This is a genomic window from Pseudomonas sp. XS1P51 (assembly GCF_054897845.1).
Window position 1 is genome coordinate 1,989,001 of sequence record NZ_CM142707.1, and the last position, 57,671, is coordinate 2,046,671.

General features: G+C 58.1%; 50 protein-coding genes and 3 pseudogenes (2 of these 53 only partly in view). 31 read left to right on the forward strand and 22 right to left on the reverse strand.

The genetic code is table 11. The annotated features are described in order from the left end of the window. The 5 genes from ACYZUD_RS09130 to ACYZUD_RS09150 all read left to right on the forward strand — a co-directional run. On the forward strand, window positions 1-222 hold the 3' portion of the coding sequence (locus ACYZUD_RS09130; protein WP_462023680.1) for a DUF1989 domain-containing protein. The gene continues 414 nt to the left of window position 1, outside the view; 222 of the gene's 636 nt are visible here — the last part of the coding sequence; the start codon falls outside the window, past its left edge; the stop codon is at window positions 220-222. 4 nt (window positions 223-226) lie between these two features. Beyond that, the gene (locus ACYZUD_RS09135; RefSeq protein ID WP_462023681.1) at window positions 227-1,033 is read left to right on the forward strand and encodes an amino acid ABC transporter ATP-binding protein; all 807 of its coding nucleotides are present in this window, start codon (window positions 227-229) and stop codon (window positions 1,031-1,033) included. Continuing rightward, on the forward strand, window positions 1,030-1,686 hold the full coding sequence (locus tag ACYZUD_RS09140; RefSeq protein WP_462023682.1) for an amino acid ABC transporter permease: 657 nt from the start codon (window positions 1,030-1,032) through the stop codon (window positions 1,684-1,686). The genes ACYZUD_RS09135 and ACYZUD_RS09140 overlap by 4 nt, the downstream gene beginning before the upstream one ends. 45 nt (window positions 1,687-1,731) lie before the next feature. After that, entirely contained in the window at window positions 1,732-2,523 is a 792-nt protein-coding gene (locus ACYZUD_RS09145; RefSeq protein ID WP_462023683.1) for a transporter substrate-binding domain-containing protein, read from the forward strand. Between the two features lie 134 nt (window positions 2,524-2,657). After that, on the forward strand, window positions 2,658-3,371 hold the full coding sequence (locus tag ACYZUD_RS09150) for a GntR family transcriptional regulator (protein WP_462023684.1): 714 nt from the start codon (window positions 2,658-2,660) through the stop codon (window positions 3,369-3,371). A gap of 51 nt (window positions 3,372-3,422) precedes the next feature. Here the strand turns inward: ACYZUD_RS09150 and ACYZUD_RS09155 are convergent, their stop codons facing one another. Both ACYZUD_RS09155 and ACYZUD_RS09160 read right to left on the reverse strand, forming a co-directional pair. Further along, complete coding sequence (locus ACYZUD_RS09155; RefSeq protein ID WP_462023685.1) at window positions 3,423-4,703, reverse strand: Zn-dependent hydrolase; 1,281 nt, start codon at window positions 4,701-4,703, stop codon at window positions 3,423-3,425. Beyond that, window positions 4,704-5,831: a pyridoxal phosphate-dependent aminotransferase gene (locus ACYZUD_RS09160; RefSeq protein WP_462023686.1), complete on the reverse strand. Its 1,128-nt coding sequence runs from the start codon at window positions 5,829-5,831 to the stop codon at window positions 4,704-4,706. Between the two features lie 495 nt (window positions 5,832-6,326). Between ACYZUD_RS09160 and ACYZUD_RS09165 the strand changes: the two genes are divergently transcribed. After that, the gene (locus ACYZUD_RS09165; protein ID WP_462023687.1) at window positions 6,327-7,673 is read left to right on the forward strand and encodes an MFS transporter; all 1,347 of its coding nucleotides are present in this window, start codon (window positions 6,327-6,329) and stop codon (window positions 7,671-7,673) included. Between the two features lie 200 nt (window positions 7,674-7,873). On the opposite strand, the pseudogene ACYZUD_RS09170 reads toward ACYZUD_RS09165, so the two are convergent. From ACYZUD_RS09170 to ACYZUD_RS09185, 4 genes and pseudogenes are all read right to left on the reverse strand, one after another. Next, window positions 7,874-8,367, reverse strand: a pseudogene (locus tag ACYZUD_RS09170) (NAD(P)/FAD-dependent oxidoreductase). A gap of 1,489 nt (window positions 8,368-9,856) precedes the next feature. Continuing rightward, complete coding sequence (locus ACYZUD_RS09175) at window positions 9,857-11,344, reverse strand: DASS family sodium-coupled anion symporter (protein ID WP_462023688.1); 1,488 nt, start codon at window positions 11,342-11,344, stop codon at window positions 9,857-9,859. A gap of 110 nt (window positions 11,345-11,454) precedes the next feature. Continuing rightward, window positions 11,455-11,804 (reverse strand): annotated as a pseudogene (locus tag ACYZUD_RS09180) (heme-binding protein); the annotation flags it as partial. Window positions 11,805-11,897: 93 nt separating this feature from the next. Next, window positions 11,898-12,113 carry a hypothetical protein gene (locus ACYZUD_RS09185; protein WP_462023689.1) on the reverse strand — a complete coding sequence of 72 codons (216 nt, stop codon included), beginning with the start codon at window positions 12,111-12,113 and terminating at the stop codon, window positions 11,898-11,900. Between ACYZUD_RS09185 and grxD the strand changes: the two genes are divergently transcribed. The 14 genes and pseudogenes from grxD (at window position 12,112) to ACYZUD_RS09255 (ending at window position 25,248) form a co-directional block, all read left to right on the forward strand. Further along, window positions 12,112-12,471, forward strand: coding sequence for a Grx4 family monothiol glutaredoxin (grxD, locus tag ACYZUD_RS09190; protein ID WP_462023690.1), 360 nt, complete (start codon window positions 12,112-12,114; stop codon window positions 12,469-12,471). The genes ACYZUD_RS09185 and grxD overlap by 2 nt on opposite strands. Window positions 12,472-12,568: 97 nt before the next feature. Continuing rightward, window positions 12,569-13,455: pseudogene (locus ACYZUD_RS09195) on the forward strand (FAD:protein FMN transferase). A gap of 30 nt (window positions 13,456-13,485) precedes the next feature. Then, a complete protein-coding gene (locus ACYZUD_RS09200; RefSeq protein WP_462023691.1) occupies window positions 13,486-13,752 on the forward strand; it encodes a hypothetical protein in 267 nt (88 codons plus the stop codon). A 41-nt stretch (window positions 13,753-13,793) separates the two neighbouring features. Next, on the forward strand, window positions 13,794-15,221 hold the full coding sequence (locus ACYZUD_RS09205; RefSeq protein ID WP_462023692.1) for a bifunctional enoyl-CoA hydratase/phosphate acetyltransferase: 1,428 nt from the start codon (window positions 13,794-13,796) through the stop codon (window positions 15,219-15,221). Continuing rightward, window positions 15,218-16,429 (forward strand): acetate/propionate family kinase, encoded by a 1,212-nt coding sequence (locus tag ACYZUD_RS09210; protein WP_462023693.1) that lies wholly within the window; start codon window positions 15,218-15,220, stop codon window positions 16,427-16,429. The genes ACYZUD_RS09205 and ACYZUD_RS09210 overlap by 4 nt, the downstream gene beginning before the upstream one ends. Before the next feature lie 386 nt (window positions 16,430-16,815). After that, window positions 16,816-17,337 carry a helix-turn-helix domain-containing protein gene (locus ACYZUD_RS09215; protein ID WP_462023694.1) on the forward strand — a complete coding sequence of 174 codons (522 nt, stop codon included), beginning with the start codon at window positions 16,816-16,818 and terminating at the stop codon, window positions 17,335-17,337. Window positions 17,338-17,417: 80 nt separating this feature from the next. Continuing rightward, entirely contained in the window at window positions 17,418-18,170 is a 753-nt protein-coding gene (locus ACYZUD_RS09220; RefSeq protein WP_462023695.1) for an ABC transporter substrate-binding protein, read from the forward strand. Window positions 18,171-18,251: 81 nt separating this feature from the next. Next, window positions 18,252-18,902, forward strand: a complete 651-nt coding sequence (locus ACYZUD_RS09225) for an amino acid ABC transporter permease (protein ID WP_462023696.1) — start codon at window positions 18,252-18,254, stop codon at window positions 18,900-18,902. Beyond that, a complete protein-coding gene (locus ACYZUD_RS09230; RefSeq protein WP_462023697.1) occupies window positions 18,899-19,630 on the forward strand; it encodes an amino acid ABC transporter ATP-binding protein in 732 nt (243 codons plus the stop codon). The genes ACYZUD_RS09225 and ACYZUD_RS09230 overlap by 4 nt, the downstream gene beginning before the upstream one ends. Before the next feature lie 15 nt (window positions 19,631-19,645). Continuing rightward, the gene (locus ACYZUD_RS09235; protein WP_462023698.1) at window positions 19,646-20,941 is read left to right on the forward strand and encodes an NAD(P)/FAD-dependent oxidoreductase; all 1,296 of its coding nucleotides are present in this window, start codon (window positions 19,646-19,648) and stop codon (window positions 20,939-20,941) included. Window positions 20,942-21,736: 795 nt separating this feature from the next. Further along, entirely contained in the window at window positions 21,737-22,024 is a 288-nt protein-coding gene (locus tag ACYZUD_RS09240) for a hypothetical protein (protein WP_462023699.1), read from the forward strand. Continuing rightward, window positions 22,021-22,548, forward strand: coding sequence for an extracellular solute-binding protein (locus tag ACYZUD_RS09245; RefSeq protein WP_462023700.1), 528 nt, complete (start codon window positions 22,021-22,023; stop codon window positions 22,546-22,548). Before ACYZUD_RS09240 ends, ACYZUD_RS09245 begins: the two co-directional genes overlap by 4 nt. 440 nt (window positions 22,549-22,988) lie before the next feature. After that, window positions 22,989-24,629 (forward strand): methyl-accepting chemotaxis protein, encoded by a 1,641-nt coding sequence (locus ACYZUD_RS09250; protein ID WP_462023701.1) that lies wholly within the window; start codon window positions 22,989-22,991, stop codon window positions 24,627-24,629. Window positions 24,630-25,068: 439 nt separating this feature from the next. Further along, window positions 25,069-25,248 carry a hypothetical protein gene (locus tag ACYZUD_RS09255; RefSeq protein WP_462023702.1) on the forward strand — a complete coding sequence of 60 codons (180 nt, stop codon included), beginning with the start codon at window positions 25,069-25,071 and terminating at the stop codon, window positions 25,246-25,248. Between the two features lie 236 nt (window positions 25,249-25,484). Here ACYZUD_RS09255 and ACYZUD_RS09260 read toward each other — a convergent pair whose 3' ends face one another. Further along, window positions 25,485-26,513, reverse strand: coding sequence for an IS110 family RNA-guided transposase (locus ACYZUD_RS09260; protein ID WP_448111180.1), 1,029 nt, complete (start codon window positions 26,511-26,513; stop codon window positions 25,485-25,487). Window positions 26,514-26,610: 97 nt separating this feature from the next. On the opposite strand from ACYZUD_RS09260, the gene ACYZUD_RS09265 reads away from it, so the two are divergent. From ACYZUD_RS09265 to ACYZUD_RS09295, 7 genes are all read left to right on the forward strand, one after another. Then, window positions 26,611-27,396 (forward strand): ABC transporter permease, encoded by a 786-nt coding sequence (locus ACYZUD_RS09265; RefSeq protein ID WP_462023703.1) that lies wholly within the window; start codon window positions 26,611-26,613, stop codon window positions 27,394-27,396. Further along, on the forward strand, window positions 27,397-28,191 hold the full coding sequence (locus tag ACYZUD_RS09270; RefSeq protein ID WP_462023704.1) for an ABC transporter permease: 795 nt from the start codon (window positions 27,397-27,399) through the stop codon (window positions 28,189-28,191). It abuts the gene before it with no gap. Window positions 28,192-28,432: 241 nt separating this feature from the next. Next, window positions 28,433-29,893 carry an NAD-dependent succinate-semialdehyde dehydrogenase gene (locus ACYZUD_RS09275; RefSeq protein ID WP_462023706.1) on the forward strand — a complete coding sequence of 487 codons (1,461 nt, stop codon included), beginning with the start codon at window positions 28,433-28,435 and terminating at the stop codon, window positions 29,891-29,893. Between the two features lie 139 nt (window positions 29,894-30,032). Then, complete coding sequence (locus ACYZUD_RS09280; RefSeq protein WP_462023707.1) at window positions 30,033-31,121, forward strand: ABC transporter ATP-binding protein; 1,089 nt, start codon at window positions 30,033-30,035, stop codon at window positions 31,119-31,121. A gap of 254 nt (window positions 31,122-31,375) precedes the next feature. Continuing rightward, complete coding sequence (gene gabT / locus ACYZUD_RS09285) at window positions 31,376-32,665, forward strand: 4-aminobutyrate--2-oxoglutarate transaminase (protein ID WP_462023708.1); 1,290 nt, start codon at window positions 31,376-31,378, stop codon at window positions 32,663-32,665. Between the two features lie 104 nt (window positions 32,666-32,769). Next, on the forward strand, window positions 32,770-33,456 hold the full coding sequence (locus ACYZUD_RS09290) for an HAD family hydrolase (protein ID WP_462023709.1): 687 nt from the start codon (window positions 32,770-32,772) through the stop codon (window positions 33,454-33,456). Window positions 33,457-33,494: 38 nt separating this feature from the next. Beyond that, a complete protein-coding gene (locus ACYZUD_RS09295; RefSeq protein ID WP_462023710.1) occupies window positions 33,495-33,986 on the forward strand; it encodes an Lrp/AsnC family transcriptional regulator in 492 nt (163 codons plus the stop codon). 110 nt (window positions 33,987-34,096) lie between these two features. On the opposite strand, the gene ACYZUD_RS09300 is transcribed toward ACYZUD_RS09295, so the two are convergent. From ACYZUD_RS09300 to ACYZUD_RS09315, 4 genes are all read right to left on the reverse strand, one after another. After that, window positions 34,097-34,807 (reverse strand): cupin domain-containing protein, encoded by a 711-nt coding sequence (locus tag ACYZUD_RS09300; RefSeq protein ID WP_462023711.1) that lies wholly within the window; start codon window positions 34,805-34,807, stop codon window positions 34,097-34,099. Between the two features lie 15 nt (window positions 34,808-34,822). Beyond that, a complete protein-coding gene (locus ACYZUD_RS09305; RefSeq protein WP_462023712.1) occupies window positions 34,823-36,106 on the reverse strand; it encodes an NAD(P)/FAD-dependent oxidoreductase in 1,284 nt (427 codons plus the stop codon). A 60-nt stretch (window positions 36,107-36,166) separates the two neighbouring features. Beyond that, the gene (locus ACYZUD_RS09310; RefSeq protein WP_462023713.1) at window positions 36,167-36,871 is read right to left on the reverse strand and encodes an HAD-IA family hydrolase; all 705 of its coding nucleotides are present in this window, start codon (window positions 36,869-36,871) and stop codon (window positions 36,167-36,169) included. 142 nt (window positions 36,872-37,013) lie between these two features. Then, entirely contained in the window at window positions 37,014-37,961 is a 948-nt protein-coding gene (locus ACYZUD_RS09315; RefSeq protein WP_462023714.1) for a LysR family transcriptional regulator, read from the reverse strand. A 137-nt stretch (window positions 37,962-38,098) separates the two neighbouring features. On the opposite strand from ACYZUD_RS09315, the gene ACYZUD_RS09320 reads away from it, so the two are divergent. Further along, window positions 38,099-39,541 (forward strand): aldehyde dehydrogenase family protein, encoded by a 1,443-nt coding sequence (locus ACYZUD_RS09320; RefSeq protein ID WP_462023715.1) that lies wholly within the window; start codon window positions 38,099-38,101, stop codon window positions 39,539-39,541. Window positions 39,542-39,564: 23 nt separating this feature from the next. Here ACYZUD_RS09320 and ACYZUD_RS09325 read toward each other — a convergent pair whose 3' ends face one another. The 3 genes from ACYZUD_RS09325 to ACYZUD_RS09335 all read right to left on the reverse strand — a co-directional run bounded on the left by ACYZUD_RS09325 (window position 39,565) and on the right by ACYZUD_RS09335 (window position 43,479). Further along, window positions 39,565-41,280 (reverse strand): GMC family oxidoreductase, encoded by a 1,716-nt coding sequence (locus ACYZUD_RS09325; protein ID WP_462023716.1) that lies wholly within the window; start codon window positions 41,278-41,280, stop codon window positions 39,565-39,567. A gap of 9 nt (window positions 41,281-41,289) precedes the next feature. Further along, on the reverse strand, window positions 41,290-42,339 hold the full coding sequence (locus ACYZUD_RS09330; RefSeq protein ID WP_462023717.1) for an ABC transporter substrate-binding protein: 1,050 nt from the start codon (window positions 42,337-42,339) through the stop codon (window positions 41,290-41,292). Window positions 42,340-42,567: 228 nt separating this feature from the next. Further along, window positions 42,568-43,479 (reverse strand): LysR family transcriptional regulator, encoded by a 912-nt coding sequence (locus tag ACYZUD_RS09335; protein WP_462023718.1) that lies wholly within the window; start codon window positions 43,477-43,479, stop codon window positions 42,568-42,570. 108 nt (window positions 43,480-43,587) lie between these two features. On the opposite strand from ACYZUD_RS09335, the gene ACYZUD_RS09340 reads away from it, so the two are divergent. Beyond that, window positions 43,588-44,667, forward strand: a complete 1,080-nt coding sequence (locus ACYZUD_RS09340) for a tartrate dehydrogenase (protein WP_462023719.1) — start codon at window positions 43,588-43,590, stop codon at window positions 44,665-44,667. Window positions 44,668-44,771: 104 nt separating this feature from the next. Beyond that, window positions 44,772-45,698: a 2-hydroxyacid dehydrogenase gene (locus tag ACYZUD_RS09345; RefSeq protein ID WP_462023720.1), complete on the forward strand. Its 927-nt coding sequence runs from the start codon at window positions 44,772-44,774 to the stop codon at window positions 45,696-45,698. A gap of 154 nt (window positions 45,699-45,852) precedes the next feature. Here ACYZUD_RS09345 and ACYZUD_RS09350 read toward each other — a convergent pair. Further along, window positions 45,853-47,072, reverse strand: a protein-coding gene (locus ACYZUD_RS09350; RefSeq protein WP_462023721.1) for an IS3 family transposase whose coding sequence is annotated in 2 segments (ribosomal slippage) — window positions 45,853-46,727 and window positions 46,727-47,072 — 1,221 coding nt in all. Because the reading frame shifts where the segments join, the coding sequence is not laid out codon by codon here. Window positions 47,073-47,946: 874 nt separating this feature from the next. Here ACYZUD_RS09350 and ACYZUD_RS09355 point away from each other — a divergent pair. Beyond that, window positions 47,947-48,900: a dihydrodipicolinate synthase family protein gene (locus tag ACYZUD_RS09355; protein ID WP_462023722.1), complete on the forward strand. Its 954-nt coding sequence runs from the start codon at window positions 47,947-47,949 to the stop codon at window positions 48,898-48,900. An 84-nt stretch (window positions 48,901-48,984) separates the two neighbouring features. On the opposite strand, the gene putA is transcribed toward ACYZUD_RS09355, so the two are convergent. The 7 genes from putA to ACYZUD_RS09390 all read right to left on the reverse strand — a co-directional run. Continuing rightward, window positions 48,985-52,935, reverse strand: a complete 3,951-nt coding sequence (putA, locus tag ACYZUD_RS09360) for a trifunctional transcriptional regulator/proline dehydrogenase/L-glutamate gamma-semialdehyde dehydrogenase (RefSeq protein WP_462023723.1) — start codon at window positions 52,933-52,935, stop codon at window positions 48,985-48,987. Window positions 52,936-53,181: 246 nt separating this feature from the next. Continuing rightward, window positions 53,182-53,904, reverse strand: coding sequence for an amino acid ABC transporter ATP-binding protein (locus tag ACYZUD_RS09365; protein WP_462023724.1), 723 nt, complete (start codon window positions 53,902-53,904; stop codon window positions 53,182-53,184). Next, window positions 53,901-54,554 carry an amino acid ABC transporter permease gene (locus ACYZUD_RS09370; RefSeq protein ID WP_462023725.1) on the reverse strand — a complete coding sequence of 218 codons (654 nt, stop codon included), beginning with the start codon at window positions 54,552-54,554 and terminating at the stop codon, window positions 53,901-53,903. Before ACYZUD_RS09370 ends, ACYZUD_RS09365 begins: the two co-directional genes overlap by 4 nt. 10 nt (window positions 54,555-54,564) lie before the next feature. Beyond that, window positions 54,565-55,227, reverse strand: a complete 663-nt coding sequence (locus ACYZUD_RS09375) for an amino acid ABC transporter permease (protein WP_462023726.1) — start codon at window positions 55,225-55,227, stop codon at window positions 54,565-54,567. A gap of 25 nt (window positions 55,228-55,252) precedes the next feature. After that, window positions 55,253-56,074, reverse strand: a complete 822-nt coding sequence (locus ACYZUD_RS09380) for a transporter substrate-binding domain-containing protein (protein ID WP_462023727.1) — start codon at window positions 56,072-56,074, stop codon at window positions 55,253-55,255. A 121-nt stretch (window positions 56,075-56,195) separates the two neighbouring features. Continuing rightward, complete coding sequence (gene lhpH, locus ACYZUD_RS09385) at window positions 56,196-57,203, reverse strand: trans-3-hydroxy-L-proline dehydratase (protein ID WP_462023729.1); 1,008 nt, start codon at window positions 57,201-57,203, stop codon at window positions 56,196-56,198. 355 nt (window positions 57,204-57,558) lie between these two features. Beyond that, window positions 57,559-57,671 carry the final stretch of a GntR family transcriptional regulator gene (locus tag ACYZUD_RS09390; protein ID WP_462023731.1) on the reverse strand. The gene runs 559 nt beyond the window's last position, so the window shows 113 of its 672 coding nt (coding positions 560-672); its start codon lies beyond the right edge, outside the window — the gene reads right to left on this strand; its stop codon occupies window positions 57,559-57,561.

Consider the following 57,671-nt stretch of genomic DNA (forward strand, 5'->3'; position numbering starts at 1 on the left):
GCATCGCTGAACCTGTTCATGAATGTCCCGGTCGACGAAGACGGTAGCGTGCAGCGCGTGCCGCCGCGCTCGAAAGCCGACGACAGTGTCACCTTGCTGGCCGAAATGGATCTGGTGGTGGTGCTGTCGGCCTGTCCGCAAGACATCACGCCGATCAATGGAACGGGGCGCCAACCCAGCGACATTGCCTGGTGCGTCCACCCTCGCGCACCTCAGGAATGACACCATGACCGAATCAGTCAAGCCAATGCTGCGCATCAAGGAGTTGAACAAGAGCTACGGCGACCTGCATGTGCTCAAGGATGTCGCACTCGATATCTATCCCGGAGAAGTGATCTCGATAATCGGCGCCAGCGGGTCCGGCAAGAGCACCTTCCTGCGCTGCCTCAACGTCATGGAAATGCCCCAGCACGGCTTCATGGAGTTCGAGCAGTTCTCCTTCGATTTCCGCGACGGCGCCCGCGCGCAACCGACAACCGATCAGTTGCGCTCGTTGCGCTCCCAGATCGGCATGGTGTTCCAAAGCTACAATCTCTGGCCGCACAAGACGGTGCTGCAAAACGTTATCGAAGCACCGATGCGCGTGCTGAAGATGCGCAAGGCCCAGGCGATCAAGGAAGGTGAAGCGCTGCTGACCAAGGTCGGCCTGTTCGACAAATGCCATCAATACCCCGGCAAATTGTCCGGTGGCCAACAGCAGCGCGTGGCTATTGTTCGTGCCTTGGCGATGAAGCCCAAAGTGATGCTGTTCGACGAAGCCACCTCCGCGCTGGACCCAGAACTGGTCGGCGAAGTGCTCGCGCTGATCGCCTCGCTGGCGGCCGAAGGCATGACCATGCTGTTGGTGACCCACGAAATTGCCTTCGCTCGCGACGTTGCCACCCGAGTCTTGTACTTCGATCAAGGACGCATTGCCGAAGATGGCCTGCCTCAGGAAGTGCTGCGCAACCCGAAGAACGAACGTCTGCGCCAGTTCCTCAGACGCATCCTGCATGAAGACATTACCCCTGCTGCCGTGGAGAAACCGGTATGAGTCAGTTGTACAGCGACATCGTCCTTTACGGACCCGGTTTCCTCGAAGCGTCCTGGGTGGTGCTGCTCATCACCGTCGCGACCATCGTCCTGAGCTGGGTGTTCGGTCTCGTAGCGGTACTGGGCAAACGCTCCAACTTCGTCGTACTGCGGGCCATCGCCAGTTTCTATGTCTGGTTCATCCGTGGGACGCCGGCACTGATTCAGGTGTTCATCATTTACTTCGGCCTGCCACAGGTGGGCATCAACCCTTCGCCGTTCATGGCGGGTGTCATCGCGCTGGGGCTGAACAGTGGCGCCTACGTGGCGGAAATCATTCGCTCCGGTCTGCTGGCCATTCCCCAGGGGCAGTTCGAATCTTCGCAGGCGCTGGGCATGAGCCACCCGGAAACCATGGTGCGAATCGTCCTGCCCCAGGTGTTCCGGATCATCCTGCCGCCGTTGACCAACGAGGCCATCGCCGCGCTGAAAAACACTTCGCTGCTGTCCACCATCACCGTGGTCGACTTAACCCTGTACGCGCAAACCATCATTTCCACCACCTTCCGGCCATTCCAGTTCTTCATCGCCACGGCGGTGATCTACCTGGTGTTGACGACGCTCCTGACGCAATTTTCGTCATGGATGGAGCGCCGTCAGACTCGCCTGAGCTGATGGCTGTCGGGCCTTCCCTTGAATTCACCAACGAGTAAACACCTCATGAACCTAAAACGTTTTTTCAAGCTATTCACTGTCCTTTCGGTACTGACCTTCGGCGCTCACGCAGCAGCCAACGAACTGGAGCTCCTGAAGCCCGGCCAGTTGAAAGTTGCCACCCTGGGCACCTTCCCACCGTTCAGCATGCGCAGCCCCAACGGCCAGCTCGACGGCCTGGAAGTCCGCGTGATGAAAGAAATCGCCAAGCGCCTGAACCTGGAGTACACACCGGTGCTGGTGCAGTGGGACTCGCTGCTGGTGGCGCTTGAGGCCAATCAGTTCGACCTGAGCACCAGCGCCATGGACATCACTCCGGCGCGCCAGAAGCAGATCATTTTCTCTGACGGCTGGCTCGAATCCGGCGCACGGATCCTCACGCCGACCGACTCGCCGATCAAATCGGCGGCCGACCTCAAAGGCAAGCGCGTCGGTACTCAGGTGTCCTCCACCTACGCAGTGCTGGCCAAAGAACACGGTGCCGTGGTCAAGAACTACAAATCCGAATCCGACACCATCCAGGATCTGGCCAACCACAACGTCGATGCGGTGATCACCGACTCCATCACGGGTGCCTACCTGATCAAGCACGTCGGCCTGCCGATCGCCATGACCAACGATTATGTCAGCCACATCCAGAAAGGCTTCGCCTTCAAAAAAGGCAAGCCCAACCTGGTGGCGGCAGTGAACAAGGCACTGGCGGACATGAAAGCCGACGGTACTTACGCGGCATTGACCACCGATCTGATCGGCTACGACCCGTCCCCCAAGGATCCGGTTCGCTCGCTGGCGCAGTAATCGACGGTCAAGTTGCCCTGCGCGCTATCGCGCAGGGAGCGACACAGCGTAAAATTCCGGCGGTCGTTGGCAGCCGCTCTCGTTTACCGGTTGCCAATCAATTTTTGTCCGATACCCCTTGTGTGAAGTGACTTATGGAACCGATCAAATCCACGGCCGACTTCCTCGGCGAGCGGGAGCAGAACCTCAGCGCTAAAGCCTACGACGCGATGCTCCAGATGCTCATCAGTCGTGAATTGCCGGCCAATACCGTCTTGCAGGAACGCAAGCTCGCTGAATTGCTGAACATCTCCCGCACCCCGGTGCGCGATGCCCTGACCCGCCTGGAGAACGAAGGCCTGGTCAGTCGTACCGCCGGACGTACGCTGGTGGTCAGACAGTTTTCCATTCGTGAGCTGATCGAGACGCTGCACGTGCGTCGCACGCTGGAGGCCGAGGCAGCACGCCTAGCCGCTGGCCGTGTACCCATCGCCGAGCTGGACGAGCTGGAGGCAAGCGTGCGCCGTTTGCTCGAAGCAGAAGTACCAAACGCCGAAGAAGACTGGATCGTCGACAGCCAGCTTCACAGGATGGTTTCGCACTACAGCGGCAACCTGCTGCTGACGCAGTACATCGAGACGCTGCGGCTGAAAACCCGCATGTTCAACCTGAGTGTCGCGCCCGAGCGCTTTGAAAGTGCTCATCAGGAGCACTTGGCAATCGTGCAGGCGTTGAAGGTCGGCTATCAGGAGCACCTGGCGATCATCGAAGCGCTGCGCTCCGGCGACCCGCAGGCCGCACAAAAAGCGGCAGCGGCGCACATCGACAGTGTCCGTCAAGGCATCATCGATCGCTTCAGCCAGCTCTGATCCGCGTTGTCACCGCGATAAACGTCAGCACCGCGAACAGTGCTGACCCTTTCACCCCGCTCGCTCGGCGAGCACCCTTCCCAGCAACTGCGTCGCGCCGCGAAAGTCCTCGATGCTCATCGCTTCATCCGGGTTATGGCTGCCGTTGGCATTGCGGATGAACAGCATGGCAGTGTCGATGCCCTGACCGGCAAACAATGCCGCATCGTGCCCCGCCCCACTGGGTAGAGACATCGTGTCCAGTCCCAGCTCCAGCGCAGCCTTGTTCAATTGACCGATCAAGTCCGCGGACATCACGCCCGGCGCACTCTGACTGCGCTCACCCAGCTTGAATGTGACGCCGTGTTCACGTGCGATATCCGACAACGCCTGCTGCAATCGCTCATCCATCAATGCCAATGTCGACGGCTGCCGCGAGCGCAGGTCGATGCAGAAGTCGACCTGGCCGGCGACTTTGCTGAAATCGGCCTGATCGGGATCGGTAGCGAACTGACCCACCGTGACCGTCAATTGATGCCCTTCTCGTTCCATGGCCTGCCACAGCCCATGCAGCGTTACCACCAACTGGCTGACCGCAACCACCGCATCCCGCCGATGACTGCGCGGCGTCGCGCCGGAATGGGCATAAGAACCGGTCGCCCGGGCCTTGCGATAGCGCAGGCTGCCACAGATACCACTGACGATACCGAGCGCAACACCGGCTTCGATCAGCACGGGACCTTGCTCGATGTGCACTTCGATGAAACTGTCGATGGCAGACGGGTTCAGGGCGGCGGTTTCGGCAACCAGTCCCTTCACGTCACCGCCGCATCGAGACAAGTGCTCGCTCAAGGTCAGCCCGGTGTCGGCCCGCCTCGCCTGCAACGCCTCGGCAGGCAACAGCCCGAAGGCGGCCTTGCTGCCGACATACGAGACCGGAAACCAGGCGCTTTCCTCGGCGCGGATGGCCATGACCGTGACGTCGTGCTCAGGCTGATAACCCGCCTTGCGCCAGCCCGTCAGCACCGCCAATCCCGCCACCACCCCCGCCGCACCGTCATAGTTGCCGCCGCGCGGGACAGAGTCCAAGTGTGAACCGGTCATCACCACCGTAGCGTGGCGAGAGCGACCGGGCAGCGTCATGTACAGATTCAGTGCGGCGTCGACCGACACCTGCAACCCGGCCCGCTCGGCTAATGAGCGCAGCAGATGATGAGCCCCCTGTTCACCGTCCCCATAGCTGTCCCGGGTGATGCCGACGCCATCGAAACTCAACGCGTGCAGTGCCAGGAACAGCGCATCGGCCTGCGCCCAGTCGGGATCAGGTAACTCGTTGAACGACTGGCGGGCCATTTACACCAGCGCCCGACAGGCATCGACAATGAGCTGGCAGGCTGTCTCCAGCTCTTCATCACTCACGCTGTACGACACCCGGAAATACGGAGCCAGGCCAAAAGCGGTTCCGGGCACCACGGCCACCCCGGCGTCCTCCAGCAAGTACCGGCAAAGGTCGACATCGGTCGTAATGAGGTCACCGGACGGAGTGGTTTTGCACATCAAAGCACCGCATTCCACGTACAGATAAAATGCCGCAGGCGGGCACTCGACGTTCAGCAACGGCCGGGCTTTGGAAAGGATCGCCAAAGCGTTGTCGCGCCGGGCACGCAGGCGATCGCACCACTGCGCGATGAAATCCTGCGGCCCGTTCAACGCAGCGACTGCACCCGCCTGGCTGATCGATGAGGGGTTGGTGGTACTTTGCGACTGAAGCAACTCGATGCCCTTGATCAACCAGGCCGGCCCACCGGCATAACCCAGACGCCAGCCGGTCATCGCGTGGCTTTTCGAAACGCCGTTGATGGTCAGCGTGCGCTCGTAGAGTTCTGGTACGGCCTGGGCGAAAGACGCGAACCGGCCTTCGAAAACAATCGGTTCATAGATGTCATCGGACATGACCAGAACACGCGGATGATCGACCAGCACATCGCCAAGGGCTTGCAACTCTTCGGCACTGTAGAGCGCGCCGGACGGATTGCCTGGCGAGTTGAGCAACAGCCATCGCGTGCTCGGCGTCAGCGCCGCAGCCAGCGATTGAGGGGTCAGTTTGAAACTATCGCCATGCTCCGGGGTGACCACCACCGGCTGCGCACCGGTCAATAACACCATTTCCGGGTACGACACCCAGTACGGCGCGGCGAAAATCACCTCATCGGTCGGCTCCAGCGTTGCCAGCAGCGCGTTGAAAATAATCTGCTTGGCACCGGAGGATGCGATCACCTGATCAAGGCCATAAGTCAACCCATTATCGCGCTGGAATTTGCCGATGATCGCCTGTTTGAGGGCCGCCGTCCCCGCCACACTGGTGTAGCGGGTATGACCCTGACGCATGGCGTCGATGGCGGCCTGCTGAATGTGCCCCGGCGTATCGAAATCCAGTTCGCCCGTGCTCAGGCTGATGACCTTTTGCCCCTCGCTGGCCATGCGCCGAGCAGCCTCCGCGATCGCGGCAGTTGCAGACGTGCGGATTCGTGACACGAGTGAAGAGAGCTGAGTATCGGGTAAAGAGCTGGGCATGAAAATATCTCAGGGTTGGAAATCCCATCATGGTATACCTGCGGGATACTTTAGTCATACTTGGTCTTGTTTCCGCGATCAATGGCCCAGACCTGCCGATAGCGAAACAGCTCGGTGATCTGTCCCCCAGTTGAAACGCTCTTCCTTGCAGATCTTCTGCACTGCTAACTGCACCGCGAACCTTTCCTACAAACGAGCACTGCCTCATTTGGGTGCCCTCCCTTGCAGCGCTCGTCATCAATGACGCGCTTTTTTCTGTGCCAGCTCGAGCCGGACGCCCGTGGCATGAATCATGCGACATCTCGAAGCAGCAATTGGAGCGGCCTTGAATGCACGGGTGACGTTCAACGATCCCGTTTCAGTGCAATACCCATTATCGATAACGAGCACATTGAGGTCAGCATGACAACCACGGCAATAGAGCACGTCGACCCCACCACCCTGAAAAAAGTCATCTGCGCAGCCGCCATCGGCAACTTCGTGGAGTGGTTCGATTTTGCGATGTACGGTTTCCTCGCGACCACCATCGCCCAGCAATTTTTCCCCAGCGGCGATGCCAACGCGGCGTTGTTGAAAACCTTCGCTGTGTTTGCGGTTGCTTTCGCGTTCCGGCCTTTGGGCGGCATCGTGTTCGGCATGCTCGGGGACCGGATCGGGCGCAAAAAGGTCCTGGCAACGACCATTCTGCTCATGGCCGGTGCGACAACCTTGATCGGACTGCTGCCGACCTATGCCGCCATTGGCGTCATGGCACCAGTACTATTGACAGTCATTCGCTGCGCCCAGGGTTTTTCGGCTGGCGGAGAATACGCCGGGGCTTGCGCCTATCTGATGGAGCATGCGCCGCGTACCCAGCGCGCCTGGTATGGCAGTTTCGTGCCAGTGTCGACCTTTTCCGCTTTCGCCTGTGCAGCCGTGGTGGCCTATGCATTGGAATCGTCGCTATCGGTGCAAGCGATGAGCAGTTGGGGCTGGCGTCTGCCGTTTCTGGTGGCCGCACCGCTGGGCATCGTTGGTTTGTATCTGCGCTGGCGACTGGATGAAACGCCGGCATTCCAGGCCGTGACCCAGGAGCATGCGGTGGCCCACTCTCCGTTGAGAGAAACCCTGAGCGTCCACGGTGCAGCGATCTGCTGCCTGGGGGCATTCGTGTCCTTGACCGCCTTATCGTTCTATATGTTCACCACCTACTTCGCTACTTATCTTCAGGTCGCTGGAGGTCTGAGCCGGGCCAGCGCGCTGCTGATATCGGTGATCGCATTGATATTTGCTGCTGCGATCTGTCCGCTGGCGGGAGCCTTCTCGGACAAGGTGGGGCGCCGCGTAACGGTGATCACGGCTTGCGTGCTACTGATGGTGGTGGTTTATCCGGCATTTCTGATGGCCAGCTCCGGGTCGTTCGCCGCCTCGATCATTGGCGTGATGCTGCTGGCGATCGGTGCGGTGCTTTGTGGCGTTGTCACCGCTGCCTTGCTATCGGAAACCTTCCCCACACGCACGCGTTACACCGCATCAGCGATCACCTACAACATGGCTTATACGATCTTTGGCGGCACGGCCCCGTTGATGGCGACCTGGCTGATCGCCCAGACCGGAAGCAACCTGTCACCGGCCTTTTACCTGATCGCAGTCTCGCTGCTGGCCCTGGTCGGTGGCCTGGCGTTGCCGGAAACCTCGAAGATTTCCTTGCATGGCACTTCCGAAGCACAAAGCGGGCCGAAAGGAACCCCTGTAGGATTCGCCTCCTGAGCGAAAAACGGTAGCCGAGAGAGGACAATGCACTGATCGACGAATGGCGCATGACAACTGCGCCCTCTCGCTCGGTAAACTTTGGAAGAAGGCGTCCCTATCAGCCATTAGACTGACAGGGACAATCCCCCTTGGGGTCCATGTCACTTAGCTCCTGATGGTTGTTGCAGGTCCAGTTTTTTGATTGTCGATGCTACAGACTAAAACGCAATATCATTTGGTTGAGGTCTATCACCGGACGCGAGAGGTCCCCCACTGGCAGCGGAAGTCTGATTCGCCCCCGTGGCAGTTTGCACCGATAGGTCTCGGATGAGCCATGGCGCTGGACGTATGTTTTGCTGCCATTCGCACTCGATGTTGTAACGCGCGATGTAATCAGCAACCACCGCGTTGGCGCCGGTCTGCCGGGCGATCAATCGTTCGCCCCGCTCAGCACCCAACAATTGGCGGATCTCGGGAACCGAGTGATGGTGAAACGTCGGCGTGCAATGGCCGGCGTTGCGTCCCGAACCGCCGAAACCTATCTCTTCGGCTTCCAGCAACACCACCTTGACCCCATGCGCGCCAATTCCAGGGCCGTAGTCAACCCGGTGTAGCCGCCGCCGATAATCACCACATCGGCGCTTTTAGGCAGTGGAGCATCACTATCGACTTGCGAGATAAGCGAGTACATAGACGTTCCTGCAGGTGTCATTTCCCCAAGGTTTACGCCTCGGGCAAGACAGCGGCAAGCCTTGGCGCGACGAACCAGGCCATGCTCTCACATGGTGAGATAAAGCCAATGGATCAGCCCGAGTCTGGTCAAAGACTTGTCTAAGACGGGATTCTCGCTGGCGGTGAATATTCGTGATTAATGTAGCGCCTGGGCGGCCGTCTTCATAAGCAAGCTCGGCCCACTTCTAAAACGTGGCGGCCGCAGGATGTAGTTACTGTCGCAAATCCTGTGGGGGTGAGCTTAATATTTCCCCATCAAAAGCCGTACGGCACCGTGGGTTGAGCGTCCTGGCAGGCAACTGGTTATCATGCGTCAATCATCCTTCAACAACCGTAAGCCCCAATTTCCAATGCATCCCTTGCTGTCCATCTGCGAGGCTGGTCATTCTGGTGCACGCCGCCTCTGTTCCTTCTGGTCGCCTGTGAGTTAGCAGCGAATTTGGCACCGACCAGGACCTTGCAAGAGATTCCGAGCTGACCGCTAGAAGCCGCAGCCGACGGATCTTTCGTGGGTTCAGCGGCACTCAATCGGTGCCAACTACCTGCAAAATGGTTTGTCACCAAAACAGCAAGAAGTCGGGTGCATTTGCGGTCTGTTTGGCACTGCGGTTTGGGCCCAAAAACGTCGAATTTGGAGGTATGAGTCAGACTCTCGGACGCGATGGTTTGATTCCAAATCGGCCCCTGGCCTTGCGATCAAAGGGTCGGAGGCCCACAGCCCGTCAGCAATCAATTCGAATATATGCGCCCTCCCCGCGCTCTGTTCCGTTTCCTTAGCGCACAATCGGAAGTCCGGCCTAAAGGTGCTTTCGCTGCTTCCGTTTGTCTTCAAAGGCACGGCCCGCGTGACGTACAGCCGGTTTCGCTGATTTGGGATGGTGACCTTAAAGAACGAAGAATCGGAACTGAGCTTCCAGGGTTTCGCGCCGCGGAGCAGATGAGGAAAAGCGCCCTAATCCCCGGAAACAGGGCGCTTGGCAAGGCTATCTGACATGCGAAAAAACTGAGAAAGGAAGAGAAATATCAGACAGGATTGGTGCCAAAGGCAGCGCGAAAAAGCGCCAAAAACGGCGTGAACTCACAAAAGCCAGTTGTTTTGTGGGGGGTAAAAACGCTATAAAATAAAAAGGGGTCGCGAGATAAAATCTCGCAACCCCTTGATTTATATGGTCTGGACGGAGTGATTCGAACACTCACCCCTAGCCCCCCCATCTTCTTTTTCAGACTTCTTGAAAGTCTCGAAAATTTCACTCTGGATTTTTCCAAGCTAGTACTTACTTGAGCCCCAGCGGTGTTCTGCTCTACGAGAGTCCAGTAACGTCCATCAAGAGCCAACGTTTTTGTGGGGGGAAAGTAGGGGAATCCATTTCATGGCCAAATTACCATCAAAGAACTCGAGTCAATGAAGTGGGGGCTTTTTCTTACCGCTAGCCGTCCAGGCACGCCTCAAGACCTGCGGCTGAAGCAACTCACATCCACCCCAGCCACGCCCAGTAAGTACTGGCGAACACCAACAGCAATCCATAACCGATAAGCGTAATCACCACGCCAACCCGCGCGAATTGTTTTGGATTGAAGGTATCCGTGCCCAGGCACACCATATTCTGCGGCGCATTGATGGGCAGTATGAAGCCGAAGCTGACGACGAATCCAAGGAGCATGGTCATGCCCAGCCGACTGAAGTCCCCAGGCAGGGTTTGCAGAACGGCCATCAGGATCGGAAGCAACGCCGAAGTCAGAGCGGTAGCGCTGGCAAAGCCCAAGTGGATCAGGATAAGGAAAGCACTGAGGACGGCAAACACTCCCAGCGTGCCGATCTTGTCTAGCCCCGTATGCCCGACGACCTGGGCGCCCAGCCACTGCCCGGCCTGGGTGGTCAACAGCGCGGTGCCCAGGCTGATGCCGACCCCGAAGACAATCACGGTGCCCCACGGAATGCGTGCTTGAACGTCTTTCCAGGTCATCACACCGAAACGGGGCAGTAACAACAGAACCAGCCCGGCATACGTCGTCGAGGTCGTATCGAAAGCATGCAACCTACCTTCAGTCGCCCACCCCAAAAGCAGCAGGCCAGAGACGGCCGCCAAGCGCTTCTGCGCTCCCGTCATTGGCCCCAGCTCGGCCAGGCTGGCGACGATGGCGGCCTTGCCGCCGGGCACGTTGTCGGTTTCGGGGGGCAACATTTTCAGCACAATGACAATCAGCACAATCGACATGATGATTGCCCATGGCGCGCCAGCAATAAACCAGTCGATCCATGACACGCGCTGGCCGAGCATCTTGTCCATGAAGCCTACCGTCAGCAAGTTCTGGGCGGCCGCCGTTTGAATGCCGACGTTCCAAATGCTCGTTCCCTGCGCCACGATGATCATGATGCCTGCGGCGATATTGGAGCGTTTGGCGACGCCGAATGCCGCGATCACGCCCATCATGATCGGCACCACGCAAGCACTTCGCGCCGTGGCGCTAGGCACTACCAGGCTCAGCAACACGATGACAACCATAGCGCCCAGCAATATCCGCCGAGTGCTGCCGCCTACTTTCGCCAGCGTCACCAGGGCTATACGCCGATCCAGCCCGGTGTGTGTCATCGCGGCGGCGATAAACAGCGCACCGACCACCAGCGCCAGGGCAGGATTGGAAAAACCGCCGAGCGCCATCGTGATTCCGGCCGACGAACCATACGTCAGTGAAGGGTTCTGAAGCGTCGGTGCGGTACCGATCAGAATGGCCATCAGCGACGTAATCATGATTGCGCTGGCTTCGTAAGACACCGCTTCGGTGACCCAGACTATCACCGCGAATACGAGAATGGCCAGCATCCGGTGCCCGGCAACGGGTAAATCAGCAGGTAACGGCAGGATCAAGACGACCACCAACGCAAGACATGCCGCGATCAGCCCTAACGGGAAATGAACCGAGGCCGATGGTTTTGCCTGGAAGTCTGGGTCGCTCATCAATTGCTTCCCTCAAAGGGTGCCGAAAGGCTGACTGAATACTGTGTTCGTATTCAGCCACCAATGGCTGACGATGCGCTTGAGCCAGGTCAAGGTTGCAGATCAGCGCCTCATGTGTGAAGTCCAGTGTTATCGACGGCTGGACGCAACATGGCGTCAACCGCCAACCGGGCCAAGTCGGCATCCTGTTCAGCCTTGACGCCGGATGCACCGATTGCACCAATGCAGTGGCCTTCGTGACAGATGGCCCCCCCCTTCGAGCATGCCGTGCAAGTTGGGGGCACTTAGAAAGTGCCTGACGCCCGCCATTGATCATGTCTTCATAAGCCTTGCCATCGCGACGACCAAGCGCCGCTCTACGCGCCTTTTCTGTCGCAATCTAACCCGCAATCGGCGCCGTATGATCCAGACGCAACAGACCCAACGGATGACCTCCGTCATCGACGACGCAAATCTCCACGTGTGACAATCCGTTTGAAGACCTGGCTCCGACATCCTGATCTTCACGTCGTAGACGCGACCAGACCTGCATCAGCGAACTCGTTCCCACTGGCTAGCGTATATAGCCCTGGCCATTGGCAACCTTTGTTCTCAAAGAATCCAGGTCCTTGGGCGAATAATAGAACCCTGCACGCACCACGCCTGCAATGCGCCGCAAGTTGCCGGAATCTTCAATCGGGTTCTTGTCGAGCAGCACCAGATCGGAATTTTTGCCGATCGCAACGCTTCCCATGACGTCAGTGCGGCCCAGTAACCGGGAGATGATCATGAAAGCGCCGGACACCGAAGCACGGATTCGCATCCAGATCCGCGAGAACCCCGTCATCCTGTTCATGAAAGGCACTGCGGCGACCCCGGAATGCGGGTTTTCCCGCGCGGTGGTCAACGCCCTGAACCAGATGGGCCAGGCCTTCGCTTACGTCAATGTGCTGGGCGCGCCGCAGATTCGCGAAAAGCTGCCGAGCATCTCCGCCTGGCCGACCTATCCGCAGTTGTTCGTCAACGGTGAACTGGTGGGCGGCGCCGATATCGTCCTGGCCATGCAAGCCGATGGCAGCCTCGCGCAATTGCTGGCGACCATTAACATCCCGCAGAGCAGTGAAGATGCAGCAACCATCAGTCAGTAAACCCCGCCAGATGATTGCCGCCAGACTGGGCTGGGCATTGCTGGCTACGCTGCTGGCCGGCTGTGGCGAGCGCATCGAAACCTTCGGCGGACCGACCATGGGTAGCACCTACACCATCAAGTACGTGTGCACATCGTCCGGCCCGTCACCCACCGAAGTCCAGAACAACGTCGAGGCGGTGTTGCGCGAGGTCGATGAACATATGTCGACCTATCGCAAGGACTCGCTGGTGTCGCGTTTCAATCAACTGCCGGCGCAAAGCTGCATGATCCTTCCCGACCACATGCTCGGCCTGGTCAGCTACGCCAGCGAGCTTTCCGAAGGCAGCCAGGGCGCCTACGACCTGACCGTCAAGCCGCTCTGAACCTCTGGGGCTTCGGACCCGATGCACATGGTGAACGCGTGCCGAGCGCCGCCGAAATCGCCGAAGTACAGCAGCACGTCGGCCATCGACACCTGCGCATCGACCATCAGCAGCTGTGCAAGGACACCGACATCAAACTGGACTTCGACAGCATCGCCGCTGGGTTCACCGTGGACCAGGTCTCGGCGCTGCTGGAACAGATGGGCGTGCACAGCTACCTCACGGAAATCACCGGTGAACTCAAGGCCGTGGGCCACATACCCGACGGCAATCCTTGGCGTATCGCCATCGAGGCGCCGCGCAACGACGAACAGGTCGCGCAGATCAGTCTGGACCTGGATGGCTACGGCATGTCCACCTCGGGCGATTATCGCAACTACTTCGAAGCCAACGGCAACCACTACTCGCACAACCTCACCTCGGTCACCGTAGTCGACCCCTCGGCCCGCAACGCCGATGGCCTGTCCACCCGGCTCATCGTGATGGGCCCGGAGCGAGGCTACCAATACGCCCTCGCCCATCAGATTGCCGCGCTGTTCATCACCCGCGAATCGAAGGGCTTTGTCAGTCGTAATATGCCGGCGCTCGAAAGATTGTTGGCGGGAAAGAAGGCGAATTGATCAACATTTTGGCCCGATCAACAGATAGCCATGGGTACTAACCCACAAATGCGCAAGATCGGCGCCAACCCGTTCCAGCTCGATTCGCCACGGCCGACCATCACCCTCAAGGACTACGCGTACAACGAAACCCGCTACAGTTCCCTGGCCGATACCGACGCCAAGACCGCTGTCGAGTTGCTCGATGCCGCGCAGCGCTGGGGCGACGAGAAGTATCGCCACTACGAAGACCTCGCCGCCCGCGATGGCAGCCGGTTCTGGTCACATACGCCGGTTGATTCGGTGATTGTGAATTGACTGTAGATACCTGCCAACCCCCCGTATTCAGGATCAAACCCATGACCAGCTCCATGCCCATCAAAGCCAACGATCTGGAACGAATACATAACCGCTCCTTCGAGGAGATCGTCATCGGCGAGTCGGCCTCGCTGGAACGTACCCTGACGGCGCAGGACATTCAGCTGTTCGCCCTGGTCTCCGGCGATGTGAACCCGCTGTACGTCGATCCGGAGTTTGCCGCCACCACCCATTTCAACACCGTATTCGCCCATGGCATGTGGGTTGGCGCGTTGATTTCGGCGTTGATCGGTACGCGGCTGCCGGGACCCGGTTCGGTGTCCCTGGGGCAAACCCTCAAGTTCCTCGCCCCGGTACGGATCGGTGACGCACTGACGGTTTCGGTGACTGTCATCGCTCGCGACGAAGCACGGCATCTGCTCACGCTGGCCTGCACCGGCACCAATCAGGAAGGCGTGGTGGTGCTGGAAGGCGAATCCCTGGTACAGGCTGCCAGCGAGCATATCGATGTGGCTCGGGTCAGCCTGCCGGGCATCGAATTGCGCCACAGTGCCGATGGCCTGAATCGGTTGTTCCAGGCCTGCGAGAAGCTGGAACCGATCCGCGTTGCGGTAGTGCATCCTTGCGATGAAGTGAGTTTCGAGGCCACCCTCGATGCCCGCGATGCAGGGTTGATCGATCCGATCCTGATCGGCCCAAGAGCCAAACTCCAAGCGTTGGCGGCCAAGGGCAACCACGACCTTGGCGGTTTCACCATCGAAGACGTGCCTCACAGCCACGCCGCCGCCCTGCGTGGCGCGCAAATGGCCCGCGATGGTCAGGTCGAAGCCTTGATGAAAGGCAGCCTGCACACCGACGAATTGATGTCCGCCGTGGTGCCGTCGGCGGCACAACTGCGCACCAAGCGGCGGATCACCCACTGCTTCGTGATGCAGACGCCTTTTTATCCACGCCCTTTCATCATCACCGATGCCGCGATCAACATCGTGCCGGCCCTGGTCGACAAAGTGGACATCGTGCGCAACGCCATCGATCTGGCGCATATCCTCGGCGTGAGCAATCCCCATGTGGCGATCCTGGCTGCCGTGGAAACGGTGAACGCCAACATGCCAGCCACACTCGATGCCGCTGCACTGTGCAAGATGGCCGATCGCGGCCAGATCACTGGCGCGGTCCTCGACGGGCCGTTGGCGTTTGACAATGCCATCTCCCTGGCCGCAGCGCGTATCAAGGGGATTAATTCACCGGTGTCTGGAAAAGCCGACATTCTCGTCGTGCCTGATCTGGAAAGCGGCAATATGCTCGTCAAGCAACTGGAATACCTGGGCAGTGCCGCCAGCGCCGGTATTGTGCTTGGCGCCAAAGTGCCGATTGTGCTGACCAGTCGCGCCGACTCCCGGGAATCGCGCATCGCGTCCTGTGCAATCGCTGCGCTGGTCGCCCATCACTATCGGGTAACTCCGCCATGAACGACATGGATAACGGTGAAGTGATTGTGGTCCTCAATGCGGGTTCATCGAGCATCAAGTTCGCCCTGTTCGACGCGAGCTGCAGCCCAATGGCTCGCACACCACTGTGGCGCGGCAAGGTCGACGGCATCACCGGGCCCAAGCCGGTGTTCGGCGAAAACGGCGGCGGCGATCAGCCGCTGAGCCTTGATGAAAAGCAGCCCTATCACGATGCCCTTGGGCATATTCGTGAGCGGGTGCTAACTCAGTTGGGCGGCCGCTCGATCAGGGCCATCGCCCATCGCGTCGTGCATGGCGGGATGAAATATTCAAAACCGATATTGATCGACGCGCAGGTGCTGGCCGACCTTAAAAGCTATATCCCGCTCGCCCCTCTGCATCAGCCCTTCGCCCTGGAAGCCATCGAAACCCTGCTGCTAACCCGCCCCGACCTGCCACAAGTGGTGTGTTTCGATACCGCATTCCACCAGACCCTGCCGGACGTGGAGAAGATGCTACCGCTGCCTTGGTCGGCCTGGGAAAACGGCCTGCGCCGTTACGGGTTTCACGGGCTTTCCTATTGCTACCAATCCATTGCACTGGCCGAATGTTATGGCGATCAGGCGCGTGGCCGGACGCTGGTCGCGCACCTGGGCAGCGGCGCCAGCCTGTGCGGCATGCGGGATTTGAAAAGCGTCGCCACCACCATGGGTTTCTCGGCACTGGATGGCATGATGATGGGCACCCGCACCGGGGCGATGGACCCTGGCGCGGTGATTTTCCTGATGAAAATCTGGAAGCTGAGCCTGGAGCGGGTCAGCCACATTCTGTATCACGAGTCCGGTCTGCTAGGGGTTTCCGGCATTTCCAGCGACCCGCGTGTATTGCTTGAAGTCGAAGCCGCCGAGCCTCGCGCGGCCATGGCCCTTGCGTTGTACCTGCGCCGTTTCATCCACGAAGCCGGTGCCCTTGTCGCGGCCATGGGTGGCCTGGACATGCTGGTATTCACGGCAGGTATTGGCGAACACAACGTGGCGATTCGTTCCCGGATGTGCGCGGGCCTGCAGTATCTGGGCATCGAACTGGACGAAACCGCCAACCAGGCCAATGCCGCCGTGATCTCGACCCCGGCCAGCCGAGTTAAGGTGGTGGTCGAGCCCACCAACGAAGAATGGGTCACGGCGCTCGATGCCTACAGCCTGACCAAGCCCGCCAGCTTGCAACAGTAAGGACACCCGGACTTTATGCCGCATGAGGTTCAGCCATGTGTATGGCTGGGCCCATGACGCGCCCTATAACAAAGCATGGCTGCCCTGATCGTGTGCGAAGCACCGTAACCGATCAGGTGCACTCAAGCCCCCGACTTTTCAGTTTGTGTGAAACAGGCCCGTACTCAAGCATTCGGCTTACACGGCGGAGGCCATCGACACAGTACTGGCCCGTGACTTGCATTGTAAAAATTACACAACTGTAAAAGTTACACACAATCATGCTGCCATCTCGACCACAGTCACCCATCAGTTTTCCCGCCGACGACTCCGCTGCGCCTGCGCACCGGATCAGTTCAATCATCGATTTGTGGTTGGGAGAACAATTGCGGCAACGCCGTAAGGCGTTGGACAAGCCCTTGCGTCAGGTAGCACTCGCATCGGGTATTTCAGTCAGCCTGCTGAGCCAGATCGAGCGAGGCTTACGCTCTATTTCGTTGCGTACGTTGAGCGCATTGGCGAACGAGTTGGACCTCCCGCTCGAAACCCTGATCCGCAATGTGCAGCACAACGACAGCGACGCTGGCGGAGCTGTCGTGCGTGCTGGTACCCACAGGCGCATTGATCTGACTGAAAAGGGCATTCACAAAGAGAACCTCACCCCGCCCGCAGCCAAAGGTAACGTCGAAATGTACCGCGCCGTGATAGAGCCCGGCGGTTCCACCGGCGATGCCTTGTTTTTCACCCATGCGGGGGAACAAGTCGGTTATGTGATCCAGGGCCAACTTGAGCTCTGCATTCAAGAGCAATTATTGATGCTCAACAGCGGCGACAGCTTCTGCTACGACGGCAGCACCCCACGACGTTGGCGCAACCCAGGCAGCACTGTGACGATCGTGATGTGGAGTGTGACAAGGGCCAGCGAGTAGCAACCAGGCGTTACGCAGATTCACGTTTCAAATCAGACCGAAGATTCACGGGGTACATCCAACTCACTTGAGGAACGCATATGAAACGCCCACTCACGGTTGCTGCAATGTTCTGCGCACTGACACTCTCATTCACGGGACCGGCCAGTGCCGTTACCGTCATCAAGGTCGCCTCCACCCCCACGGGGAGCCCATTCACGTTCCTGGACACGAAGACCAACACCATTGAAGGGGTGATGGTCGACATTGTAAAAGCCGTCTCCGAGAAAGCTGGCTTCGAGGTGCAGATAGAACCCATGCCGTTCGCCTCATTGATCGGTTCCTTGACCTCCAAGCGCGTCGAACTGATCTCCGCTGCGATGTTCATCACCCCAGTGCGCGAAAAAGTCGTGGATTTCTCCAGCCCCATTTACAGCTACGGCGAAGGCGTCATCGCCCCGAACAGCGATACCACCGCCTATACCACCTTCGCGGAAATGAAAGGCAAGCGAGTCGGCGTACAAGTCGGCACTGCGTTTGTCGAGCCGCTGCAGAAAAGCGGCCTGTTTTCCGACGTCAAACTCTATGAAACCACTGCAGACCTGATGCGTGACGTGAATGCCGGTCGTATCGACGTCGGGGTTCTGGATTATCCAATCGCCGCGTACGCGATCACTCAAGGGCATTTCCCGAACCTGCACATGGTCACCAGCTACAAAGCCACGATGCCCAACAACATCGGGATCGCCAGCCGAAAGGGTGACACCGAGATGATGGGCAAGGTCAACACTGCCCTCGCCGCCCTCAAGGCCGACGGTACCATCGACGCCATCCTGAAAAAATGGGGGCTGTAAGCCTCAGGACAAGTCCGATCCGATGCGTTTGAGCAACTGGCCCGAGCGCGTCCCTTGCCCCCTGACCCGAGTAATCGATCAATGTCCGAGTTCCTCACCAATTCATGGCAGTTCTTGCCCATTCTGCTCCAGGGCGCATGGCTGACCATTCAAGTGACGGTCGGATCGCTTTTGCTATCGACCGTGCTAGGCCTGGTTTGGGCAGCCATGCGCGTATCAGGTGTGCCAATACTGGCGTGGCTGAGCGCGGCAATTATCAACTTGCTTCGCGGCATTCCGATCATCGTGTTGCTGTTTTACATCTACTTCGTGATGCCCGACTTCGGCATCACCATAAGCGCCTTGCAGGCCGGCATTATCGGGTTGGGGATCGCCTATTCAGCCTACCAGGCGGAAAACTTCCGTGCCGGCATCGAAGCCATCGACCGGGGACAGCTTGAAGCGGCACAGTCTATGGGCATGGGTTGGTGGCTGATGATGCGGCGCGCCGTGCTTCCCCAAGCGATCAAAATCGTGCTGCCACCCTATGGCAACACGATGATCATGATGCTCAAGGATTCATCGCAGGCCTCTACCATTACCGTCGCGGAGTTGGCACTGCAAGGCAAATTGATTGCCACCTCAACCTTTCAAAACGCCACGGTGTTCACCCTGGTGGCGCTGCTTTATTTGATCATGTGCGTACCGCTCATTTTGCTCGTACGCCATTTCGAAAAACGGGGGCAGAAATGATCGAGATTCGTTCGTTATTCAAGTCCTATGGCGATCTTCAGGTGATCAAAGGCGTCGACGCCTCGGTGGCCAAGGGCGAAGTCGTGTGTATCGTCGGCCCTTCGGGCTCGGGCAAGTCGACCATTTTGCGCTGTATCAACGGCCTGGAAAGCTACGAGGGCGGAGTCATCGAAATCGATGGCATCAAGGTAGAGCGCAAGTCGCCAAGCATCAAAGCCATTCGTACGGAAGTGGCCATGGTGTTCCAGCGCTTTAATCTGTTCCCACATCGCTCCGTTCTGGAGAACGTGATCGAAGGGCCGATCTATGTAAAAAAGGAAAACCGCCAACAGGCCTGTCAACACGCTATGGAACTACTCACCAGCGTGGGCCTGGCAGAGAAAGCCGAGGCCTATCCCAACCAGTTGTCAGGGGGCCAGCAACAACGGATCGCGATCGCCCGCGCGCTGGCCATGCGACCCAAAGCCATTTTGTTCGACGAACCCACTTCGGCGCTCGACCCGGAACTGGTCGGCGATGTATTGGACGTGATGCGTCGTCTGGCCGAGTCAGGAATGACGATGGTGGTCGTCACCCATGAGATGCAATTCGCCCGAGAGGTCGCCGATCGTGTGTTGTTCATCGATCAAGGCGTCATCGTTGAACAAGGTCCGTCCAAGGAGTTGTTGAACAACCCGCAAAACCTTCGCACTCAGGACTTCCTGCGGCGCGTTCTTCATCCGATGTAAGCGAGGCTCATTGCCATGACTAGTAAATACTTTCCGTTGAGCCCTTCGTTATGGGCCGCCACCGCTGTCGATGCACCACCCACTCATCCGCTTGGGGAGGACGAGCGAGCTGATATTGTCATCGTCGGCGCCGGCTTCTGCGGGCTGAGCGCAGCCCTTCATCTGGCCGAACAGGGCGTGCGCGTCGTAGTGCTGGAGGCGCAGGAAATAGGCTTTGGTGGTTCCGGCCGCAACGGTGGACAAGTCATTCCCGGGCTCAAGTACGATCCCAGTGAACTGATCGACAAGCTTGGCCGTGATCGCGCTCAACCGCTGATAGATTTCGCTGCCGGAACCGTCGACGCTGTATTCGATTTGATCGATAAGTACCAGATGGACGTGCCACGGGTACGCAACGGCTGGATTCAGGGTTCACACACGCCCGCCGCGCTCAAACTGGCCGAGCGCCGGGTCAGTGACTGGAATGCGCAAGGTGTCGCCGCGCGTTTTCTCGACCGCGACGAGACCGCTCGGCTGCTGGGCACCGATAAGTATCATGGCGGTTGGTTCGATCCACGAGGTGGTGGAATTCAGCCCTTGAGTTATGTCCGTGGTCTGGCACGAGCAGCTGTTGCGGCCGGTGTTAAAATCTTTACCCAGTCACCCGTGACGAAACTTGAAGCAAGTGCCGGGAATTGGTGTGTCAGGACTGCTCAAGGAAATCAGATCACAGCAGAGCGGGTGATTCTGTGCACCAACGGCTATACCGATGATTTGTGGCCGCAACTGCGCAAAACCATCATCGATGCCAACTCGTTCCAGATCGCAACCGAGCCTCTGCCCGAGCATGTGCGCCGCAGTATTTTGCCCGAGGGGCACGTCTCATCGGATGCCCGCAATCTGCTGCTTTACTACCGCATAGACCACACCGGGCGGCTGTTGATTGGCGGGCGCGGTACTTTTCAGGATCCAGATCCATCGCGTCCCGATCATTGGTCACACCTGGAAAGCGCTGTGGCCAAGTTGTTCCCGCAAACAATCGGCATCCCTATTGCCTATCGCTGGTGTGGACGTGTCGCCATTACCCGAGATTATTTCCCACACCTTCACGAACCGGCGCCAGGGCTGCTGATTGACATTGGTTGTCAGGGCCGTGGCGTGGGTTTGCAAACGCGCATGGGGCAGGCATTGGCCCACTATATGATCAGCGGAGATCGCAGCGCTCTTCCGGTCCTCCCAACGGATATCAAGGCATTCCCCTTATATGGACTGCATCGGGCCTATGTCGCTGCCGCGATTGCCTGGTACCAAATGACCGACGGAGGTCTATGACGCCCCTCCTCTCCCCCGTATGTCAGCACGCGGTCGATCCACTGATTGCCGTGCGCCGCAGTAGGTATTCAGCCACCAATGGGTGGCGATACGCTTGAGTCAGGTCAAGGTTGCGGATCAGCCACTCATATGTGAAGTCCAGTATTGTCGACCGCAGGACGCACCGATTGCCTCCCATGCAGCGGCCTTCCTATTTGGGGTACTTAGAAAGGCCTGACGCCCGCCATCGATTATGTCCCCACAAGCCTTCTTGCTGTCGCGACACACAAGAGCCGCTGTACGGACTTTTTCCGGGCGATGTAACCAGCAATCGGAGCCGTATCGTCCGAACGCAGAACCTAATGGCGACGCTTCAGTGGCAGCCCATGACCTGAGTCTCGGTACACGCAATACCCCTGTTGCAGACTCGCTTTGTCGTCCCATTTGGCGTGTTATCTCGTGAAGATGCCATCACCGCACTGGTCATCATGCCACTGATGCCAAACTACTTAGTCGGCCCAGCCTCGGCAATCAACTTTCGGGGGTTCGACATAATGACGCCACAGAGAAAGGATATGTAGCGCAGAAATCACCCCATCTGGGAGATAAAAAGAAAAGTTCCCCCAGATTTCAAGCGACGCAGAAAATGCCGCCTTAACCATCAAATTCACAACAATGCACTTTGCCATTGAGTATTTATGCCCCCTTGCTTCGCAGGCATACCAGTACATTAGAAATCTATGGTCCCGCAGAGCGACCTACAACAAAAACCTCCAGCTCGCTTACAAAATCTGCCAACCCTTGGGAGCCTTCCATATGACAACATCCAGTGTCCGTACTTTTCAACTTGCGAGCCTAGCCCTTCTGACCAGTTGTGCCAGTCAGGCCTTCGCCGAAGATATTACCTTCGTCTCTCAGGGCGGGGCTTATCAGGAAGCGCAGAGCAAAGCGATACTCGAACCTGCCGCAAAAAAACTCGGTCTGACCTTGAAACAAGACAGTTCGCCCAAGGCCTATCCAATCATCAAGACCCAGATCGAAAGTGGCAAAGTCAGCAGCGCTCCCTGCGCAATCTGCCGCGACCCACGCTGGAAATCGCTTTGATAGCTGACGGTGTGCCGGCGGACAAGTTGTACCCGCTGGACGTGGATCGCGCGTTCAAGAAGCTCGAAGAAATCAAACCTAACATCGCCACTTGGTGGACCTCGGGCGGCCAGTCGGCTCAATTGATCAGCGACGGCGAAGTGGACATGATTCAGGCTTGGAACAGTCGTATCACCGCAGTACAGGCGGATGGCGCGCCTGTGGCCTTCGATTACAACCAAGGCGTGCTGGAAACCAATTCGCTGTGCGTACTTAAAGGCTCCCCACACAAGGTTGCTGCAATGAAGTTCGTCAACGAGGCCATCGACGCCAAACTGCAGGCAGCATTGCCGATGATCATCGATTACGGCCCACTCAATCCTGAAGCGTTCAAGACCGGTATCATCCCGGCAGATCGTGCTGCCAAGCTGCCTTCGGCGCCAGAAAATATCTCCCGTCAAGCACTCCTGTCCGCCAAATGGTGGGCGTCTGATGCTGGCGTAAAAGCTGAAGAACGTTGGCTAGCCTTCGTCCAAAAGAAATAGGCACTTGGTACACACTCCGGTCCCGGCCAGCAGAGAGATAACGGGCCCGAACAATTGTTCGGGCCGCAGATAGCTACGCAAGCATGAATGCCTGCTGAAGATCTTTCTCTCTGCGCATAGTCCGAGGTAGATCGACCTCCCTGACTCCCTATAACAACACATGCCGTGCATGGACACGTCGTGAGTCCTCGTTCGCTTTTATTTCCACGGCCATCTAATACAAAAACCAGAAAGACAGCAGGAGCACATCACAATGAACACTCGAAACATCGCCACAATGCCGGCACTTGGCGGCAACGGCGCTCACGTTGGCAGTCCAATAACAATACCTAACACGACACTGACCAGAACCGGTTGTTGGTCAGCTACAGCATTGCACTGCTTTGAATGGAGAGCGGCCCGGTCGCTCAACGCGATCGAGTTTTCGGGGATGACTACACATGACACACTTCAACAATCTGCGTCTCTCGGCAAAATTGGCTATCGCCTTCGTTTTTTTCTCGTTAATGACCCTGGCCATCGGCTTGATGGGCATGGCCGGCAACAAGAAACTCAGCGCCATGATGCAGGACCTGCAGACCCATACCATCGTGTCCATTAACACCGTCAACGAGCTATTCAGCAACGCCCTGCTTCACAACCGCAGCCTGTATTTTCTTCTCTCACAGAAAGCGGACAATGCCACCGACGCTGACCTCAACGAAACCATCGAACAACTCCAGATCAAACAAGCCAGCATCAACGAGACATTTTCGGTGTATCAGGCGTTGACGCTGAACAACAACGAAGTAGCCTCGCGCGACAAGCTGAAACAGGACTGGGATAAATACACAGCGCTGCTGCAGGAATACTTAACCGCCATCAGGGCAGATAATTACCTCTTGGCCAAGAAGCTACTCAACGGCAAAGTTCGTATCAGCTTTGTACAGATACAGAAGGATGCCGACCTCATCGTCAGCACGAACACTGCCCAGGCTCGAGTAGCCGAACAAAACGCCAACCAGTTGATCCGCCTCCTAGACCTGTCGATGATCGTAGGCATCATCGTTGCGTTTTTGGTTGCAGCAGGACTAGGAGTGCTCATTACTCGCTCTATCACTCACCCACTCGCCAGAGCACTGCTCACCGCGCAGCAAGTTGCCAACGGCGATCTTACCGTGCCGATCCAGGTCTCCAGCAAGGACGAGACCGGCCAGCTACTGTATGCCTTGCAAACCATGCAGGAAAACTTAAAAGCAACCGTGCAACGCATCACTGATGCGTCCGAGCAACTGGCGACGGCGTCCGGCAACATGAGCCTGATCACCCAAACGACCGGCAACGGCCTGATCCGTCAAAACGACGAGATCCAGCAGGCTGCTACTGCCGTGACCCAAATGACCACTGCCGTGGATGAAGTTGCACGTAACGCTGTGTCCACGTCTCAGGTGTCACAAGAGACAGACGCCTGTACGCAAAACGGTCAGGTCAAGGTGCAGCAAACCATCAAATCTATCGAAGATATGGTCAACGAAATAGATGCTTCGTCGACGATGGTAGTGGATCTGGCTGCACAGACTAAAGCCATCAGCAGCGTACTCGACGTCATTCGTGCCATTGCAGAGCAAACCAACCTGCTGGCGCTTAACGCCGCCATAGAGGCGGCCCGGGCCGGAGAGCAAGGGCGCGGTTTCGCCGTAGTCGCCGATGAAGTGCGGGCGCTGGCTCACCGTACTCAATCCTCGACCGGAGAGATCGAAGGCATGATCGGTGCCGTCCAGAACAGAGCTCAGCAGGCAGCAAGGGCGATGAGCGAGACCCAGAAACTTGCCAATCGTACCCGCAGCCTGGCAAGGGAAGCCGGTGCGGCCCTTGATGTCATTGCCAGTGGAGTCACGCAGATTTCCGAGCGCAACCGGGTGATCGCCGGTGCTTCTGAAGAGCAAGCTCACGTCGCCAGAGAGGTCGATCGCAACCTGATCAATATTCGCAGCCTCTCGGCGCAAACCGCAGAAGGGGTCGAGCAGACTGGCGCGTCCAGCGAAGAACTTTCCAGGCTGTCGGATTCGCTGAACAAACTGGTGACACGGTTCCGCCTGTGACATGAGCTACCGGTGAAAATCGGCAGCTCTCGACAGCATTCCGCTATCCGACATCTGTAAAACGGTCTGGATTAGAGACCTTTTCACCCCGTCTCCCCTGAGAGGCCCGCGCCAGCGACCTCAGCGCAGGAGATGCCGTCCGCCTCCCCTATTTCGCAATAAACCACTACGACGTGATGCATTTATGACCGCTTCATTTGCTGGCATCTCGGTACATTAGGATGACAGGGTCCCGCAGAGCGACCTACAACAAGACATCAAGCTCGCTTCCAGAATCTGCCCACCATCGGGAGTCTTCCACATGACAACACTCAAGCACCGCGCTTTTCAGCTCGCGAGCCTGGTGATAAACACCGGCAGTGCAACCCCGACAGAGACCAGCAAGTCCATCAGCCGACGCTGGGTTTGCCCCAGCCAGAAGAAGTGATGGGAGATCAACATGTCCAATGCTTATCTCGTCAAATCCCGGCCTGATTCAGACAACGATCAGCGCCTGCCGCCACTCACCAGAAGCGAAGCCCTGGCCTGCGAAGAGCGCAAGGAACACGCTTCGATGCTGTTACTGCTCACCCCCGCACTTACATGGACGCCCCCGGGTTGCCAAGCTTTCAATCTGTGACGGCTCAATGGTAGAGATTGCACTCATACATCCGGACTTTCGGTGCGGCGTTGCCGCTGTCCCTGATGGAATCCGCTGGCCGAGTTCTCAATAGATCCGTGTGCTCATGGCACGCTGTGCGGGTCAGATTTTCTTGGCCACGGTCTTACCAGTTTTGCCATCAATTCATGATCACCTGAGCAATCAATAGAGTTGGTCCGCTACGGGGTTAAGTTGACGTCTTCAAGCCGCTTCGATTACGCGACGACGGTCATGTAATCGGAGCGGAACTCGCGGTCACCGGCCAACAAGGCCCATATAATTCGGGCGTTTTTATTAGCCAGTGCAACGGCTGCCACATTGGCGTTACGCCGCTTAAGTAGCCGGCCAAGCCAGCTGTCAGAGATCTCTTTTCGCTGTGCTGCGTAGATCATCGACCGTGCACCCTGGATCAGTAGCGTCCGTAAATAGGAGTCCCCACGCTTACTCATCCCCAACAACACCGTCTTACCGCCAGTGGAGTTCTGCTTCGGCACCAGCCCAAGCCAAGCACTCACCTGTCGGCCATTCTTGAAACTCTTGGCATCGCCAAGAGAGGCTACCATCGCACTGGCCGTGATCGGCCCGATGCCTGGCATTTTGGCCAGCTTGCGGCTGTTTTCGTTCGCGCGATGCCAAGCGACAATTTGATTCTCGATCTCATGAACCTGATGATCGAACCCCTTCAATTGTTCCAGTAGACGCTGCACAAGCATACGAAACGAGCCCGGCAACTCGTTGCGCTCATCCTCAATAAACTCCGGTACGCGCTTGGCGATATGTGCGATGCCCTGTGGGATTACAAGACCAAATTCGGCTAGCAGCCCACGGATCTGATTAGCTTGCGCTGTCCGCGCCTTCACGAATCCTTGACGAACCCGATGCAGCGACAGCACGGCCTGTTGCTCAATGTCCTTGATCGGCACAAAACGCATGTTTGGCCGACCCACCGCTTCGCAGATCGCCTCAGCATCAGCTACATCGTTTTTGTTCGTTTTCACGTATGGCTTTACGAATTGCGGGGCCATCAGCCTCACATCGTGACCCAAACTGCGCAACTTGCGAGCCCAATGGTGGGCGCTTCCACAGGCCTCCATACCGATCAGACATTGCGGCATGATGGCAAAAAAGGTGGCGACCTGGTCGCGCTTGAGTTGCTTCCTCAGAACGGTCTTGCCATGTTCATTAACACCGTGCACCTGAAATACATTTTTCGCCAAGTCGATACCAACGGTCATAATTTTCATACCGGACGCTCCTCTTGGTTTGTGGTTTCTGAAGTCTTTCCACTATGGCATGTTGAGACCTCTGGTTTGTGGATGGGGGCGTCCATACCAATAGATCATGGTGGTGGTACTGCTGATCCTGCCGATGTGCTGGCTGGCGTTTCAATCGGTGCAAACCGAAGAAGGTTTCTCTCTCGCAAACTACGCGCGCATCTTTCAAGAGCGCATCTATTGGGACACCTTCGCCTTGACCTTCAAGATCAGCTTCATGGTCACGGTTTTGTCGATCTTCCTGGGTTTCCCCATCGCCTATGCCGCGTCCCGGCTCCAGGGTTTCTGGGCCAACCTGATCCTGATCTGCGTAATCATTCCGTTCTGGACCAGCGTCCTGGTACGCTCCTACGCCTGGCTGGTGTTGCTGCAACGCCGCGGCCTGGTCAACCAGACCTTGATCGACCTGGGGATCATCGACCAGCCCCTTAACCTGATGCACAACACCACAGGCACCGTGATCGGCACCTTGCACGTCATGCTGCCGTTCATGGTCTTACCTCTGTATTCGGTGATGAAAAAGATTCCGCAGGATCTGATGCAGGCATCCGAAAGCCTGGGCGCCAAGCCGTTCTATACCTTTCGCCGAGTGTTTCTGCCCATGGCTGCGCCGGGAGTCATGGCCGGTTCAATTCTTGTCTTCGTGATCTGCCTGGGTTTCTTCATCACTCCAGAACTACTGGGCGGTGGCCGGACAATCCTGGTGTCGATGCTGGTGCAACGCAACGTCGAGCTGTATCACGCCTGGGGTGCCGCGAGTGCGGTCGGTCTGGTACTGCTGTTGGTGGTGTTCCTGATTTTCTGGGGCATCAACAAGTTCATTCCCATTGAACGCATCCTGGGAGCACGCTAAATGAAAATGCTTGGCAGCCTGCGCCATGTCCGTGTGTCACACATGCTATTTACCCTGGTGGTGGCGACGATCCTGCTGTACCTGATCCTGCCGGTGCTGATTGTGGTACCGATGTCCTTCTCCGAAGCCCGTTTCCTGCAGTTCCCACCCAAGGAGTGGTCGCTGCGCTGGTATGGAGCGTTCTTCCAGAGCGCTGAATGGATGTCGGCGGCCCGCGTCAGTCTGATCACGGCACTGGCGACAACCGTGGTCAGCCTGCCGATCGGGATGGCGGCAGCCTACGCCATCAACAACTCCAGTCTGCGCGTGGTACGCACCCTGCAGATTATTCTGCTGTTGCCGATGATGGTGCCGATCATTCTGATCGCGGCCGGGGTGTTCTTCGTCTACGCACGCATCGGCCTGGTCAGTTCCATAATCGGTCTGATTCTGGCGCATATCATGCTGGCGTTGCCGTACGTGATCATCGCTCTGTTGGCCGGACTGCGTAACTTCGATATGTCTCAGGAGATGGTCGCCCGTAGTCTGGGCATGAATCGTTTTCGTGCGTTCATGGCAGTGACCCTGCCACAGATCAAGCCAAGCCTGGTGTCGGCCACCCTCTTCGCCTTCATCACATCACTGGATGAAACCGTGGTAGCGCTATTCATTTCCGGTGGTGACAACCAGACCCTGACCAAGCGCATGTTCACCGCACTACGCGACGAAATCGATCCAACCATCGCGGCGATCAGCTCGATTCTGATTCTGGCCTCATTGCTGCTGGTAGTGATTGCGGGACGGAACAAGCAATAGTCGCCCAGAAAAAAACGACCTGGAGCCGCCGAACGTTACGATAGATTCTAATCGCGACCTTCGGCGGCCCCACGCGCCGCGACCACAAAGGTTTCCGACAACCCTCCCCCCTCGGCACAGCCTGCCGTCAATCGCTTCAATTCAGCATCTATCACCCGTTCGGGCGGTCATCTCGGCATCGGCCGCTGGGTAGACATTCTTACAATGAACCCATCGTTCGGACCCTCAAGGCAACCTGATCATGTTGAAAACCAAGCTGCGTGACCCTTCTCTTTTCGTCGAACGCGCCTACGTCAATGGCACATGGATCCATGCCGACGACGGCGCAACCCTCGACGTGACGAACCCTGCCGACGGCAGCGTCATTGCTCGCGTTCCTGCGCTGCAAGCTGCGGAAACCCGCCGCGCCATCGAAGCCGCCGAAGCGTGCTTCGTCACATGGCGTGAGGTTCCGGCCGCCGAGCGTGCCCGGCTACTGGAGGTCTGGTTTCGCCTGATCATGGACAATCAGGAGGACCTGGCGCTGATCATGACCACCGAACAAGGCAAACCTTTGAGCGAGTCGCGTGGCGAAATCGCCTATGGCGCAAGCTTTGTCAAATGGTTCGCCGAAGAGGCTCGCCGCATCTATGGCGACACCATTCCCGCACCGGCCGCTGACCGTCGCATTCTGGTGCTCAAACAACCGATCGGCGTGGTCGCGGCAATCACGCCGTGGAACTTCCCCAATGCGATGATCACCCGCAAGTGCGCGCCAGCCCTCGCCGCCGGTTGTCCGGTGCTGGTGAAACCTTCAGAAATGACGCCGCTGTCGGCCTTGGCCCTGGCCGTACTCGCTGAACGTGCCGGCATTCCGGCCGGTGTGTTCAACGTCCTGACCGGCCTGCCCGCCGGCGTCGGTGGCGAGATGACCAGTAACCCCGCCGTGCGCAAGCTGTCGTTCACCGGCTCCACGCGCATCGGCCAACTGCTGATGAGCCAATGTTCGGCAACCATCAAACGCCTGAGCCTGGAACTTGGCGGCAACGCCCCTTTCATCGTGTTCGACGATGCGGACTTGGACTTGGCGATTGCTGGTGTTATGCAAAGCAAATTTCGCAACGCTGGACAAACCTGCGTCTGTGCCAACCGCATCCTGGTACAGGAGGGCATCTACGACCGCTTCGCCGAACGTCTGAGCGCGGCCGTCGCCGAACTGAAAGTCGGCGATGGGCTACAAGCGGGCGTCACCATCGGCCCATTGATCAATGCTGCGGCCGTTGACAAAGTAGCGCGCCACATCAGTGACGCGCTGGAGAAAGGGGCCAGTGTGATCATCGGCGGCGCTCCGCAGGGCGACGGTCTTTACGTACAACCTACGGTGCTGCGCGACGCCAGTGCCAACATGCTGCTGGCGACGGAAGAGACCTTCGGCCCGGTCGCCCCGCTGTTTCGCTTCAAGGACGAGGCCGAAGCACTGACGCTCGCCAACGCTACTCCGTACGGCTTGGGCGCCTACTACTTCACCCAGGACATGCGCCGCGCCTGGCGTGTCGGCGAGCGCCTGGAGTTCGGTATGGTCGGCCTCAACACCGGAATCATCTCCATGGAAGTGGCGCCTTTCGGTGGCATGAAGCAATCGGGTACTGGTCGTGAAGGCTCGAAGTATGGCCTGGACGAGTTCCTCGAAATCAAGGCCTGGCACATCGGCGGTCTGGACTGACGCTCTGCGGATCGAACGCCGTCGGGCAGCAGATACTGTCTTCCCGACGGCTCAAAACGGCACGAACACAGCTACCACCTGTGTTCAGATGGCAAGCAGACACTTCGGGCAATCCCCCGTTCTGCAAAGGAGGAGCTTCATGAATTTCACTGAAGGTTTTGAATCAGTCAGCGTTAATCAGGTTTGCAAGCAGTACGGCAGCCTCAAAGCTTTGAACAACGTGGACCTCAAGGTCGAAGCGGGGGAATTCATGTCTCTACTCGGCCCTTCCGGCTCGGGCAAGACCACCTTGCTGAGCATTCTGGGCGGGTTCATTCGGGTCAGCTCCGGCAGCATTTTGTTCGGTGAGCGAGATGTAACCCTCATGCCGCCGCACAAGCGGGAAATCGGCGTAGTGTTCCAGAACTACGCGTTGTTCCCGCACATGACCGTTGGTGAGAACGTGGCCTTTCCGTTGCGCGCCCGAGGCGAAAACGCAGCCAAGAGCCGTGACAGGGTCAAGCAGGCTCTGGCCACGGTCGAGCTGACCGGTTATGAAAATCGCTCCATCGCGGCGCTCTCCGGAGGCCAGCGGCAACGGGTCGCACTGGCCCGGGCAATTGTCTTCGAACCGAAGTTGATTCTGATGGATGAACCTCTTTCGGCACTCGACAAACAGCTGCGAGAAACCATGCAGATCGAGCTGCGAGCCTTACACAAGCGTCTGGGTGCCACGATGATCTACGTGACCCATGACCAGCGTGAAGCGCTGACCATGAGCGATCGCATCGCGATCATGCGCGGTGGCCAGTTGGTTCAGGTCGATACACCTCGCCGCCTGCACGATCATCCGTCCGACGATTTCGTCGCTAGCTTCATCGGCGAAAGCACCCTGGTGCCGCTGCAGCGCAGCAGCAATAACGGCCTGATGCTGGGCACTATCCCTCTGCGCACGACACGGCCGGTACCACCATCGGGAGACGTGTTCCTGGCTCTGCAATCGGAAAAGTTGCTGCTCGACAATGAGACCTCAGGCCCGGAGTGGAACCGCCTGCGCGGACGCGTTTCGGACATCGTGTTCCAAGGCGAAAGCCTCAAGGTGTTTGTCGATCTGGAAGGCGGTCCGACCGTCAGCCTGCGCCAGCCAAGCCACCATGAAGGCAACCTGAGCCTGCCACCGATCGGTTCGCCGATGCTCATGCGTCTGCATCCGGAAGACACCATCGTCGTGCCTCGGGCCAACGCCTGAAAAACGGTAGGCAGGCACTTGTCCACGACCGCGATACATCTGTTGCGAACTTCGTAGATGGCACATTGCAGGTCGTGGGCAATCTTGCTTCTGGAATCCCGAATAGCGCCAAAAACCCGCAGTCGAATATTTCGTCACGCCTCCTCAAAACAGTCGATCACAGCGCTAGCCCGCCCAACTTCAGTGCTTGTGGTTCCAGCCAATCCTTATCCTGATCACATCACCCGCCAACCCCGGCGTTTATGGAGATCGAGATGAGTTCTGCACTGACTGAAAACCAACGCCTTCTGGCCCTGCGCGATCAACACGTTCCTCGCGGTATTGCCACTGCTCATCCAGTCGTCGCGGCACGAGCTGAAGGTGCGCAATTGTGGGACGTGGACGGCAAGCGTTACCTGGATTTCGTCGGAGGTATCGGCGTACTCAATGTCGGCCACAATCATCCTCGCGTAGTCGAAGCCGTCCGTCGTCAGGTCGGTGAAATCTCCCATGCCAGCTTTCAAGTTGTGGCCTACGAGAACTACATTCAGGTCGCTGCACGCCTAAACAAAATGATTGGCGGCGACGAGCACTACAAAAGCGTGCTGTTCACCTCCGGCGCCGAAGCGGTGGAGAACGCAATCAAGATCGCTCGAGGTCACACCAACCGCACTGCGGTGATTTCCTTTCGCGGCGGCTTCCATGGCCGGACCTTGCTCGGCGTGACCCTGACCGGTATGAGTCAACCGTACAAACAGAACTTCGGTCCGTTCCCGGCCGAGATTTATCACGCCACCTACCCAAATGCCTATCGCGGCATCAGCAGTGACGACGCGTTGGCCGAGCTGGACGAACTATTCGCCACCGACGTTGCGCCTGATCGTGTCGCGGCCATTATCATCGAACCGGTGCAAGGCGATGGGGGGTTTCTCGCTGCGCCCAAGGAGTTTCTACAAGCCCTGCGCGAGCGCTGCACCCACCACGGCATCGTGCTGATTCTCGATGAAATCCAGGCCGGCTTTGGGCGCACCGGCACGATGTTCGGCTTCCAGCACGCCGGTATCAAACCGGATCTGGTCACCGTCGCCAAGAGCCTGGCAGGCGGCATGCCGCTTTCGGGCGTGGTAGGTCGTGCCGAGATCATGGACGCGCCAACCCCTGGCGGTCTGGGCGGTACTTATGGCGGTAACGCAGTCGCTTGTGCCGCTGCGCTTGCGGTGATGGACCTGTTCGAAGAGCAGGATCTGTTGAGTCAGGGCGAGAAACTGTCCACACAGCTGCGAGAAGGCTTGCTAGCCCTACAAAAACGTTACCCGCGCATCGGTGACGTTCGCGGTCTGGGCTTCATGCAAGCCATCGAGATGGTCGCCGTCGACAGCAAGAGAAGCCCGGATGCGACCTTGGCGCAGAAAGTGATCGACGAAGCGCGTAACGCTGGCCTGCTGGTAATCAAGTGCGGCGTACACCGCAACGTGGTGCGTTTTCTCGCACCACTGGTGACCACGCCCGAGCAAGTGGCAGAAGCCTTGCAGATGCTGGAAAAAGCGTTGGCTGCGGCCTGCTGATACTGGCCCGTATTCGACGTAATACCGAACCCGATCTGCTGACGCAGCATCGGGTATTGGGCTGAATCATGACTGAACCGACAAGCGTCACTCAGGAGCGAATCATGAGAGTCACCCAGTACAAGGCATTGGGTTTTTCCTTTGGAACAGTAGTTGATCGGGAACGGGGCATTCTGGATGGCCTTCGACCGCTGGCGGTGCAAAGCGATGTCACCACCAGTGACGAGCAGTTGCTGAGCGCCTACCGACGAATGGCAGATGAGCTGACCACTAGTGGATCTGACGTCAGTCCGGCAGCCTTCCACGGCCAGCTTTATCAACGTCTGGCTCATCAATTGCATATTACCCCTGACTGGGATGAGAGCGTTGCTTTCAGTAGCTCATCTGCTCAATGGCCAATATTCGAAGACGCCCCAGGTGCCTTGCAGTACCTGAGTAAGTTCTACCGTTTGATACTAATTGCCCCACCCCACGGCATCGACGTGCATTCGTTGACCAGCCGCCTGCCGGTGGAGTTCGATGCAATCATCGAACCCAGCAGCGACGACTGGCACACGAGTCTGGAGACCGCGTTGCGCCGCTTGGGCCTGGAGCGATCGGAACTGTTACCGGTGCGCAGCACCGAAACGGATGACCCATGGAACCAACGGGTGGATTTTCCGGTGTGCACGTTGCGACGCAGTCATAGCCAGCCCTGGAATCATTCGCCACAGGCAATGGACGGCAAGCGCTGCGAGTACGCCAGCCTTGCCGACCTCACACATGCGCATCAAAAGGCACTGCACGCCTGACGGTCACGGCCCAAATTTGACATTGCGAGGACTGAACTATGGACGCTGTAACGAAGCTCGATCGTATCGACATCAACATCCTGGTCCAACTGCAGAAAGACGGACGAATGACCAACGTCAGCCTCGCCGAAACTGTCGGTCTGTCCCCCAGCCCTTGCCTGCAACGCGTCAAACGACTGGAGTCCGCTGGCTACATCAGCGGCTACGAAGCACACGTCAATCTGGCCAAGTTTGCCAATTCGGTGACCGTCTTCACCGAAGTCACCCTCTCGGACCACAAGCGTTCCGACTTCGTGAAATTCGAATCGAGCATCCGCAATATCGATGAGGTACTGGAGTGTCATTTGATCAGCGGCGGCTACGACTACCTGGTGCGCTTCCTGTGCAGCAGCATTCAGCACTATCAGGAGCTGATGGAATCGATCCTCGACAAGAACATCGGCATCGAGAAGTACTTCAGCTACATCGTGATCAAATCGCCGGTGGTCAAGAGCACCGTACCACTGCGCAGCCTGGTTCGCGCGGTCTAAAACAAAACCTGCAGCCGTTCGGCTTGCCGTGGATGGCGATCACAGGATCGCTATCACCGGCACACCGCGCGGCTGCAGGTCTGGTTGACCCGGCAGCGCCCCTCCCCGACTTACGACAGGATGCAGAACACCTTGCGCACAGTCTCTTCGCTGACCCACGTATTGGTGGCGCCCTTAGGCACGATCACCGTCTCCCCCGCCCGCACATGATGGCTGTCGCCCTGTTCAGCCTGCAGCGTCACCGAGCCTTCGAGGATAAACATCAGCTCGCTGTAACCCGGCTCGACCTGCTTGCGAGCGTACGCCTCGCATTGCCACAGCCCGATGCGCAGGCTACCGGCGCTGAACAGGGTTTCACTCCAGGCCTTGGGCGTCGCGGTCAACAGCACATTGGCTGCCGGCGGGCTCGCCGGCGCAAGCGGCTGGGACAGATCGATCCTGATGGGAAGGCTGGGCATTTGCGTGGAGGCTGAAAGCCCCGGAAACGCCATGAACAGCCGGCGCAATTGCCCGTGATGTTGCCAGCGCACACGGACTCCACGGGGCATGACGAAGCAATCCCCCGCCGTCAGTTGCAGGTCGAAACCCTCACCCTGCAAACGCAGTTCTCCGGCTTCAACCACACCCAGTTCAACCCAGGGAAACGCCTCGATCAGCAGGTTCGCCCCCGTGCTGACACTGCTGCCTGCGGCATAGCCCTGCACGGGGTCGTGGAAGTTGATGACACGCCCGGCCGCCAGCGGATCGCCCTGCAGGGCGAACGCTGCGCAGGGCAATTGACGATCAGTGTGGGGTTGGGAGTAATGCAGAATCGGTGGCATACGCTTAACGCTCGCTCATCGGCCGATGATATCTAGAAATTGCTGCCAGCCCGCCGCCAGGCGAACGCCCGGCGCCCGGAAGGCATGCAGAGGAATGGGGTTGAAATACTCGCCCGCGAGCAAGCCGAGCTCGACCTTCTCGCCCGCCGTCATGGCGGCCAGTTGCTTGCCCATCCAGGTCGACATGGCGACCCCGCCACCGTTGTAGCCAATGGCGTAGTAGCTGCGCTCATCGAGCTGCCCGGCATGGGGCAGGTAATCCAGGGTCATTGCCACCAGGCCCGACCAGCGATAGGCGATGGGCTGGTCGCGCAGGATCGGGAAAACATCACCCATGCTGCGCTGCAAAGCGTCGAACGCGCCTTGTGAATCGCCTTTGCCGAACGCGCCCCGCCCACCAAAAATCAAGCGATCGCCGATGACGCGGAACCAGCGCAACATACGCTTGGTGTCGCCACACACCTGCCCTCCCGGCATGATCTCGGCGAGGATATTCGGTGGCAGGGGCTGCGTGGCGATGATCGCGCTACGGAACGGAATCAACCGTCGATGCAACGTATCGGTGGCTCGGGTCTGGTCGGAATAACCGTTGGTGGCGTAGATCACTTGCCGGGCACTGACCCGCCCTTGCGGCGTCTGCACGATGACGCGATCACCTTCGCGACGGACCTGCTCGGCCGGGCTGTTGATGAAGATTTTCACTCCATGATCGACCAGGTGGCGAGCCATGCCGCGCGCGTAATTCAAAGGGTGGATACCGCCGGCCTTGGGGGTCAGCAGGCCGCCAGCGAAGATCGTCGAGCCGGTCATTTCCCGCACCTGCTCGGCCGAGATCATCCGTGATGACGTACCACCGGTTTCACGCTTGATCCAGTCCGCAGTGGATTCCAGCGCACCCAGCGCGTGGACGTTGTGCGCCGCGGCGATATGCCCGCCCAGGTGCAGCTCGGCACCGGTCAGGCTAAGGGTTTCGACCATCTCCACCAGGCTGTCCACCGCGGCATAACCGGTGTGGTACATCTGCAACGCCGTGTCGCGGCCAAAGCGCGACATCAGCGCAGGAAAGCCCACCCGAAACTTCGGCGACACTACACCACCATTACGTCCGCTGGCGCCCCAGGCCAGGGTATTGGCCTCGACGATGAGGGGCTCGCGACCACTGCGGGCGATGTGATGGGCTGCCGAGAGGCCGGTGTAACCCGCACCGATGATCACCACGTCGCACTGTCGCTCGCCTTCCAGGGATTGCAGCGCGGGTGCCGGCTGGGCGGTGGCCGCCCATAAGCTCTGAACAGTCATGCCAGCCTCTCGACTCAATAGGGATTGGCGCTCGCGGCCAGGGCCCGAGCGCCGAGGGGATCAACCCAACTCTTTCTCGACCGCGTCAGCCAGTTGCGCCAGCGAGGTGAAGTGGTAATGCGGCTCGGTGCGTTCCGATTCCAGGGTGACGCCGGTGCCTTTCTGGGCAAAACGACGCTCGATCCAGCAGGTCTGATAACCCAGGCGCATGGCCACGCCGATGTCGTGATACTGGCTCTGGGCAACGTGCAGGATGTTCTCGAACAGAATGCCCTGGGTCGCCAGCACACCCCGGGTGTAGGCAAAGAACTGCGGATCAGGTTTCTCGAAGCGCACATCGTCAACGGTGACCCGTACGTCGAACGGTTGGTCGAGGGTTTCGGCCATGTAGTTCAGGGCCCAGATCTGCGAGTTGGTGGTGGCCACCAGCTTGAAGTGCTTGCGCAGGCGCTTGAGTGCTTCGACCGAATCAGGGAACGCCGGGAAGTTCTTCACCGCCTGCGCCAGGCCTTTGGCGTAGTCGTCGTTGTCCAGCAGCCCCAGCTTGGAAGCTATGACGTGGTAGCAACGCTCCAGGTCATCCGGCCACCAGCCCGAGTCGGTGGAGGCGCGGGCCTCGCGATAGGCTTTGAGAATCTCGTCGTCGCTGCGAGCCTTGCCCGCGTCACCCGCGACTTCGCGTACATGGGCCAGGATTCCGGCTTCGAAATCGATCAGGGTACCGACAACGTCAAACGTCAGGGCTTTGAACTGCTTGAAAGACATAGGGCGCTCCGCAAGAAAAGTCGTAAGGGTGAAACTGACTGGACAGGCCCATTATCTGCCCGCCTTCTCGCGAAATATTCTGTTTTGCCCTACCCCAGAGGCATAACCTACTGTTTTTTTACTCGACGTGCCGCACCTGTGCTCAATGGGTCGATTCCAGGGTCGCGAGCAACCCCAGATGAGGGTAAAGCGCGTCGATCCTGAGCATGTCCTCGCGCATCTCTTCGATGATCCAGTCACGCACGCTTTCCACGATCGAACGTACCGGGCGGTTGGCCGGAACCACGAGGCAGCAACGCCGGGAATTAACCCGAAAGGCGTCCGTCGCTGGCACCAGTTCACCCTTGCACAAGGAGTTCGACACCACATTCAACCACCCCAGCGCCATGCCCTGACCCAACAAGGCGGCCTGTACCACCACGGCATAATCGGAGAACACCAGCGCATTGTCGGCACGCCCCGGTGTCTCGAAAGCGGCGGCCCAGCCACGATCCTGATTGTCCATGCTTATCAGCGTCGGCACCTGTTTTTTACCCTTGCCCTGAACGACATCGGCCAGGTACTGGGCATTGCACACCGGCAGGGTAATTTCCGGAATAACCAGCGTATCCGTGGCTTTCAGGCTGCCTGCTTCGAGGTAACGCATGCCCAGGTCGACGTCCACCAGAGGGCCGCCGATCCTGCCGGACATCAATTGATAGCGCATGTCGACGGTGGGGAATCGCTGGCTGAAACGACTCATGCGCGGCATCAGCCAGTGGGTGGTGAACGCCGTGGACACCGACAGCGTCACGGTCTCGATCCCCGTCGTCCGTGCCTCGATTTCACTGATGGCCGACTCGATGGTACTGAAGCCTTCCTGTACGCGGCGGTACAAAATGCTGCCGCTTTCCGTCAGCCTCGCACCGCCACGAACACGCTCGAAAAGCTGCACGCCGAGGTGTTCCTCCAGACGCGACAACATGCGACTCACGGCCGGCTGGCTGACGCACAGTTCATCCGCCGCCCGGGTGAAGCTGCCACATCGAGCGGCCGCTTCGAAGACGAATAACGAGCTGGAGCTGGGGACCTTGCGACGAAGATTAGACATGACCTGAGTTTATGCCTGGCACAACTATTAGTAAATTGTCCCGAACAAAATTCCCCGCCTATTCTGGTGAGCGGCTGCGTAAGGCGACCACGGATATTCGGCGCGGCACTCCTCCCCTCACGAGACCCTTCCTTGCTATGAAAAACAACCTGAAGTTTTACATCGATGGCCGCTGGGTGGAGCCTCACAGCTTCGATCGCCTGCCCGTGATCAACCCCGCCACCGAGCAGGCATTCTGCGAAATCGCCATGGGTGACCTGAACGATGTCGAGGCCGCCGTCATGGCCGCCCGGCGCGCCTTTCCAGCGTTCTCAAGCACATCACCCGCGCAACGCAAACTCTTGTTGCAACGGATTCTGGATGTCTTCATGGCGCGCTACGACGAAATCGCCGAGGCCATCGTCCAGGAAGTCGGCGCGCCGAAAGCCTTGTCCCACGCCTGGCAAGCCGGGATCGGCAAGCGTCACCTGGAGCAGTTGCTGCGCACCCTCGACACGTTCGAGTTCCAGAAATCCCGTGGCACCACATTGATTGCCCATGAACCCGTGGGCGTGGTGGCGCTGATCACGCCCTGGAACTGGCCGATCAACCAGATCGTCTGCAAGGTCGCGCCGGCCCTGGCCGCCGGTTGCACCATGGTCCTCAAACCGAGCGAAATCGCGCCGATCAATGCCTTGTTGTTTGCCGAGGTCATGCACGAGGCCGGCGTACCCGCAGGCGTTTTCAACCTGATCAACGGCGATGGACCGACGGTCGGTGCCGCCCTGTCCGCCCATCCGCAAGTGGACATGGTTTCGTTCACCGGTTCGACCCGTGCGGGTACGAAAATCGCGCGCCTAGCCGCGCCGACGGTCAAGCGTGTGCATCAGGAACTCGGCGGCAAATCGGCCAACATTTTGCTCGACGATGTCGACCTGCAAGCGGCAGTGACCAGCGGTGTCGACAGTTGCTTTGGCAATAGCGGGCAGTCCTGCAATGCGCCGACGCGCATGCTGGTGCCCGCCGCGCTGCACGACCAGGCCGTGGACATTGCCCGCCGCGCAGCACAAAAACACATCGTCGGCGCGCCCGATGCAGCCGCCACAACCATGGGACCGGTGATCAGTGAGCGTCAGTACGACAGCATCCAGCGGATGATTACCATCGGCATCGACGAAGGCGCACAACTGGTGTGTGGCGGGCCGGGTCGGCCCGATCACCTGCCCCAGGGTTACTATGTGCAGCCGACGATCTTCGCCGGGGTCACTCAGGACATGACCATCGCCCGAGAGGAAATCTTCGGACCGGTGCTGGTCATCCAGGCCTACGACGATGAAGCACAAGCGGTCAGCATGGCCAACGACAGCGTGTTTGGCCTGGCGGCCTACGTTCAATCGGCGGATCAGGCGCGAGCCCGAGGCGTTGCCTTGCAAATGCGTGCCGGCAGCGTCTACATCAATTATCCGAATTGGGATTCCGGCGCGCCGTTTGGTGGCTACAAGCAATCGGGCAATGGCCGCGAATACGCCGAATGGGGGCTGGAGGCCTTTCTGGAAGTGAAGGGGATTGTCGGTTGGGGGGGCTTGATGCCCCCGTCCTGACAGACTCGCCGACCAGGCGGTTGCTACAGTCGAGCCGACACCTTGGCCTCACAGCCTGCCGCCTTCGCCTCAGCCTTGATCAGATCGGCCATCCGCTCGGTGATCATCAGGGTGGGGACGTTAGTGTTGGCGCAGGGAATCGAAGGCATCAGCGAGGCATCACACACACGCAACCCTTCCACACCGATCACCCGGCCGTCACCGGTGGTGACCGCCAGTGGATCATCGGCGCGTCCCATGCGACAGGTGCCCGACGGATGCCAGGTGCCACCGACATTGCGCTGTATGAACTCGGTCAGGGCCTTGTCGTCGGCGAGCAGCTTTTCAGGGTGACACCCTGGGTGACCAAGCCATGAATCAGCAAGCCCCGCAACGGCCCGGCGATATCCAGCAGCCAGCTCAGGGCGCCGCGTTGCAGCGCATTGATCCTGCCCGGCATCGCGACCCTGGCCACCCGTGGTGAGTAGCTCGATGGAAACACCACGCTGCACTCTCGGTTCAAAGCTGGCGCCGAAGCGCAACGCCTGCTTCAGACGCTCAAGGTCCCGCACATCGCCCAGCATGTCGAAACACACGTGCGGTTCGTCATGGGGATCGCTGGATGCCAGGCGCAGACGCCCCCGGGAGTAGGACTTGTTGACCCAGAAAAAGATCGTGCCCAATCGATAACCGATCGAATGCCAGCCGGATCGGGAAAGGATTGCGCCGTGCATGTCACACGGCACCGTGTCGGCCAGCCCGGAGGAGAAACGCACGATGGCCTGTTCATGGTGCTCCTCGGGAAACGCCGTGCGGCCTTCGCGGTTGAGCAGCGCAGACACCGCAATCGAAGGATGCTCCATCAGGTTGGCGCCCACCCCTGGGCGGTCCGCCACCGACGCAATGCCGAGCGAGGCGAGGTCGTCCGCCGGACCGATCCCGCTGCGCAGCAACACGGCGGGACTGTGGATCGCACCGGCACTGACGATGACCTCACGCGCCCTCAAGGACTCGACGACCCCATGGCTGTCGATGATCCTGGCGCCCGTCGCACGACCGGCCTCGATCAACACCCGATCCACCACGCAGCGGGTGCGCAGGGTCAGGTTCTTGCGTTTGCGCACTTCATCGGTCAGGTAACACACCGATGTCGGGATTCGCTCACCCTGCTCGCTGACGCCAATGGCGCCGACGAACACGCCCTCCTCCCAGGGCCCGTTCTGATCGGCCTTGTGCTCGAGGCCGCGTCCGCCGAGGACCTTCATCACACCTTTGACGAAAGGCGAAAGGCGCTCCGAGGGCGTACGCCGGATCCTGACCGGGCCGTCGCTGCCATGCAGCGCCTGGTCCTGCGGCCCGCAAAAGTCGGTGTCGTTCTCCAGCTTGCGAAAGTACGGCAGGCAGGTTTGCCAGTTCCAGCCTTCGGCCCCCAGCGCCTGCCATTCGTCATAGTCGGCTGGCGCGCCACGGTTGGTCATCAAGGCGTTGATCGCCGAGCCTCCACCGAGGATCCGCGCTTGCTCATAGCGCCGCGTGGTGCTGGCGCGCTGGCCCATCAACGCGGTCAGGCGCTGCCAGATATTGCTGACATCCAGATAGGCCCGCCCGGGGTACCGGCTACGTATCGCGGGGGGCATCGTGTGCAGGGAAATATCGCGCCCCGCCTCGATCAGGCACACCTGTTTGTCGGGGTCCTCCGAGAGCCGGGCGGCCAGCGCGCACCCGGCCGACCCACCCCCCAGAATCAAATAGTCGATCATGCCGGCACCTTACTGAACGAACTTGAGCCAGCGATCCTTCGCGGCAATCCCCTCGGCGGAGGCCCACCACTCTTCCGACATCAGCGCTTGCCTGGCCGCGTTATCCGGCGAGCTTGGCAGCTCCTTGGCGCGCTCGGCAGTGATTTTTCCCGTGCCAAACGCCGCCGGGTTACCTGGACCGTAGTCGATGTAGAGCGGCAGATTGGCTTGCAGTTCAGGCGATACCGCTTCGTTGAGGAACTTCACGGCCGCCACATAGTTGGGGGCATTTTTCAGGATGCACAGCTGGGTGTTTTGCAGCAGGCCGTCGTTATAGGTGAAGGCCACGTCCGGATTGCTCTTTTGCACGGCGCTGGCGCGACCGTTCCAGATCATCAGCATGTCGACTTCGCCATCGGCGAGCAATTGCGCCGACTGACCACCCGAGGTCCACCACACGGCGATGTTCGGCTTGATCTGCTCGAGACGCTTGTAGGCACGGTCGACATCCAGCGGGTACAGCTTGTCGCGAGGCACACCGTCGGACAGCAGCGCCGCTTCCAAGGTGCTCATCGGATCGTTACGCAAGGCACGCACACCGGGGAAGTTCTTCACGTCCCAGAACTCGGCCCAGGTCTGCGGCACTTTCTTCAGGTTTTTCTTGTTGTAGCCAATGACCGACGAATAGAACTCGTAAGCCACCGAGTACGGCGTGCGATAGGCCGCCGGCATGCTCTGCACGTTCGGCAGCTTGCTCAGGTCCAACGGTTCGATAAGCCCTTCCTTGCCACCGCGCAAGCAATTGGAGGGTGGTGTATCGATCACATCCCAGATCGGTTTTTTCGCTTCGCCCTGGGCCTTGACCATCGGCCAGGCATCGGGCGCGCTGTCCTGCTTGATGGTGATGTTCAAAAGCTTCGCCGCCGGATCGAGGATGGCCTTGGTCTGGGCCTCCTGGTAAGCGCCGCCTTGGGAAACAAAGGTGATTTCGTCGGCCATGGCGGGCATCGCGCACGCCACCGAAAGACTCAACAGGGAAATGACGGAACCGAACGCTTGAGCAACAGACAAGGTTTTCATGGCAAATCATCCTGGACGTAGATTAATTCGGCAGCGTTAAAACCTCGACTGAACACCCTGCACCAGCGTGCTTTGCTCAGGTTTGATTTTATTGTTCGACCGAGCGGGACATTTCGACGTTACAAGAGCATGACACCAGGGGGCAATGCACGAATAGTCAAGGATGTCATAACTTAAGATTATGTCGATCTTCCCAAGCACCTGCCCTTGTTCGCCCGGGCCACTCGCCTACTTGAGCGCCGCGAACGGCAAGCGTCTGGCCAGCTCCTGCCCGAGGTAGCGGGCGAACACCGAGATGCGTTGCGGAATATGCCGGCGATGCTGATAGACCACGAAGATATCGGCCCTGGGCGCCTGGTAATCGCTGAGCACCCCCCGCAGGCGCCCGCTTTCAAGGTGCTCCTGAACATTCCAGCGAGAACGCAGGATCAGCCCATGCCCGTCCATGGCCAGGCGTAACGCGACTTCTCCATCGTTGCTCGACAGCGTGCCGCTGACCTTGTGCGAGTAATCCTGGCCATCCTTGCTGAAACGCCAGATCGCGTAATCACTGCCGAACTGACGAAGCACGATGCAGTTATGCCGGACCAGATCCGCCACCCCTGCCAGCTCAGGCATAGCTTCAAGGTATTTCTGGGAAGCGCAAAGAATGCGCGGATTTTCCAGCAGGCGCACAGCGATCAGGCGCGAATCGGGTGGCTCGCCCATGCACACGCTCATGTCGAACTGGTCATCCAGCAGGCTCGAAGGCTGGCTGGACAACTCCAGGGAAAGCTCCAGCTCCGGGTGCAATCGGGCGAAGCTGGAGACCACCGGTGCCAGGTGTTGCCGGCCGAAACCTAGGGTGCCATTGATCCGCAATCGTCCCTGCAACGTCGGCTGCCGGCTGTTGAGCGCACTCTCCAGCTCTTCCAGTTGCCGCAGGATCGGCCGCCCTCCTTCCAGGTACAAGGTCCCTTCCGGTGTCAGCGACAGTCGTCGAGTGGTGCGCTGCAGCAACTGCACCCCCAGACGCGCTTCAAGCTGGCTCAGGCGTTTGCTCACCGCTGGCAACGACAGGCCGAGGTGCCGCGCCACTTCGGTGAGACTGCCGCGTGTCGCCACCTGCTGGAAGAAACTCAAGTCATCGATCATCGCCATGGATTCTTTCCTTAAAACTAAGAATGGCTTTCGCTCAAGACTAATTATTAATACAGGGCTACTGAATACACTGGCAATCAGTCCACATCAATCCCAGGAGTCGAATCCATGAGCAAAGCCCAGTACAAGATTGCAGTGATCCCCGGCGACGGCATCGGCAAGGAAGTCATGCCAGAAGGCGTGCGCGTGCTCGACGCCGTGGCGGCCAAACACGACCTGGAACTGCAATGGGACTGGTTCGATTTCGCCAGCGCCGATTACTACCTGGCCCACGGCAAAATGATGCCCGACGACTGGTTCGACCTTCTCAAGGACTACGACGCGATCTACTTCGGTGCGGTGGGCTGGCCGGATGTCGTGCCTGATCACATTTCCCTGTGGGATTCGCTGCTGCAGTTCCGTCGCGAGTTCGACCAGTACGTCAACCTGCGCCCTTGCCGCCTGATGCCGGGCGTCAAGGCTCCCCTGGCCAATCGCAAGCCCGGCGACATCGACTTCTGGGTCGTGCGGGAAAACACCGAAGGCGAATATTCCAGCATCGGCGGCAAGATGTTCCCGGGCACCGAGCGGGAAATCGTGTTGCAGGAGACCGTCATGACCCGCGTCGGCGTCGACCGCATTCTCAAGTTCGCCTACGACCTGGCCCAGAGCCGCCCGAAGAAACACCTCACCTCCGCCACCAAATCAAACGGCATCGCGATCACCATGCCGTACTGGGATGAGCGCGTCGTCGAGATGGGCAAGAAATTCCCTGAGGTGAAGGTCGACAAGTACCACATCGACATCCTCACCGCGAACTTCGTCCTGCATCCGGACTGGTTCGACGTGGTGGTCGCCAGCAACCTGTTCGGTGACATCCTGTCCGATCTCGGCCCCGCCTGCACCGGCACCATCGGTATTGCGCCGTCAGCCAACATCAACCCGGAGCGCAACTTCCCGAGCCTGTTCGAGCCCGTGCACGGTTCGGCGCCGGACATCGCGGGCAAAGGCATCGCCAACCCGATCGGACAGATCTGGTGCGGCGCGATGATGCTCGAACACCTGGGCCACCCGCAGGCGGGCGCGGCGGTGCTGGCCGCCATCGAAACGGTGCTGGCGATGGGGCCGGAGAACGCCCCATTGACCGCCGACATCGGCGGCAAGGGCAACACCGAAGCCCTGGGCAAGGCCATCGCCGCTGCGGTCTGAGCCGGCAAATAACGCGCAATCTTCCGTTCACGACCCGTGATACGGGAGATTGCGCGTGACTTTGGCATTGTGTGAACACCTTTCCAGCGCTTGCGAGAGACACCATGACCCTGCTGTTTAAAGTCGACGACGCCCGTGGCTGCGCTTGGAAATCACTGTTCGAAAAACACGCGCCGGACATCGACGTGCGCTTCTGGCCGGACATCGGCGACCCGCTAGACGTACGCTACTTCGCCGCCTGGCAACCGCCACGGCAGCTGCATGAACGTTTCCCGAATCTCGAAGTGATCTTCGCCACTTCGGCGGGCGTCGATCAATTCGACCTCGGCGAGCTGCCAGAGCACATCAAGGTCGTCCGCATGCTTGACCCCGGCATCGCCCAAGGCATCGTCGAGTACGCCTGCTTCGCCGTGTTGAGCCTGCATCGACAGATCCCGCTGTACCTGCATCAACAACAGGCCGGGCGCTGGCAAGACCACCTCCTGACCCCGGCAGCGCAACGTCGCATCGGCGTCATGGGCCTGGGCAACCTGGGTGTTGCGGTGCTGCAGAGCCTGCGTGCGTTCAACTTCCAGTTGCATGGCTGGGCGCGCTCGCAAAAGACCATCGACGGCGTGCAATGCCATGCCGGCGACGACCAGCTCGAGCCCTTTCTCAACCAGTGCGACATCCTGATCTGCCTGCTGCCCCTGACCGACGACACCCGCGGCCTGTTGAACGCGAGAACGCTGGCCGCGCTGCCAAAGGGCGCCAACCTGATCAACCTGGGTCGGGGCGGTCATCTCAAGGAAGAGGATCTGCTTCAAGCACTGGCGTGCGGGCAACTGAGCCACGCCATTCTCGACGTGCTCAACGAAGAACCGCCATCGCCGGATCACCGGTTCTGGCAGCACCCACAGATCTGGCTGACCCCGCACATTGGCGCAATGACCGCACCGCAAAGCGCCTTCCCAGGGTTGCTGGCCAATATCAGGCGCCATCAGGCCGGCGAACCCATGCAAGGCTTGATCAAGCGCGATCATGGCTACTGAGGCTCCGTACAGACGCTTAGGGCGATGGTGTCCACTTACTATGTCTGCCCCCCTTAATGCTGGAGTTCGGAAGGTGACTTGGCCGGACGCTTACAGCGCTGACCCCCTTCTGCTCTGTGGACTTGCCCCTACCAAACCGGACACCAACTCCCCGTTAAATTGATGCTGCTGCCACGCGCCTAAATTCTCGCGGCGACCGATATTTCAAAGCGCTGTGCGGATGCTGCTCGTTGTAATGCTCGAAGGCAATTGCCAGATTGTGCAGCGCCGTTTCTCGATCCGGCTTGGGCATGTGTGCCACGTAGTCACGCTTGATTGTCTTCACGAAGCTCTCGGCCATGCCGTTGCTCTGCGGGCTGCGTACCGGGGTGGTCACCGGCTGCAAGCCGATCTGTCGAGCAAACAGGCGTGTCTGTTCGGCGGTGTACGCCGAGCCGTTGTCGCTTAGCCATTGAACTGGCGTGGCGGGCAGTTGATCACCAAAACGCTTCTCCACGCTTTCCAGCATCAAGTCGCGGATATCATCGCCACTGTACCCGGTCGGGCTCGCGACCCAGCCGATGGCTTCGCGGTCACAGCAATCCAGGGCAAAGGTCACGCTCAGTTTGGCGCCGTCCTCACAGCGGAACTCAAAGCCGTCCGAGCACCAACGCGTATCACTGGTTTCCACGGCAATACGGCCTTCGTGCCGACGCGGCACGCCGGGCTGTTTGATCCGGCGCTCAAGCAAAAGGTTGTGGTCACGCATCACCCGGTAAACCCGCTTCACGTTGATCGCGGGCAGCGACCGCTTTTCACGTGCACGACGCAGCAATCCCCAGACCCGACGGTAGCCATAGCTGGGCAGTTCGCTGATCTGTTGCTGGATTTCAACCACCAGATCAGCATCGTCCACAGGCCTGCGGCGTCGTACTTTGAGCGATACCGATTGCTTGATTCGAACCGTTAATTGCGAGCGCGCCACACCGAGACATTCGCTGACCAGTTTCACTGGTCGTCCCCCGGCAACAAGGGTGAGTGCGCAATCCATTTTCGCGACCGGGCGATCTCTACCGCCTCTTTGAGGATTTCCGCTTCCATCGTCTTCTTGCCGAGCATCCGTTGCAGTTCACGGATCTGCTTGAGCGCATCGCTCAGCTCCGAGGCGGGCACAACGGCTTCACCGGCACTGACCGCCGACAGACTGCCGTCCTGATATAACTTGCGCCATAGGAACAGCTGGTTGGCATTGATGCCGTTGCGTCGAGCGACCACCGAAACGCTTTGCCCGGGCTCAAGGCTCTCGCGAACCATGGCCAGTTTTTGCTCTGGGCTCCAGCGGCGCCGACGCTCCTGGCCCAAAAGCTCCCCACTCTTATCGCTGCTGTTAGTCATAAACATAACCGTTTGCCTATCCCTTATCGTAAGGGGGAAACGGTGTCCTGTCTTTCATGGGGCTCGTTCACTGGGGCAAATCTAATGCTACTTATCGCTCGGATTCGGGAGGGATGACTTGGATGCCATTTGCAAAAGGTTCGGTCGCACCACCTAGGTTCACACCTTCAAAGACGCTATCTGCCCGACTCTAAAATTCCCGCTATAGGTCGAGAGTGGTCACCTAGGCATCCTTGACTACTTAATTAGTAGAAAATCCTCAGTCTGCCAATGGTCCGTAGCTACCTGCCGCCCGACCATCCAAAATAGGTATCGGATCAATTTTTGGTGCGTTAAGAAAAGTAGCCCACGCCTCATACGCCACCTTCTGGCGATTGGTAGCTTCACTCCATGAAGCTCCCTCTAACTGCCGTGCAGATACGATGCGTTTGCATTCGATCTGGCCACCGGTTGCATCGGATATTGACGGCATGCTTCGTAACCATGATCGGAGAGCTGGGCATTGCTGCCGGTGGCTGCAGGCAGAAATCCAAAGCTGACGGTCAGGAGTGGCAGCATCGGCCAGAAGCAGACACTTGCAATCAGGCACACGATCCGCTAGATCGCACACAGGCCGATCAGGCGAATTAGCGTGTTAGCGCGCCAATCTACGAGTGAATGGTTCAATCGTTCTTGGATACCGGCGGCAGACTATGCCGGTTTCGTCATCATTAATGATGAAAGTCATCAAGCGCATGCATTTCGTGGAGTGCCATTCTGTACACGTCGGTTATTAGGACCGTCACAGCATCGGCGCGTCTCGAGGCAGCCTCGGGCTCCAGTCAAACTCCCACTCTGAATATTTTCAATCGTACGTATGCATGCAGGAGTTCCCATGAACAATAATGTCTTCACCGGTTGTATCCCTGCGCTAATGACCCCCTGCACCCCTGCTCGCCAACCAGACTTCGATGCTTTGGTCAAAAAAGGCCGAGAGTTGATCGATGTGGGCATGAGTGCGGTAGTGTACTGCGGCTCTATGGGCGACTGGCCCTTGCTCACGGAAGCGCAGCGTCAGGAAGGAGTGGCGCGCCTCGCTTCTGCTGGAGTTCCGACCATAGTGGGAACCGGTGCGGTCAATACTCGCGAAGCTGTATCACATGCAGCGCATGCTGCTAAAGTCGGTGCCCAGGGTTTGATGGTCATTCCTCGGGTGCTCTCTCGGGGAGCTTCGGCTGCCGCGCAGAAGGCACATTTCGCCGCCGTGCTCGACGCCGCGCCAGATCTGCCTGCGGTCATCTACAACAGCCCTTATTACGGCTTTGCCACCCGCGCCGACCTGTTCTTTGAATTGCGCGACAAACATCCGAACCTGATCGGTTTCAAAGAGTTCGGAGGTGGCGCTGACCTGCGCTACGCCGCTGAGAACATCACCTCCAGGGATGATCAGGTCACCCTCATGGTCGGAGTCGATACTCAGGTCGTCCACGGTTTCGTCAATTGCAATGCAACGGGCGCCATCACCGGCGTCGGCAATGCGCTACCCCGTGAGGTTTTGCAACTGGTTGCACTGAGTAAGCAGGCAGCTCAGGGGAACGCAAAGGCACGCCACCTCGCCGGGGAACTGGAGGCGGCGTTAGCAGTACTCTCATCTTTCGATGAGGGAACTGACCTGGTGCTTTTTTACAAGCACCTCATGGTACTCAATGGCGACATAGAATATTCGCTGCATTTCAATGAAACCGATGCATTGAGCGACGCGCAACGCCGTTATGCCGAGAGCCAGTACACGCTCTTCCGCCAGTGGTATGCCACTTGGTCGGCGGAGCATGCGGCGAACAGCGTTTGACAACTAGCGGTAGGTACCGGGGACGACCAGCTCGGGAGCCGGTTCGCCTTCACTACCTACCCATTTCGCGTAGAGTTCGGCCGTTTAGCCAATGGTCATCAAGCTTGCGTTCCCACCGGCTGCTGCAGTGTTCACGCTGACAGCACGCTCGATGACCAGTCTTTCAAGCGGTATATCTCGCTCTCCAGAAGACAAGCCGTGAACGCTGATGATTGCGCCGGGGCGGACTGACACTCGTTCACAAACCTGGCGGAGCTGGTCGGAATGCCCGTGATGGAGCACGGCGTCAAACTCCGCCCCCCCAGTCGTCCAATCCGTGACAGTGGTGACCCATTTCTGGATCTTGGAAGGAAGCTTGTTGAGCAGACTGCAAGTAAGGGCGTTTTCAACCCATAGCGCTTTGCTGCCTACCGCCAGAACAGCCGCCAATTGCGCCAATAAATCCGCCTCAGTTTCGGCCAAACACAGCACACAGTTACGCGGCAAAATCGTGTAGGTGTTGCGCTCACCGGTCGGGCCTGTCAGCAGACGAGTCAAGCCGCTCTGTGATTCATGCTCAAACTTTTCGCACAGTGAAAGCAGGCTGTCATTGCCACTTGCTTTGGCCCATTCCGTCAATTCTTTCAGGGGTAGAAGGAGGCTCCTCCGAACAACATGCTCGGGAGCGTTTTTCCGGTCGGCTTCTGCGAAGGACTCAGGAATCGCCATCTCGGGCCGAGTCGAAAGAAGGCGATACATGTAAAGCGGTCCGCCTGCTTTGGGCCCGGTACCAGAAAGCCCCTCTCCCCCGAAGGGTTGAACTCCCACAACCGCACCGACGATGTTTCGGTTTACGTAGACGTTGCCTGCATTAACATTCCCCACGACTTTGGCAATGGTTTCGTCGATTCGGGTATGGACGCCCAACGTCAGACCATACCCAGAGTCGTTGATGTGCTGAATCAGTTGATCCAAGTTCTTACGGCTGTAACGCACAACGTGAAGCACTGGTCCAAAAATCTCTCGCTCCAGCTCATCGATACTTTCCAATTCGATCAAGGTTGGCGTTACGAACGTCCCTTTGCGGGCATCTTCACTGTCTATAATTGAAGCTTGGAACACCGACCGGCCTTTGGCGCGCATCGTTTCGATGTGTTGGTCAATGTTTGCCTTGGCGCCAGCATCAATCACTGGGCCTATATCGACTCGAAATTGCTCTGGATTTCCCTGTCTGCACTCGGCCATAACGCCTTTGAGCATTTCAATAACTCGATCCGCTGAGTCTTCCTGGATACAGAGGACTCTAAGCGCCGAGCACCGCTGACCAGCGCTATCAAATGCAGAAGCTACAACATCAATCACGACCTGCTCGGTCAACGCTGATGAGTCGACAATCATCGCATTCTGCCCACCTGTTTCAGCGATCAACGGGACTGGTCGTCCAACTGAATCAAGGCGTCCGGCAATATTCTTTTGCAACTCGCGAGCAACCTCGGTAGAACCGGTGAACATCACCCCTTTTACCCGATCATCGCCCGCTAGCTTGGGACCAATGACACTCCCGCGCCCAGGTAGCATTTGCAGCACACCGGCTGGGATCCCGCTCTCAAGCAGGATGCGAACAGCCTGGGCAGCGATCAGGGACGTCTGTTCGGCGGGTTTGGCCAACACTGGATTACCCGCCGCCAAGGCGGCCGCGACTTGGCCGGTGAAGATAGCTAACGGGAAATTCCAAGGACTGATGCAAACGACGGGGCCCAAGGGACGATGTGCATCGTTGGTAAAATCCTTACGCGCTTGCGCGGAGTAGTATCGAAGGAAGTCGACAGCCTCACGAACCTCAGCAATTGCATTGGCAAATGTTTTGCCCGCTTCTCGTACAAGTAAACCAATCAAGGGCTGAATTTCAGCCTCCATCGCATCGGCCGCTCGATCCAGAATTTCGGCTCGTTCGATGATCGGCGTTGACTGCCAGATAGGGGCCGCGCTGGTGGCGTGCACAAGTGCCAGCTCTACATCCTCAAGGCTCGCACGCTGAAGCTGTCCTACCACGTCTCGGTGGTCCGATGGATTACAGACTTTCTTCGGTTCCCCGGGCTGAACGCTCCCACCAAGCAACGGCGCCGCACTCCATTGAGTGTTCGCAGTGGCGAGGAGCGCGCATGACAACGAGGCAAGGCGATGTTCATTCGCCAAATCGATGCCGGCGGAGTTCGCACGTTCAGCACCATATAAGTCGCAAGGCAGTGGGATTTTGGGATGGGGAAGTCCGTGTCCACCCTCACGTCGAGATATGTCATCCACACTCACGATGGGGTCAGCGACCAGTTCCTGAATAGTGATTGACTGGTCAGCGATGCGACTGACGAAAGATGTGTTTGCGCCATTTTCAAGTAGACGTCGAACGAGATACGCCAGCAGGGTTTCATGTGTTCCCACTGGAGCGTAAACGCGGCACGGCCTGTTCAGCTTACCGTCCGAGACCTTCCCCACCACCTGTTCATACAGTGGTTCACCCATGCCGTGAAGACATTGAAACTCGTACTGCCCTGGGTAGTAGTTTTGGCCCGCCAACTGGTAAATGGCCGACAACGTATGAGCGTTGTGAGTAGCGAATTGCGGATAAATGGCTTCCGGGACCGCCAGCAGCTTTCGAGCACAAGCAATATAGGACACGTCGGTATACACCTTGCGAGTATAGACGGGATAACCCTCAAGCCCCTCCACCTGAGCACGCTTGATTTCGCTGTCCCAGTACGCGCCTTTTACTAACCGGATCATCAGACGATGACGACTGCGTCGAGCCAGATCGATTACATAGTCGATAACGTAAAGGCAACGTTTCTGATAAGCCTGGATGACAAATCCTATACCGTTCCAACCGGTCAGTTCCGGTTCGAAGCACAGACGCTCCAGTAAATCGAGTGACAGCTCAAGACGATCAGCTTCTTCAGCATCGATGTTCAATCCAATGTCGTACTGCTTGGCAAGTAACGTCAGTGAAAGCAGGCGTGGATAGAGTTCCACCATTACCCGGTCATACTGAGCCCGGCTGTAACGGGGATGCAGGGCGGACAGCTTGATCGATATCCCGGGGCCTTCGTAAATGCCGCGACCGTGTGAAGCCTTCCCGATTGCATGAATCGCCTGCACGTAGGAAGCGAGGTACCTTTGAGCGTCGTGCTCGGTCAGGGCGGCCTCGCCCAACATGTCGTAGGAGTAACGAAAACCTTTTGCTTCGAAACGCGTGGCATTGGCCAACGCCTGGGCAATCGTTTCCCCAGTGACGAACTGTTCACCCATCAGGCGCATGGCCATGTCCACGCCCTTACGAATGAGCGGTTCACCCCCTTTGGCAATGATTCGGCTCAGTGTCGAGGACATGCCTGTTTCGCTGTGGGTGGCCACAAGTTTCCCGGTCAGCAATAGACCCCAGGTCGCCGCGTTTACAAAAACCGAACCACTTTTCCCGATATGCGTCTGCCAATTGCCATTACTGACTTTGTCGCGGATCAATGCATCTCGAGTTCCCTTGTCAGGAATCCGCAAAAGCGCTTCCGCGAGACACATGAGTGCCACACCTTCCTGGGATGAAAGTGAGAACTCCTGTAGCAGCCCCTGCACGATGCCCGCCCGACCACTGGAGTTCTTCTGATGGCGCAGTTTGGTAGCAATCTCGGCTGCAAGTTTGTTAGCGGCAGAAGCGATGTCGACAGGAAGCCTTGCTTGCTCCAAAAGCATTGGCAACGCTTCTTTTTCGGGTCGGCGGTAGGCCGATGTGATTGCAGCTCTGAGTACCGATTGTGGGTGGATGCTTTCAGCGAAATCTAAAAATGGTTGATGCACGGCTTCTAAAGGCAACTCAGCGTGATCATCCCCCGCTGGCTGCTCTGTGCCGATCAGGTCGTCCAGCGTGGCACCAGCTTCGAGCTTCTCCAGGCAATTGAATATGGCCTGTTTAATCAACCAGTGAGGCGTCCGGTCAATTGATGAGGCGGCATTCTTAAGCCGTTCGCGAGTCAGGTCGTCGAGTTTCACACCGAGGGTAGTTGCCATTTTAAGAGCCCAGCCGAGGATCAATTAGAGGAAATTCGGGCAGCCAAAAGCATGGCCTACCCAAGCAAACTTGATGAACGCTTCAATTCACACATGACAGACATTGGGAGACTGCATCGCCGCATTTCGTAATGAGCGCCGCGTTATCAGCAGGTATTGCCGTCTTACCTAGAACAACTGCGGCGTAGGTTAAATCCACTAGCCGCAGCGTTAACTCGCTGGCCCTCGTTGCGAGAGCCATCGTCTTCAGAGGACGGAGCGCAAAAAATCTGCCGTCTCTGGTTTTTCTGGACTGTCAAAGATGTGGTCTGGCGTGCCTATCTCGTGGATTTGCCCTTTGTGGAAAAAGGCGACTCGATCCGAAACTTCACGAGCAAAACGCATCTCATGGGTTACCACGATCATGGTCATCCCTTCCTGAGACAACATGCGGAGCGTATCCAGAACCTCGCCCACCAACTGGGGGTCAAGCGCGGACGTCACTTCATCAAACAGCATGTAGTCAGGCGACATAGCCAGGGCACGGGCGATTGCCATCCGTTGTTGCTGTCCACCGGAAAGGCGCGAAGGGAATGCGGTCAGCTTCTCGCCCAGACCGACATGCTTCAGTCTCTCCACAGCGATGGCCTCGGCCTCCTGCTTAGATTTTCCCAGCACCTTGCGGGGAGCCAGCATGACGTTCTCCAGCACGGTCAGATGTGGAAACGCATTCCACTGCTGAAACACGATGCCGATCTTCTGGCGAAGTTTGTTCAGATCCGTTTGTTTCGAATGAACATGAACACCATCGACGCTGATTTGGCCCTGCTGAATTTCTTCAAGACCATTGATGCACATCAGCATGGTTGATTTGCCCGAGCCCGAGCCACCAATCATGGACAGCACTTCGCCCTTGTTCACGCTCATGCTCACGCCCTTGAGTACATGCAAAGGGCCAAAATGTTTATGTACGTTATCAATCTCGATCATTTTATTTGCCACCTTTTCTCAAGCCGAACTCCGAGTCTGGCAATGGGAAAGCTCATTAAGAAATAAATCACGCCCGTAATTGTCAGGATCAAAAGCGGCTCCTGCAGACGTGAGGTGATGATCTGTGAACTGCGGAGCAGCTCAATGATGCCAATCCACATGACGAGGGATGTGTCTTTCATTACGCCGAGGGACAGACCGATCCAGCTGGGAAATACGATCCTGGTAGCTATAGGCAAGGTGATGGAAATCACCTCCTGCCGCCAACTTAATCCAAGCGAGCGAGCGGCGCGCCGTGTAGTCATCGGCACCGCCGCCACACCACTGCGGACGATCTCGGTGCAGAACGATGCCGTGTAAATCCCAAGGCAAATGCACGCCACGGAATAGGTTGGCCAATTCAGGCTCAACATGCTGTTGAATGAGTTGAATAACACCAATTGGATCAGCAGCGGGACGGACCTGAATATATCCAGAACCGCGCCGATGGGAGCGCTGATCAACCAGGGCGCACCCGCTCTGATCAAACCGAAAATGACACCCAGCACAGTCCCGATAGCGACGGAGGCCAGTGTAATGGTGATGGTTGCAACAGCACCTTGTAGCAAATACAGGATGTCATTCCACGATAATGAGGCGTCAAAAAACATAGTTCACTCCTCAATAACGAAACAGACGCCAGGCCATGAGCCGTGCGCATATCGTGAATAGTTTCGAGATTAGGTAATACATGCATGCGGCTACGAAGAAGTACTCGAATGTCCGGTACGTCGTAACGTTCAATTGCTGCGTTACCCCGGTCAGGTCACTGGTCAGTCCGACAATGGTGCCGAGCGATGTCATGAGGATCGACCAGACCATTTGGTTCGTCATCGCATGGAACACAGTGCGCAGCATCTGCGGCAGCACGATGTGCCACATTGTCTGAGCAGCCCCCATGCCCAAAGAGCGCGCTGCACGGATTTGGGTTTCCGGAACCGCTGAAAAGCCGCCCCGGAAAGTTTCTGCAAGATAACCAGCGTTGTTGAACGTAATGCCGAGCATAAGAGCAGTGTATGAGTCGATACCCACTCCAATGGAGCCCAGCCCAAAGTAGACCATGTAGATCTGAAACAAAGCTGGGGTGTTACGCGCAGCTTCAATCCACACATCGGCCAAGCCCGACAGGGTTTTGTTACCCGATCGTTTTGCAAGTGCCAGTAGAACCGCCAGTACAGTGCCGATTGCCATCGCCAGGACAGCAATCTCTAACGTAACTAACGCTCCCCAAAGCATTTCTGGCAGCGACTCGAGAACCGGACGCCATTGGAAGGTATAAGACATACGAGAGCCTTTCTAAGCGAGAGGTTTAACGATAAGTGCCTGGAATGGTCAGCGAAGGAGCCGGACCCGCTTCAGTACCCACCCACTTCGTATAGAGCTCTGCGTAACGACCCGATCGCACCTGACGGTTCAGGAACAAATTCACGTAGTTAAGCAAACCTTGCTCTCCGCGCTGTACCAGGAAAGCGCAGTAGTCTGCATCAACGGGAGCGTCACCAATGATTTTGAGGCCGGGGTATTTGCCTGATTGAATCAGGTGGGTCGCAATGGTGGAGGTGGTGTAGGTGGCATCGATTTTCTTTTGACCGAGCGCCAGGAAGCTGTCTGACTGCGACTGGAAGGTCAGAAGCTTGGTGGCTGGGTCGTTGAATTTCTTGACCGTGTCAGCCAGAGCTGCTGTTTCATAGGCACCCGCTGGTCCGCCTACTGTGTGCCCCTTGATGTCGTCCGCACTTTTGATCCCGGAATCGTCGCGAGCCAGAATGACGGTTGTGAAGACGAAATATGGGATCGAGAAGCCGATAGTGCGGGCACGCTCCAGAGTGTCAGATGCCACGGCGATGCCGACATCTGCACGGCCGGACAACACAGCGGGAATACGGTCGGGATCCGGCGTATCAACGATTTCAGCTTTGACCCCAAGAGCCTTGGCCAGATCGTTGCAGTAATCGACGTCAAAGCCGATCGGATTGTTGTCCTTGTCGCGGGAGCCGTTAGGTGGAAAGTCCAGCTCCACTGCACAGCGAAGCTTGCCGGACGCTACGATCTTATCCAGCTGATCGGCCTGGGCTACTGCGGTTCCGGTGGCAGCAATGACGGCTGCCAGAATAACTGTTGTCATGCGCATGTGTGTTCCCCTCGTTTTGGCTGAACTGAAAACCAAGATACGAAAAACTGAACGCTCTTGGATATCGTATACGGATAATCGGGGCAGTCAAATTACATCGATTTCATTATTTTTATGGGAATTAGTGAACGAGAAAACCGAACGCCAATGGATCTTCTTCGTCGATGATCCAGTTCGCAAAACCACAGATGTAGGCCTTTCCGCTCACCTCAGGAATAACAGCGTCATAATCGCCAACCTTGGTTTCGCTCAACACACGACCTTTGAATACCGTACCGATGATCGACTCGTTCACCAAGGTGTCGGACTCGGAAAGCTCGCCACGCAGGTAGAGCTGAGCGATGCGGCCAGCGGTACCCGAGCCTGTGGGGGAGCGATCAATGGCACGGTCGGCATAGACACAGCAATTCGCCTGAGTAGATCCTTCGTGGCGAGGATCGCCGTAAACCATTACGCCATAAACATCATTGAATTCTGGGATTTCAGGGTGAATGACCGGCATTTTGGCGTTCACAGCAGTTTTGATTTCATAGCCAAACTGCATGATTTCTTGCACGTTCTTTTCACGGATGGCGATGTCAAATGGACGTCCATCCACGTAGAAGTAAGTAGCACCACCATAGGCGATATCACCGGTTACTTTGCCGAAAGTTGGCGTATCCACGGTGACGTCTCGCTCGAAGATAAAGGACGGGACGTTCACAAACCGAACCAAACCTGCCCGTTTGCCATCCCACTCAACAAACGCTTCGATAAAACCGCAGGGTGCATCGATACCAACGCGGGTTTCGGGCGATTTACGCTCAATCCAACCCAACTCCACGGCTGCAGTCGCCAGCGCGATTACGCCGTGTCCGCAGTGAGGGCTGTAACCCATGTTGTTAAGGAAAATTACGCCGAAGTCAGCTTCTGGAGTCACGGCCTCGGTGAGATAGCCGCCGTAGAGATCCTTATGGCCGCGAGGTTCAAGCATGACTGCACGGCGGTAATGATCGGCGTTCTCCTGCAACCAGGCACGACGTTCAACGATGGTACTACCCGGTACCTTAGGGAGCCCTTGGGTCACCAAGCGAAACGTCTCGCCGCACGTGTGCAACTCGACGGTAGTGAGTGAACGTTCGTATTGCATGTGTAGCCTCCACCACTCTGTGTTTCGCCAAGCCTAAAGGCCTGGCAGGGTAAGCGCAGTCTTCTTGGGCAGGCACCAAATCCGGTTCACTTGGCTAGATTGCAGTGAAATACCAGAGCGACGCTGACACCATCTGCCTGTGCTTTAGAGGAGATGGTATACGATAGACGCTAAACGTCAACCAGAAAAAATGCTCTCCTTTTGAAGATCAGAACGGGTTTGGAAAGTCATGCGGAGACGAACGGGCGTGAAAGTGCGCCTTTTATTGATTGTCACGGAGAGGTCCGCTTCGAATTTATAGGCGCACGGGAATTACAGCAGAAGGGCCGCGTTTCTGGAGCAAGTGCAACGTGAGTTATTTACGGATATTTGCCAGAAGGGATTCGCAGGATTTCGAAATATGCTGGTACAGCAATGCCCCGGCTTTTTCTGCATTTCGAGCTCGGCAGGCAGCAAGTATTTCGCGAT

Excerpts from the sequence above, each read along its gene's own strand:
- ACYZUD_RS09135 (WP_462023681.1), top strand. The coding sequence starts at position 227 with ATGACCGAATCAGTCAAGCCAATGCTGCGCATCAAGGAGTTGAACAAG.
- ACYZUD_RS09140 (WP_462023682.1), top strand. The coding sequence starts at position 1,030 with ATGAGTCAGTTGTACAGCGACATCGTCCTTTACGGACCCGGTTTCCTC.
- ACYZUD_RS09145 (WP_462023683.1), top strand. The coding sequence starts at position 1,732 with ATGAACCTAAAACGTTTTTTCAAGCTATTCACTGTCCTTTCGGTACTG.
- ACYZUD_RS09150 (WP_462023684.1), top strand. The coding sequence starts at position 2,658 with ATGGAACCGATCAAATCCACGGCCGACTTCCTCGGCGAGCGGGAGCAG.
- ACYZUD_RS09155 (WP_462023685.1), bottom strand. The coding sequence starts at position 4,703 with ATGGCCCGCCAGTCGTTCAACGAGTTACCTGATCCCGACTGGGCGCAG.
- ACYZUD_RS09160 (WP_462023686.1), bottom strand. The coding sequence starts at position 5,831 with ATGGCCAGCGAGGGGCAAAAGGTCATCAGCCTGAGCACGGGCGAACTG.
- ACYZUD_RS09165 (WP_462023687.1), top strand. The coding sequence starts at position 6,327 with ATGACAACCACGGCAATAGAGCACGTCGACCCCACCACCCTGAAAAAA.
- ACYZUD_RS09175 (WP_462023688.1), bottom strand. The coding sequence starts at position 11,344 with ATGAGCGACCCAGACTTCCAGGCAAAACCATCGGCCTCGGTTCATTTC.
- grxD (WP_462023690.1), top strand. The coding sequence starts at position 12,112 with ATGAAAGCGCCGGACACCGAAGCACGGATTCGCATCCAGATCCGCGAG.
- ACYZUD_RS09185 (WP_462023689.1), bottom strand. The coding sequence starts at position 12,113 with ATGATCATCTCCCGGTTACTGGGCCGCACTGACGTCATGGGAAGCGTT.
- ACYZUD_RS09200 (WP_462023691.1), top strand. The coding sequence starts at position 13,486 with ATGGGTACTAACCCACAAATGCGCAAGATCGGCGCCAACCCGTTCCAG.
- ACYZUD_RS09205 (WP_462023692.1), top strand. The coding sequence starts at position 13,794 with ATGACCAGCTCCATGCCCATCAAAGCCAACGATCTGGAACGAATACAT.
- ACYZUD_RS09210 (WP_462023693.1), top strand. The coding sequence starts at position 15,218 with ATGAACGACATGGATAACGGTGAAGTGATTGTGGTCCTCAATGCGGGT.
- ACYZUD_RS09220 (WP_462023695.1), top strand. The coding sequence starts at position 17,418 with ATGAAACGCCCACTCACGGTTGCTGCAATGTTCTGCGCACTGACACTC.
- ACYZUD_RS09225 (WP_462023696.1), top strand. The coding sequence starts at position 18,252 with ATGTCCGAGTTCCTCACCAATTCATGGCAGTTCTTGCCCATTCTGCTC.
- ACYZUD_RS09230 (WP_462023697.1), top strand. The coding sequence starts at position 18,899 with ATGATCGAGATTCGTTCGTTATTCAAGTCCTATGGCGATCTTCAGGTG.
- ACYZUD_RS09235 (WP_462023698.1), top strand. The coding sequence starts at position 19,646 with ATGACTAGTAAATACTTTCCGTTGAGCCCTTCGTTATGGGCCGCCACC.
- ACYZUD_RS09240 (WP_462023699.1), top strand. The coding sequence starts at position 21,737 with ATGACAACATCCAGTGTCCGTACTTTTCAACTTGCGAGCCTAGCCCTT.
- ACYZUD_RS09250 (WP_462023701.1), top strand. The coding sequence starts at position 22,989 with ATGACACACTTCAACAATCTGCGTCTCTCGGCAAAATTGGCTATCGCC.
- ACYZUD_RS09255 (WP_462023702.1), top strand. The coding sequence starts at position 25,069 with ATGTCCAATGCTTATCTCGTCAAATCCCGGCCTGATTCAGACAACGAT.
- ACYZUD_RS09260 (WP_448111180.1), bottom strand. The coding sequence starts at position 26,513 with ATGAAAATTATGACCGTTGGTATCGACTTGGCGAAAAATGTATTTCAG.
- ACYZUD_RS09265 (WP_462023703.1), top strand. The coding sequence starts at position 26,611 with ATGGTGGTGGTACTGCTGATCCTGCCGATGTGCTGGCTGGCGTTTCAA.
- ACYZUD_RS09270 (WP_462023704.1), top strand. The coding sequence starts at position 27,397 with ATGAAAATGCTTGGCAGCCTGCGCCATGTCCGTGTGTCACACATGCTA.
- ACYZUD_RS09275 (WP_462023706.1), top strand. The coding sequence starts at position 28,433 with ATGTTGAAAACCAAGCTGCGTGACCCTTCTCTTTTCGTCGAACGCGCC.
- ACYZUD_RS09280 (WP_462023707.1), top strand. The coding sequence starts at position 30,033 with ATGAATTTCACTGAAGGTTTTGAATCAGTCAGCGTTAATCAGGTTTGC.
- gabT (WP_462023708.1), top strand. The coding sequence starts at position 31,376 with ATGAGTTCTGCACTGACTGAAAACCAACGCCTTCTGGCCCTGCGCGAT.
- ACYZUD_RS09290 (WP_462023709.1), top strand. The coding sequence starts at position 32,770 with ATGAGAGTCACCCAGTACAAGGCATTGGGTTTTTCCTTTGGAACAGTA.
- ACYZUD_RS09295 (WP_462023710.1), top strand. The coding sequence starts at position 33,495 with ATGGACGCTGTAACGAAGCTCGATCGTATCGACATCAACATCCTGGTC.
- ACYZUD_RS09300 (WP_462023711.1), bottom strand. The coding sequence starts at position 34,807 with ATGCCACCGATTCTGCATTACTCCCAACCCCACACTGATCGTCAATTG.
- ACYZUD_RS09305 (WP_462023712.1), bottom strand. The coding sequence starts at position 36,106 with ATGACTGTTCAGAGCTTATGGGCGGCCACCGCCCAGCCGGCACCCGCG.
- ACYZUD_RS09310 (WP_462023713.1), bottom strand. The coding sequence starts at position 36,871 with ATGTCTTTCAAGCAGTTCAAAGCCCTGACGTTTGACGTTGTCGGTACC.
- ACYZUD_RS09315 (WP_462023714.1), bottom strand. The coding sequence starts at position 37,961 with ATGTCTAATCTTCGTCGCAAGGTCCCCAGCTCCAGCTCGTTATTCGTC.
- ACYZUD_RS09320 (WP_462023715.1), top strand. The coding sequence starts at position 38,099 with ATGAAAAACAACCTGAAGTTTTACATCGATGGCCGCTGGGTGGAGCCT.
- ACYZUD_RS09325 (WP_462023716.1), bottom strand. The coding sequence starts at position 41,280 with ATGATCGACTATTTGATTCTGGGGGGTGGGTCGGCCGGGTGCGCGCTG.
- ACYZUD_RS09330 (WP_462023717.1), bottom strand. The coding sequence starts at position 42,339 with ATGAAAACCTTGTCTGTTGCTCAAGCGTTCGGTTCCGTCATTTCCCTG.
- ACYZUD_RS09335 (WP_462023718.1), bottom strand. The coding sequence starts at position 43,479 with ATGGCGATGATCGATGACTTGAGTTTCTTCCAGCAGGTGGCGACACGC.
- ACYZUD_RS09340 (WP_462023719.1), top strand. The coding sequence starts at position 43,588 with ATGAGCAAAGCCCAGTACAAGATTGCAGTGATCCCCGGCGACGGCATC.
- ACYZUD_RS09345 (WP_462023720.1), top strand. The coding sequence starts at position 44,772 with ATGACCCTGCTGTTTAAAGTCGACGACGCCCGTGGCTGCGCTTGGAAA.
- ACYZUD_RS09355 (WP_462023722.1), top strand. The coding sequence starts at position 47,947 with ATGAACAATAATGTCTTCACCGGTTGTATCCCTGCGCTAATGACCCCC.
- putA (WP_462023723.1), bottom strand. The coding sequence starts at position 52,935 with ATGGCAACTACCCTCGGTGTGAAACTCGACGACCTGACTCGCGAACGG.
- ACYZUD_RS09365 (WP_462023724.1), bottom strand. The coding sequence starts at position 53,904 with ATGATCGAGATTGATAACGTACATAAACATTTTGGCCCTTTGCATGTA.
- ACYZUD_RS09370 (WP_462023725.1), bottom strand. The coding sequence starts at position 54,554 with ATGTTTTTTGACGCCTCATTATCGTGGAATGACATCCTGTATTTGCTA.
- ACYZUD_RS09375 (WP_462023726.1), bottom strand. The coding sequence starts at position 55,227 with ATGTCTTATACCTTCCAATGGCGTCCGGTTCTCGAGTCGCTGCCAGAA.
- ACYZUD_RS09380 (WP_462023727.1), bottom strand. The coding sequence starts at position 56,074 with ATGCGCATGACAACAGTTATTCTGGCAGCCGTCATTGCTGCCACCGGA.
- lhpH (WP_462023729.1), bottom strand. The coding sequence starts at position 57,203 with ATGCAATACGAACGTTCACTCACTACCGTCGAGTTGCACACGTGCGGC.